General features: G+C 45.4%; 45 protein-coding genes and 1 riboswitch (2 of these 46 cut by a window edge). Of the genes, 30 read left to right on the forward strand and 15 right to left on the reverse strand.

Annotated elements, in window-relative coordinates; translation table 11 throughout:
* The 19 genes from K6G33_RS12250 to K6G33_RS12340 all read left to right on the forward strand — a co-directional run.
* Nucleotides 1-874, forward strand: the 3' portion of a protein-coding gene (locus tag K6G33_RS12250) for an alpha/beta hydrolase (RefSeq protein ID WP_296779892.1). 20 nt of this gene lie to the left of the window's left edge; 874 of the gene's 894 nt are visible here — the last part of the coding sequence; its start codon lies beyond the left edge, outside the window; its stop codon occupies nucleotides 872-874.
* A 52-nt stretch (nucleotides 875-926) separates the two neighbouring features.
* Complete coding sequence (gene murA / locus K6G33_RS12255; protein WP_296779894.1) at nucleotides 927-2,186, forward strand: UDP-N-acetylglucosamine 1-carboxyvinyltransferase; 1,260 nt, start codon at nucleotides 927-929, stop codon at nucleotides 2,184-2,186.
* Between the two features lie 22 nt (nucleotides 2,187-2,208).
* Nucleotides 2,209-3,270, forward strand: coding sequence for an FtsQ-type POTRA domain-containing protein (locus K6G33_RS12260; RefSeq protein ID WP_296779897.1), 1,062 nt, complete (start codon nucleotides 2,209-2,211; stop codon nucleotides 3,268-3,270).
* Between the two features lie 186 nt (nucleotides 3,271-3,456).
* Nucleotides 3,457-4,593 carry a cell division protein FtsZ gene (gene ftsZ, locus K6G33_RS12265; RefSeq protein WP_296779900.1) on the forward strand — a complete coding sequence of 379 codons (1,137 nt, stop codon included), beginning with the start codon at nucleotides 3,457-3,459 and terminating at the stop codon, nucleotides 4,591-4,593.
* Nucleotides 4,594-5,046: 453 nt separating this feature from the next.
* Nucleotides 5,047-6,501 carry a hypothetical protein gene (locus K6G33_RS12270; protein WP_296779902.1) on the forward strand — a complete coding sequence of 485 codons (1,455 nt, stop codon included), beginning with the start codon at nucleotides 5,047-5,049 and terminating at the stop codon, nucleotides 6,499-6,501.
* A 110-nt stretch (nucleotides 6,502-6,611) separates the two neighbouring features.
* The gene (locus K6G33_RS12275) at nucleotides 6,612-7,181 is read left to right on the forward strand and encodes a sigma-70 family RNA polymerase sigma factor (protein WP_296779905.1); all 570 of its coding nucleotides are present in this window, start codon (nucleotides 6,612-6,614) and stop codon (nucleotides 7,179-7,181) included.
* 97 nt (nucleotides 7,182-7,278) lie between these two features.
* Nucleotides 7,279-7,554, forward strand: coding sequence for a zinc-ribbon domain containing protein (locus tag K6G33_RS12280; RefSeq protein WP_028521131.1), 276 nt, complete (start codon nucleotides 7,279-7,281; stop codon nucleotides 7,552-7,554).
* A gap of 98 nt (nucleotides 7,555-7,652) precedes the next feature.
* Nucleotides 7,653-9,101, forward strand: coding sequence for a Nif3-like dinuclear metal center hexameric protein (locus K6G33_RS12285; protein ID WP_296779908.1), 1,449 nt, complete (start codon nucleotides 7,653-7,655; stop codon nucleotides 9,099-9,101).
* Nucleotides 9,102-9,110: 9 nt separating this feature from the next.
* A complete protein-coding gene (locus K6G33_RS12290; protein WP_296779912.1) occupies nucleotides 9,111-9,929 on the forward strand; it encodes a putative RNA methyltransferase in 819 nt (272 codons plus the stop codon).
* 110 nt (nucleotides 9,930-10,039) lie between these two features.
* Entirely contained in the window at nucleotides 10,040-11,791 is a 1,752-nt protein-coding gene (locus K6G33_RS12295) for an NFACT RNA binding domain-containing protein (protein ID WP_296779915.1), read from the forward strand.
* 2 nt (nucleotides 11,792-11,793) lie between these two features.
* Nucleotides 11,794-12,312 carry a DNA-3-methyladenine glycosylase gene (locus tag K6G33_RS12300; RefSeq protein WP_296779918.1) on the forward strand — a complete coding sequence of 173 codons (519 nt, stop codon included), beginning with the start codon at nucleotides 11,794-11,796 and terminating at the stop codon, nucleotides 12,310-12,312.
* 4 nt (nucleotides 12,313-12,316) lie between these two features.
* Nucleotides 12,317-13,093, forward strand: coding sequence for an AraC family transcriptional regulator (locus K6G33_RS12305; RefSeq protein WP_296779920.1), 777 nt, complete (start codon nucleotides 12,317-12,319; stop codon nucleotides 13,091-13,093).
* A gap of 389 nt (nucleotides 13,094-13,482) precedes the next feature.
* Nucleotides 13,483-14,328 (forward strand): polyphosphate polymerase domain-containing protein, encoded by an 846-nt coding sequence (locus K6G33_RS12310; RefSeq protein ID WP_367270504.1) that lies wholly within the window; start codon nucleotides 13,483-13,485, stop codon nucleotides 14,326-14,328.
* A 5-nt stretch (nucleotides 14,329-14,333) separates the two neighbouring features.
* The gene (locus tag K6G33_RS12315) at nucleotides 14,334-15,077 is read left to right on the forward strand and encodes a DUF4956 domain-containing protein (RefSeq protein ID WP_173449389.1); all 744 of its coding nucleotides are present in this window, start codon (nucleotides 14,334-14,336) and stop codon (nucleotides 15,075-15,077) included.
* 105 nt (nucleotides 15,078-15,182) lie between these two features.
* Nucleotides 15,183-16,550 (forward strand): carbohydrate-binding domain-containing protein, encoded by a 1,368-nt coding sequence (locus tag K6G33_RS12320; protein ID WP_296779924.1) that lies wholly within the window; start codon nucleotides 15,183-15,185, stop codon nucleotides 16,548-16,550.
* A 552-nt stretch (nucleotides 16,551-17,102) separates the two neighbouring features.
* Nucleotides 17,103-17,747, forward strand: a complete 645-nt coding sequence (locus K6G33_RS12325; RefSeq protein WP_296779927.1) for a hypothetical protein — start codon at nucleotides 17,103-17,105, stop codon at nucleotides 17,745-17,747.
* A 51-nt stretch (nucleotides 17,748-17,798) separates the two neighbouring features.
* A complete protein-coding gene (gene clpB / locus K6G33_RS12330; protein WP_296779930.1) occupies nucleotides 17,799-20,396 on the forward strand; it encodes an ATP-dependent chaperone ClpB in 2,598 nt (865 codons plus the stop codon).
* A 263-nt stretch (nucleotides 20,397-20,659) separates the two neighbouring features.
* The gene (locus tag K6G33_RS12335) at nucleotides 20,660-20,935 is read left to right on the forward strand and encodes an HU family DNA-binding protein (RefSeq protein ID WP_173449393.1); all 276 of its coding nucleotides are present in this window, start codon (nucleotides 20,660-20,662) and stop codon (nucleotides 20,933-20,935) included.
* A gap of 19 nt (nucleotides 20,936-20,954) precedes the next feature.
* Complete coding sequence (locus K6G33_RS12340; RefSeq protein WP_173449394.1) at nucleotides 20,955-21,359, forward strand: DUF6465 family protein; 405 nt, start codon at nucleotides 20,955-20,957, stop codon at nucleotides 21,357-21,359.
* Between the two features lie 97 nt (nucleotides 21,360-21,456).
* Here the strand turns inward: K6G33_RS12340 and K6G33_RS12345 are convergent, their stop codons facing one another.
* Nucleotides 21,457-24,252 (reverse strand): dockerin type I repeat-containing protein, encoded by a 2,796-nt coding sequence (locus K6G33_RS12345; RefSeq protein WP_296779935.1) that lies wholly within the window; start codon nucleotides 24,250-24,252, stop codon nucleotides 21,457-21,459.
* Between the two features lie 342 nt (nucleotides 24,253-24,594).
* On the opposite strand from K6G33_RS12345, the gene K6G33_RS12350 reads away from it, so the two are divergent.
* Both K6G33_RS12350 and K6G33_RS12355 read left to right on the forward strand, forming a co-directional pair.
* Entirely contained in the window at nucleotides 24,595-27,990 is a 3,396-nt protein-coding gene (locus K6G33_RS12350; protein ID WP_296779937.1) for a right-handed parallel beta-helix repeat-containing protein, read from the forward strand.
* A 207-nt stretch (nucleotides 27,991-28,197) separates the two neighbouring features.
* The gene (locus K6G33_RS12355; RefSeq protein ID WP_296779940.1) at nucleotides 28,198-30,249 is read left to right on the forward strand and encodes a glycosyl hydrolase; all 2,052 of its coding nucleotides are present in this window, start codon (nucleotides 28,198-28,200) and stop codon (nucleotides 30,247-30,249) included.
* Between the two features lie 419 nt (nucleotides 30,250-30,668).
* On the opposite strand, the gene radA is transcribed toward K6G33_RS12355, so the two are convergent.
* The 3 genes from radA to K6G33_RS12370 all read right to left on the reverse strand — a co-directional run bounded on the left by radA (nucleotide 30,669) and on the right by K6G33_RS12370 (nucleotide 33,602).
* Nucleotides 30,669-32,042 (reverse strand): DNA repair protein RadA, encoded by a 1,374-nt coding sequence (gene radA, locus K6G33_RS12360; RefSeq protein WP_296779943.1) that lies wholly within the window; start codon nucleotides 32,040-32,042, stop codon nucleotides 30,669-30,671.
* A complete protein-coding gene (locus K6G33_RS12365; protein ID WP_296779945.1) occupies nucleotides 32,035-33,114 on the reverse strand; it encodes a hypothetical protein in 1,080 nt (359 codons plus the stop codon). The genes radA and K6G33_RS12365 overlap by 8 nt, the downstream gene beginning before the upstream one ends.
* A 134-nt stretch (nucleotides 33,115-33,248) precedes the next feature.
* A complete protein-coding gene (locus K6G33_RS12370; RefSeq protein ID WP_296779947.1) occupies nucleotides 33,249-33,602 on the reverse strand; it encodes a hypothetical protein in 354 nt (117 codons plus the stop codon).
* A gap of 219 nt (nucleotides 33,603-33,821) precedes the next feature.
* Here K6G33_RS12370 and K6G33_RS12375 point away from each other — a divergent pair, with 219 nt between their 5' ends.
* Entirely contained in the window at nucleotides 33,822-37,193 is a 3,372-nt protein-coding gene (locus K6G33_RS12375) for a glycoside hydrolase family 97 catalytic domain-containing protein (protein ID WP_296779950.1), read from the forward strand.
* Between the two features lie 43 nt (nucleotides 37,194-37,236).
* On the opposite strand, the gene K6G33_RS12380 is transcribed toward K6G33_RS12375, so the two are convergent.
* Nucleotides 37,237-37,668: a thioesterase family protein gene (locus K6G33_RS12380; RefSeq protein ID WP_296779953.1), complete on the reverse strand. Its 432-nt coding sequence runs from the start codon at nucleotides 37,666-37,668 to the stop codon at nucleotides 37,237-37,239.
* 74 nt (nucleotides 37,669-37,742) lie between these two features.
* Here K6G33_RS12380 and cls point away from each other — a divergent pair, with 74 nt between their 5' ends.
* On the forward strand, nucleotides 37,743-39,275 hold the full coding sequence (cls, locus tag K6G33_RS12385; protein ID WP_296779956.1) for a cardiolipin synthase: 1,533 nt from the start codon (nucleotides 37,743-37,745) through the stop codon (nucleotides 39,273-39,275).
* Between the two features lie 267 nt (nucleotides 39,276-39,542).
* Here cls and K6G33_RS12390 read toward each other — a convergent pair whose 3' ends face one another.
* From K6G33_RS12390 to K6G33_RS12400, 3 genes are all read right to left on the reverse strand, one after another.
* A complete protein-coding gene (locus K6G33_RS12390) occupies nucleotides 39,543-40,964 on the reverse strand; it encodes a family 16 glycosylhydrolase (RefSeq protein ID WP_296779959.1) in 1,422 nt (473 codons plus the stop codon).
* Nucleotides 40,965-41,125: 161 nt separating this feature from the next.
* On the reverse strand, nucleotides 41,126-41,596 hold the full coding sequence (locus K6G33_RS12395; protein ID WP_296779962.1) for a hypothetical protein: 471 nt from the start codon (nucleotides 41,594-41,596) through the stop codon (nucleotides 41,126-41,128).
* A gap of 87 nt (nucleotides 41,597-41,683) precedes the next feature.
* On the reverse strand, nucleotides 41,684-43,066 hold the full coding sequence (locus K6G33_RS12400; RefSeq protein WP_296779964.1) for a solute carrier family 23 protein: 1,383 nt from the start codon (nucleotides 43,064-43,066) through the stop codon (nucleotides 41,684-41,686).
* A gap of 197 nt (nucleotides 43,067-43,263) precedes the next feature.
* Nucleotides 43,264-43,367: riboswitch (SAM riboswitch) on the forward strand.
* A gap of 64 nt (nucleotides 43,368-43,431) precedes the next feature.
* Here K6G33_RS12400 and metK point away from each other — a divergent pair.
* A complete protein-coding gene (gene metK / locus K6G33_RS12405; protein ID WP_296779967.1) occupies nucleotides 43,432-44,616 on the forward strand; it encodes a methionine adenosyltransferase in 1,185 nt (394 codons plus the stop codon).
* A complete protein-coding gene (locus K6G33_RS12410; RefSeq protein ID WP_296779970.1) occupies nucleotides 44,616-45,044 on the forward strand; it encodes a hypothetical protein in 429 nt (142 codons plus the stop codon). Before metK ends, K6G33_RS12410 begins: the two co-directional genes overlap by 1 nt.
* Nucleotides 45,045-45,102: 58 nt before the next feature.
* On the opposite strand, the gene K6G33_RS12415 is transcribed toward K6G33_RS12410, so the two are convergent.
* From K6G33_RS12415 to K6G33_RS12430, 4 genes are all read right to left on the reverse strand, one after another.
* Nucleotides 45,103-45,816, reverse strand: coding sequence for a JAB domain-containing protein (locus K6G33_RS12415; protein ID WP_296780005.1), 714 nt, complete (start codon nucleotides 45,814-45,816; stop codon nucleotides 45,103-45,105).
* A 5-nt stretch (nucleotides 45,817-45,821) separates the two neighbouring features.
* On the reverse strand, nucleotides 45,822-46,505 hold the full coding sequence (locus K6G33_RS12420) for a JAB domain-containing protein (RefSeq protein ID WP_296779971.1): 684 nt from the start codon (nucleotides 46,503-46,505) through the stop codon (nucleotides 45,822-45,824).
* 50 nt (nucleotides 46,506-46,555) lie between these two features.
* The gene (locus tag K6G33_RS12425) at nucleotides 46,556-46,741 is read right to left on the reverse strand and encodes a helix-turn-helix transcriptional regulator (RefSeq protein ID WP_296779973.1); all 186 of its coding nucleotides are present in this window, start codon (nucleotides 46,739-46,741) and stop codon (nucleotides 46,556-46,558) included.
* A gap of 170 nt (nucleotides 46,742-46,911) precedes the next feature.
* Nucleotides 46,912-47,241 (reverse strand): helix-turn-helix transcriptional regulator, encoded by a 330-nt coding sequence (locus tag K6G33_RS12430; RefSeq protein WP_296779975.1) that lies wholly within the window; start codon nucleotides 47,239-47,241, stop codon nucleotides 46,912-46,914.
* 378 nt (nucleotides 47,242-47,619) lie between these two features.
* Between K6G33_RS12430 and K6G33_RS12435 the strand changes: the two genes are divergently transcribed.
* On the forward strand, nucleotides 47,620-50,808 hold the full coding sequence (locus tag K6G33_RS12435; RefSeq protein ID WP_296779978.1) for a GDSL-type esterase/lipase family protein: 3,189 nt from the start codon (nucleotides 47,620-47,622) through the stop codon (nucleotides 50,806-50,808).
* A gap of 47 nt (nucleotides 50,809-50,855) precedes the next feature.
* On the opposite strand, the gene K6G33_RS12440 is transcribed toward K6G33_RS12435, so the two are convergent.
* The 3 genes from K6G33_RS12440 to K6G33_RS12450 are packed head-to-tail and all read right to left on the reverse strand — an operon-like array spanning nucleotide 50,856 to nucleotide 53,531.
* Entirely contained in the window at nucleotides 50,856-51,362 is a 507-nt protein-coding gene (locus K6G33_RS12440; protein ID WP_296779980.1) for a peptidoglycan-binding protein, read from the reverse strand.
* A 51-nt stretch (nucleotides 51,363-51,413) separates the two neighbouring features.
* The gene (locus K6G33_RS12445; protein ID WP_296779981.1) at nucleotides 51,414-52,805 is read right to left on the reverse strand and encodes a peptidoglycan-binding protein; all 1,392 of its coding nucleotides are present in this window, start codon (nucleotides 52,803-52,805) and stop codon (nucleotides 51,414-51,416) included.
* Nucleotides 52,806-52,808: 3 nt separating this feature from the next.
* A complete protein-coding gene (locus tag K6G33_RS12450; protein WP_296779983.1) occupies nucleotides 52,809-53,531 on the reverse strand; it encodes a carboxypeptidase regulatory-like domain-containing protein in 723 nt (240 codons plus the stop codon).
* A 258-nt stretch (nucleotides 53,532-53,789) separates the two neighbouring features.
* Between K6G33_RS12450 and K6G33_RS12455 the strand changes: the two genes are divergently transcribed.
* From K6G33_RS12455 to K6G33_RS12470, 4 genes are all read left to right on the forward strand, one after another.
* On the forward strand, nucleotides 53,790-54,863 hold the full coding sequence (locus K6G33_RS12455) for a hypothetical protein (RefSeq protein ID WP_296779986.1): 1,074 nt from the start codon (nucleotides 53,790-53,792) through the stop codon (nucleotides 54,861-54,863).
* A gap of 140 nt (nucleotides 54,864-55,003) precedes the next feature.
* Nucleotides 55,004-55,450, forward strand: a complete 447-nt coding sequence (locus K6G33_RS12460) for a hypothetical protein (protein WP_296779988.1) — start codon at nucleotides 55,004-55,006, stop codon at nucleotides 55,448-55,450.
* 23 nt (nucleotides 55,451-55,473) lie between these two features.
* Nucleotides 55,474-55,944 (forward strand): peptidylprolyl isomerase, encoded by a 471-nt coding sequence (locus K6G33_RS12465; RefSeq protein WP_296779991.1) that lies wholly within the window; start codon nucleotides 55,474-55,476, stop codon nucleotides 55,942-55,944.
* A 148-nt stretch (nucleotides 55,945-56,092) separates the two neighbouring features.
* Nucleotides 56,093-57,671, forward strand: the 5' portion of a protein-coding gene (locus K6G33_RS12470; RefSeq protein WP_296779994.1) for a glutamate--tRNA ligase family protein. The gene runs 62 nt beyond the window's last position; 1,579 of the gene's 1,641 nt are visible here — the first part of the coding sequence; it begins with the start codon at nucleotides 56,093-56,095; the stop codon falls past the right edge of the window.

The following is a 57,671-nucleotide window of genomic DNA, read 5'->3' on the forward strand; positions in this document are numbered from 1 at the left end:
ATTTACAAACAAAATAATGCTTGACAGCGGCGCTCTTAACGTATATACTGAGGGTAGCGGAAGTGTTACCATTGTTTTTATGTCAGGCAACGGGGTAACTTCTCCTATACTTGAATATAAGCCTGTATATCGCAGAATGTCGCAAAAGTACCGCATAGCTGTCATTGAAAAAGCAGGGTACGGATTCAGCGACAATATGACAACTCCGCGTACTATCGAAAATCTCGTCGGAGATGACAGGGAAGCGCTGAGGAGAGCTGGCATTGAGCCTCCGTATGTGCTCGCTGCACATTCATATTCGGGACTTGAAGCTGTGTACTGGGCGAATACTTACCCCAATGAGGTGAAAGCTCTGCTGAGCATGGATATGGGAATTCCAGATTATGCGCTGTTACAGGCAGATGAAGTTCCTGATGATAAGCGTGACAAGCTGCTTGAAAGATATCACAGATTCTTGAAACGGGTGGCTAAAGACGGCATTATTGCAAGACTTGTGAGAAATAAAGCCGAGAATGTCTCGGGACTGCTCACAGGAAATGCACTGACAGATGACGAAAAAAAACTCTACCGCAGCCTTTTCTATCAGAATATCGCAAACCGCGAATTCGTTGAGGAATCGCGGCAGATGACCTATAATGCGAGAAAAGCAGTCGAAACAGGTGCTTTGAAGTGTCCGTGCTGCTTTTTTATAAGCGATATGAAGGGAATGAGCAAAAAAATATCATGGCGGCAGGCAGGACTGGACTATGCCGAAAAATGCGGCGGAGAGGTCCATCTGTCCGATAAGGGGCATATGATGTATGCTTTTATTCCCGATGAAATGTCGGAAACTTTCGATAAATTCCTTGAAGCACACGACATAGGTGTGCAGTAACATATATACCTTCCACGGCATACAATACATAAAAATGCTGTGGGGTGGTATAATGCAGAAATTTATAATAGAGGGCGGTAAAAGTCTGAGAGGTGAGCTTCCGCTTCAGGGCAGCAAAAACAGTTCGCTGCCTATAATGGCGGCAACACTGCTTAGCTGCGGCGAAAGTACGCTGCACAGCTGTCCTCAGCTGACCGATGTTTATGCAGCGGCGCGGATCCTTAACTGCGTGGGCTGCAAATGTTCTTTTTCGGGAAATACAGCGGTAATTGATTCAGCTGTGATCGAAAAAACAGAGATATCAGAGCAGCTTATGCGTGAAATGCGCTCTTCCATTATCTTTATGGGAGCTATGCTCGGAAGGGCAGGCGAGTGCGTGGTCAGCGTCCCTGGAGGGTGTGAGCTCGGACCACGCCCAATTGATATGCATCTTGCGGCTCTTGGAAAAATGGGGGTCGATATCCACGAGAGCGGCGGCAGGATCATTTGCAGGATCGCATCAGGCAGGGCGAAAGGCGCAAAGATATCACTTGCTTTCCCGTCTGTGGGGGCGACAGAGAATATCATTCTCTGTGCGGTAACTGCCGACGGCGAGACCGTCATAAATAATGCTGCCCGTGAGCCTGAGATATGCGATCTGTGTGGATTTCTCAGGAAGTGCGGAGCTGAGATAAAAGGCGACGGAGAAAGCCGCATAGTTATAAAAGGAAAAAAACAGCTTCACGGCTGTGAATATAAAATAATGTCCGACAGGATCGTTGCGGCAACATATCTCTCGATGGTGGCAGCCGCAAAAGGTGAGATCATACTTACAAATGCCTGCGTCCCCGAAACCGAGCCGTTCTTATCAGTGCTTGAGCAGACGGGGTGCAGTATTTATATGTCTGACAACAGGATATACCTGCGAAGCGGTTCGCGGCTGAAGGCTGTCAGGGAAAGGATAAGGACTATGCCTCACCCGGGATTCCCGACAGATGCACAGGCTGTACTTATGGCAGCACTTGCTGCCGCTGACGGAACGAGCATTTTCGAGGAGAATATCTTTGACTGCCGTTACCGTCATGCCGATGCTCTCATAAAAATGGGAGCCGATATTCAGGTGCTTGGAAAAGTAGCTGTTGTAAAGGGCAGAGAAAAGCTTCACGGAGCAAATGTTCAGGCAACTGACCTGAGAGGCGGTGCCGCAATGGTCATCGCTGCACTGAGTGCAGAGGGAGCTTCCGAAATTACCCGAATATGTCATATCGACAGGGGCTATGAAAAAATGGAGTATGCCGTAAGACTTCTCGGCGGTGAAATGCGCCGCGTCTGAGGCAGAAGGATTTGGAGTAAATATGAAAGATGTCGAAAAAACAAATGTCGAAAGGCTGAACAGCCGTAAAAGGATAAGACGGCGCAAAAGAATGATGAATGTATACGGACTCGTTGTTATACTTCTTGTTCTGACCGCAGGTATTACAATAAGCTATACATTCCTGTTCAATATCAACGAGATACGTGTTTCGGGAGAATCGGATATGTACTCGGCTGAGGAGATAGTTACGGCTTCAGGCATAAAAGAGGGGGATAATCTGCTGCGGCTCGATGCAAAAAAGAGCGAACAGCGTATCCTCGATGAGCTCTTATATGTTGAGACAGCAAAGGTGGACAGAGATTTTCCGTCATCACTTGAAATAACTGTTAGCCGCTGTATCCCCGCATTCAACGTCAATTACGGAGAGGGAACTCTTCTCGTAAGCAAAAAAGGTAAGATCCTTGCGGACAACGGATTCATTACCGACGGCCTTCCTATTATATATGGCTTTGATCCCGCAGATACTTCGGCAGGAAAAACTATCGAGTCGCTGAATACCCATAAGAATGAGGCGTTTCAGGCTATAATAAGCACTCTGTCATCAAAAAACGACGACAAGATCTCAACAGTTGATATGAGCGATGAACATTCCATTATAGTCAATTACAAGAATGGCATCATCTTCAAAATGGGCAACTGGAGCGATGTGGAATACAAGCTCAATCTTGCCGAGACAGTAATGAATGAGGACTACGTCAAGGGTAAGAAAGGCTATCTCAGAATGATCGGATCGAATCAGTGCAGCTTCAGAATGACCGACGGACCTGTTATTACAGCAGGTAAGACTGAAACAACAACTCAGCCCCTTACCGATGCTAACGGCAACCCTATCGCCAAGGGCGAGCAGAATCCCGATCAGGAAGCAATTTTTGACCGCGCAAATAAGCGTGAGGACACGACAACAACGGAAGCGAATGCGTATAATGATTCAAATAATGCATACGATAACTACGACGACGGCAGCCAGTGGCAGGACAACAGCGGAAACGCCGATTATAGCGGACAAAACAGCTATGATGACGGCTCATATCCGCAGTGGTGACAAAATTAAAAATGTACAAATCATATAGTTGCTACTGCTCATTATTGTTTAATTCGCTGAAAATAAAAAATGTTTTATTTGCACTTGAAAAAAATGCATCAGTATGCTAAAATATAAAGTGTATTTATAGGTTAATATATAAATTTAGATGATTTATAAGGATAATAAACAGTAGGAGGAGTTCAAATGTCAGATTTCAATTATGAGGAAACACTCGAACCCGATGTTAATATAAAGGTTATTGGTGTTGGCGGCGGCGGCGGAAACGCTGTAAACTGCATGGTGGATTCGGGTGTCAATAATATAGAGTATATCGCAATAAATACAGACGCAAAGGCTCTTAATAAATCAAAGGCTACAACAAGGATACCGATCGGTGCTAAGCTCACAAAGGGCAGAGGCGCAGGCAACAGACCTGAGGTCGGTCAGCGCAGCGCTGAGGAGAACCGCGACGAGATCGAGACACACCTCAAGGGTGCTGATATGATCTTCATTACAGCAGGTATGGGCGGCGGAACAGGTACAGGTGCTGCTCCTGTAGTTGCTAAGATAGCTAAGGAAATGGATATTCTTACTGTTGCTGTTGTTACTAAGCCTTTCCTCTTTGAGAGAGAGCAGAAAATGGCTCAGGCTGAGAAAGGTATCGCTGAACTCAGAAAGTATGTTGACTCCCTTATTGTTATCCCTAATGAGAGGCTTCTCGTAGGTCTTGACAAGCCGCTTACAATGATACAGTCATTCGCACTTGCTGATGACGTTCTCAAGACAGGTGTAAAGAGCATTTCTGATCTGATCGTTGAGGAAGGTTACATAAACCTCGACTTCGCAGACGTATCTACTATCATGAAGGATGCAGGCTATGCTCACATGGCTATCGGTCACGGTACAGGTAAGGATAAGGCAAGAGATGCTGCAAATGCTGTTATCTCCAGCCCGCTTCTTGAAACATCTATCTCAGGCGCTAAGAGACTCCTCATCAATATCGCAATGTCTGAGGATATCCTTTCATCTGATGTTGATGCAGCTACAAAGATGATCACAGATACTGCTGCTGAGGGCGTTGAGTTCATCTTCGGTACAGCATTCAAGGAAGATATGCAGGACGAGATGACTATCACTGTTATTGCAGCAGGATTTGACGATGACGATATCGTATCAGATGCAGCAGCTGCTGAAGAAGCTCATGAAGAGGACGTTATCCCGATAGACAATCCTCTTATCGACGGTCTTGGCTTCGGCGGAAGCGCTCCACAGAGACCTGCACAGCCTTCTTCAAGTCAGGATTATGATCTTGATGATATCTTCAAGATGCTTGGCAACTAATAAATAAGCATATAGCGGTCCGAATGGACCGCTTTTTTGTTGCGCGTACATTTTTTCAATGTCGTCGGCGTATGCACATCATACTTTTTTAAATGATATATGAAAAAAATATATTGTAAATTGATTGTATATTTCAAGAGTGTGATTAAATATATTGAAATTACTGTTTTTAGTAAAGAGATTAACCACTTCTTGTACTTCAAGTATATTTAAACGTTATTTTATAGTAAATTGCACTAAAATCAGTTCAAATTTTCTACATTTGAGTAGTTGAAATAATATATTCAATATGTTATAATCTATATAAGGCAAATCGGCAGAACCTGTAATCGCGGACTGTGAAGGCTTAAATATATGCAAAGTTACAAATTCGTTCCTTCACATACGGGCGCGATACGGGTTCTTGTTCCTTAATTTTTTACCTCGGTTCCACCGAGGGGAATGGAGAGTACCATGAGCGATTCAACAAACACCCTTTTGAGAGAGACAAAAATTGGTCAAAAAGGCTTTGTCAAGGAAGATGTTATCACTTACCTTGATGAGCTCAATTCAAAGCTTGTCACCCTTGAGGAAGAAAATAAATCTTTAAAAGAAAACGGATCTAATGACTCACAGGAAGTCAATAAGTATAAAAGTCAGGTCGAGAACCTTCAGGAGAAGCTCAATACCTCTAATAACGCTCTCAGAGCTGCTAAGAAGGAAAATGAGGAACTTCAGAAAACTATTGCTCAGTTAAAGGCTGCCGGCGGAGCACAGGCAAATGCAACTTCTGTCGCTGCTCTTGAAGCTGCTAAGAAAGAGATCGAAACACTTAAAGAACAGCTTAAAGCTGCTGAACAGAAAAACACCGCTGCTCCACAGCCTAACGCTCAGACTACAGCTGCTCTTGAGGCTGCTAAAAAGGAGATCGAGGATCTCAGAAGCCGCCTGAAGGCTGCCGAGGCTAAGGCTGCTTCCGCAGGCGCTGCTGCTGTTGCTGGTGTTGGAAATAACGACAACGGCGAGATCGCTAAGCTCAAGCAGGAGATCACTAAGATCTCGGAAGAGCTCGCTGCTAAGAAAAAGGAAATAGCTGAAAAGGAAAGCAAGATCGCTGATATTGCTAAGAAGGACGAGGAGATCAAGTCACTTAACGAACAGCTCAAGAAGGCTAAGGAAGAATCTACTGATCCTATCGCTCAGATGGGCGCAATGTTCGCTGAGGCTCAGAAGAACGTTAACCAGATCAAGAATCAGGCTAAGCTTGATGCTGAAGCTGTTACAAAGGAAGCAAACGATAAGGCTGCTAAGCTCCTCGACGATGCAAATATTGAGGCTGAAAAGGCTGTTGCAGTTGCTAATGCCGCTGCTGAGGCTTGCATAAAGGAAGCTAATGATACTGCAAGAAATACTATCAACGAGGCTAATACTCACGCTGATAAGGTAAATGCAATGTCCAAGACAGTACGCGAGATGCTCCTTACTGAGATTGAGAGCGTAAACAGCAAGTTTGCTGATATCTCTTCTGTTCTCAATAACCTTACAGGTCAGTGTTCAAGCAGAATGAGCGAAGCTCAGAGTATAATCGGTGAGGCACGCAAGACTGTTGATGTTGCTAAGTCAGATAACAATATAAAGAAGAGCGAACCTCCAAAGGCTGAGTTCACACCTTCAAAGGCTCCAAGAGCTGATATTACCGAACTCTCATCTGCAAAGATATCACCTTCTGATCCTTTCGCAAATGTCGGCGGTTTCAACAATAACAAGAATAACAACAATAATAATAACAACAATAAGCCTCAGGCTAATAATCAGAACCAGCAGAATAAGCCTGCTCAGCAGGGAAATAAGAGCGTTGCTAACTTCAATACAGATATGGCTGAGCTCTTAAAGGCTGCTGAGGAAGAAGCTGCTAAGGGTTCTGAATAATCAAAGGATATGAGATGTTCTCCCTTCGGTGCAGTCCGAGGGGAGAACAGTAAAAAATTTATGACAATGCAGATTTTTGGGTGGATGACTTGCTTGATTTGGATTTCAATTTGAATGAACTGAACAGCAAAACAGATGAGGAGCTTGCTGTACTTGGAAAAAATGATAAAACAGCTGCTGCGATTCTGATATCACGCTATTCCAGACTTGTTTTTATTAAATCGGAAATTTATGCAAATTCTGATACTGACAGTGATGACCTCCACCAGGAGGGCATGATAAGCCTTCTGAAAGCTATCGAAGCCTTTGATGTGAAAAAAGGAGTTAAGTTTTCGACCTTTGCTGAGGTTTGTATCGTCAATCGTATGAGGACGCTTACCAAAAGGTCGGCTAAATCAACTTCTTTCGGAGAAAGGATCGACGATGAAGAGGCTGCTGATGTACTGTCCGTGGAGGAGACTCCTGAAAGCATTTACTTTTATAAGGAATTTTTTTCCGAGCTCTGGAAAGATATCTGCTCAGTTTTGTCATTAACTGAGTTAAATGTTCTGACACACTGCGTACAGGGTCTCAGTTACAAGAAAACTGCCGAGAAGCTCGGTATGACCGAGAAATCGGTCGATAATGCGATGCAGCGTGCAAGAAGAAAAATACGTACTATAATGCATGACACGAATTGAAATATGACCGTGTAGCTCAAGCCATAAGAGCGTTGTTTTACAAAGATGTGGGTGGGAGTCCAACCGTGGTCAAAAAAAATTAAGCGAGGTATATAAGATGTACGAAGACAAGACATTAGTTTGCAAGGAGTGCGGACAGGAGTTTATTTTCTCCGCAGGCGAACAGGAATTTTATGCAGAGAAAGGCTTCGTAAATGAGCCCCAGAGATGCAAATCATGTCGTGATGCAAGAAAAAACGCAGGCAAGGCTGAGCGTGTAATGTACACAGCTGTTTGCGCATCATGCGGCGGCGAAGCAAAGGTTCCTTTCGAGCCGAAGGAAGGAAGAGCTGTTTATTGCAGCGATTGCTTTGCTAAGATGAATGAGGCATAATTAATGAGACTAAAGCACAGTCGAAGTACGGCTGTGCTTGGTTTTGTTTATGCGTACTGCTATGCGGTGCGCTATTTTGTTATAGATGAGGTGCAGAAATGCTTGATAACAGACTAAAGAAAGTTGCAGAGCTCGTAAGCGGTGAGGGTATAGCCGTTGATGTTGGAACAGATCATGCGTATCTCGCTGCTGATCTGATACAAAGCGGAAAATGTCAGAAGGTGATAGCCTCCGATGTGAAGGAGGGTCCTCTTGATTCTGCCCGCAGTACCGTTGAAAAGTATGGCGTACAGGACAGCGTTGAGCTGGTGCTCTCCGACGGTCTGGATAATGTACCGCTTGAAGGCGTTACAGATATCGTTATCGCAGGCATGGGCGGCGAGACTATTGCCGAGATAATTGGAAATTCTTCTGTCGAAAAGCCCGAAAACGCCAGGTTCATACTACAGCCCATGACCAAAGTGGAGCTTTTGAGGAAAAAGCTCTATGAATATCAGTATGAAATAACAGGCGAATATGCCGTAGAGGACAAGGATAAAATATATGTTATAATCACTGCGGAAAGGTCAGATGATTGGAAGCAGCTTACGGAGTGCGATTCGCTGTACGGCTTTTTTGATGATAATGATGAGGTCGGAAAAAAATATCGCAGCCGCGAAAAGTCGAGACTTGAAAAGATAAGCGATTCGCTGAAAAATGCAGGCAATATAAACGGTTCTCAGCACTATGCAGCTCTGGCAAAAAAAATGGAGAACGGTGCTGCTATTGCGGAGATATCGGATATTTTCAGCTTCCTCGACAGCATTTATCCCTTCGGTTTGCAGGAAAAATGGGACAATTCGGGACTTCTGGTCGAAAGCTTTGATATGAAGTGCAGTAAAGTGCTGCTCTCACTTGATATTACGAATAAAGTCGTAAACGAAGCCTTTGAAAAAGGGGCAGAGCTCATTATCTCCCACCACCCCGTCATCTTCGAGCCGCGAAAGAGGATAACAAGAAACGATCCTGTTTTCAGGCTCATCGAGTGTGGTATCGCAGCTGTTTGTATGCACACAAATCTTGATATCGCAAACGGCGGAACTAACGGCGTTATCCTTGAAAAGCTTTCCGAGAAGCTGGAACTTTCAGGCGATCCCGAGCCCTTTGAGGAGCTTGGCGGCGGAAACGGTCTGGGCTGGATAATTGAGCTTTCAGAGCCGATATTGCCTGCTGAGCTTGCAAAGGTTCTCAAAAACATATTCGGCTGCGAGTATATCCGCATGAGTAAGCGCAGAAACAAGGTATCAAGGATAGCTTTCTGTTCTGGCTCGGGCGGCTCTATGCTGAGACTTGCGGCTGAAAAGGGCTGCGACGCTCTGATTACAGGCGACGTGAAGCATGATGTCTGGATAGATGCGAATAATCTCGGTATCGCTCTGCTGGACTGCGGTCACTTCCATACCGAAAATATCGTATTGCCTGAGCTTCGCCGCGTTCTTGAAGAAAAATTCCCACAGCTCGATGTAGAGATCGCGGAGTCTTCTGTCGATCCCTGTGAATATGTCTGAGGTGAGAAAATGAGTATATTCATATGTCCTGTGTGCGGAAAAAAACTGGAACTGTCAGGAAATTCATATGTCTGCGAAAAGGGGCACAGCTTTGACAGGGCAAAGAGCGGTTATGTGAATCTTCTGCTGTCCAAGCATATAGGCAAGGCTGTTCACGGCGACAATAAGCTTATGGTGCAGGCAAGGAGAAATTTCCTAAACAAAGGCTATTATTCGCCGCTTTGTGATGCCTTATGCGAGGCTGTTGCCGAGAATCTGAACGGCTCGGTCATTATTGATGCGGGCTGCGGTGAGGGATACTATACCTCCGCAATAATTGACAAGCTCAATGAGCTCAATATTGCTGCTGAGGTCTGCGGAGCAGACATATCAAAAGCAGCAGTTGAGTATTCAGCTAAGCGCTGCAAAGGCGGAGAATTCGCCGTTGCAAGTGTGTTCCACCTGCCTGTTGCCGATTCTTCGTGCGATATGCTCGTAACACTTTTTGCACCGTACTGCGGCGAGGAATACAGCAGAGTGCTGAAAAAGGGCGGTATAATGATTATGGCGATACCGTCCGCCGAGCATCTGTGGGAGCTGAAACAGGCGATATATGATACACCTTACAAAAATGAGGTCAAGCCGTATGAGCTGGAAGGCTTTGAGTTCATCGAAGCAAAGAAAATTTCGTATACTATGGAGCTCGATTCTCATGAAGATATAAATGCTCTGTTTTCGATGACACCATATTATTATAGGACAGGACGCGAACAGCAGGAGAAGTTCTCGAAGCTGTGCAGCCTTCGCACAAAAGCGGATTTTGAACTGCTTGTATACCGCAATATCTGATTGGAGTTTTTGTGCGATCTGTGCTATAATTAATATGAATATTTCTCATGCTCCGCGGAGTTCACATTGATCGGCACTTTTTGATATTTTTTTAGCAAAGGAATGATTTTATGGCTCTTGACGGAGCTTTTTTATACGCAGTAAAAAGCGAATTGATGCCGCTTATCGGCGGCAGGGTCGAAAAGATACACCAGCCCTCCCGTGAGGAGATAATCATCTCCATTCGTACACGCAGCGGCAGCAAAAAGCTCTATATTTCCGCTAATGCAGGCAGTGCGAGGGTGCATATAACCGAAAACAGCGTTGATAATCCCCAGACACCGCCTATGTTCTGTATGCTGCTCAGAAAACGTCTTGGCAGCGGAAAGCTTATCAATATAAGGCAGGACGGTCTCGAAAGGATACTTTTCCTCGATTTTGAGTGTGTGAATGAGCTCGGGGACGTCGTTACCGTAACTCTTGCCTGTGAGATAATGGGACGCTGTTCAAATCTCATCATTATCAGTGACGAGGGCAAGGTCATCGACAGCATCAAGCGCGTTGACGAGGAGATGTCCCGTGAACGAATGGTGCTTCCGGGAATGAAATATACTCTCCCACCGAGAGATGACAGGCTTAATTTCCTTACTGCTGAGCCTGACGAGATCGTTTCAAGACTTCGCAGCACCGATCCGAAGGAGCTTTCTAAGGCTCTCATACGTATATTCGAGGGCATATCCCCGATACTCGCCCGTGAGTGGACCTTTTTTGCGGGCAGGGGAGTACACCTTGAAAGCGATACCATTGGCGGCGATCAGCTGGACAGGCTGCTCTTTACGATAAAGCGCACCCGTGAGCAGCTCCTGAACGGTGAGTGCTGCTTTTCAGCGGTCAGCGACAAGGAGGGACAGCTGAAAGACTTTTCCTTCGTTCGTTTGTCTCAGTTCGGAACACTTATGTATACAAAAGAGCTGGGTAGTGCTTCGGAGCTTCTTGATTATTTCTATGCGGAGCGTGACCGCGCTGCCCGTACAAAGCAGAGAGCTAACGACCTGTTCAAGCTGCTCATGAACCTGACCGACCGTACTTCAAGGCGTATTGCTGCTCAGCGTGAGGAGCTCGATGCCTGTGCGGACAAGGAATACGCTAAGCTTTGCGGCGACCTTATCTCTGCAAATATGTACCGTATCCGTAAGGGGGACAGCTCGGCTGTGGTTGAAAACTTCTACGACGAGAACTGTCCGCAGATGACGATCAAGCTCGATGTGAGAAAGACACCTGCTCAGAATGCTCAGCATTATTATAATGAGTACAAAAAATCGGTAACGGCTGAGGAAAAGCTTGCTGTACAGATAAAGAAGGGCGAGGAGGAGCTGCAATACCTCGAAAGCGTATTCGATTCGCTTACAAGAGCAGGTTCCGAGAATGATATAATTCAGCTCAGACTTGAACTGCGTGAGCAGGGCTATGTCCGCTATGCAGGCGGAAAAGCCAAGCCGCCGAAGGCTCTTCCGCCTGTCGAGTACAAGTCCAGCGACGGCTTTACGATACTTGTGGGACGAAACAATAAGCAGAACGACCAGCTCAGCCTGAAATTTGCGGAAAAGTCAGATATATGGCTGCATACGCAGCTGATTACAGGGTCTCATGTGCTGATACTTACAGACGGCGAAATGCCGCCCGATAAGACGATCGAGGAGGCTGCTGTAATTGCGGCAGTCAACAGCAGCGGAAGAAATTCTGGTCTGGTTCCTGTTGATTACTGCCTTGCAAAATTTGTCAAGAAGCCCGTAGGTGCAAAGCCGGGAAAGGTCATTTTCACAAATTACAAGACAGCATTCGTGAAGCCTGACAGCGAGCTCGAACAGAGTCTGAGGGTGTGAATATGAATAAAAGGCTTGATGCGGAATTTTTTCATCGTGATGTGCTCGAAGCTGCTCCCGATCTTGTGGGAAAGATACTTGTGCATCGGCTTGCGGACGGAACTGAGCTGCGGGAACGCATTGCTGAGACCGAAGCTTACCGCGGTGAGGAAGACAAGGGCTGCCATGCTGCAAAGGGCAGAACTAAACGCACAGAGCTGCTTTACGGTGAGAGTGGCGTAATATATGTGTATCTTTGCTACGGTATGCACTGGCTCATGAATGTGATAACAGGCGAACCTGACCAGCCGCAGGGACTTCTTCTCCGTGCAGGAAAACGCTTTGACGGACCTGCGAAGCTTACAAAGAATATGAAGATAGACGGAAGCTTCAACGGACGGTCACTTAGCGGCAATGAGGAGGTATGGTTCGAGGACGACGGATACCGTCCGAAGATCAGACGTGCCCCGAGAGTTGGCATAGACTATGCGGGGGAGTACTGGAAGGACGTTGAATGGCGCTTTATCGACGACGGGGAGTGATTATATGAACATACGCTGCATCGGCTGCAATTCAATATATGACAGAGACTACAGGCTGCACTGTGAGGCGGTCGGTGAGTATATGCTCATTCTCACGAAAAGCAGATGCTGTATAAGCGTAAACGGTGCGGTCATGAAGCTCTCTCCCGATACGGTCTTTCTGTGGTCGGGAAAAGTGGTCATGGAGCTTTTTGCGGACGATACGCCGATCGTCTGTGACTGGATATGCTTTGAGGCTGATGCGGAAAAAGAGTTTCTCGAACTTGCGGATATAGAGCCTGACAGACCTGTATGCTTTGCCGATACAGCGTTTATCAGCGAGCTTATGCGGAATATTGCTGCGGAGTATTACTCTCTCGGCAGCCGCAGAACAAAAATGCTTGACAGTTATATGCGGATACTTCTTGTGAAAATTAGTGAAACAGGTTTGCGCGAGACAATGTCGTCACAGGCAGCAGAACCCCACTACGGTCTGCTGTTGGAGCTGCGGGAGAAAATTTACCGTAATCCGCAGATGAAATGGAATGTGGACACTATGGCTGCATATGTGAATATGTCGCGGTCATATTTCCAGCATCTATACCGCGAGACCTTTGATGTGTCGTGTATCGCTGATGTCATCAGCGGAAAAATAGAAAAAGCTAAGGAGATCCTCAGCGAGACAGGCTGCACGGTATCGCAGGTCGCTGCTATGTGCGGTTACGACAACGAGGAGCACTTTATGCGGCAGTTCAAAAAGATAGTGGGAGTTACTCCGACAAAATACAGAAAGCAGGGCTGATGTAAAGGCATACGGCTCCAAGATGTAACTACTGCTCATTAAAATACTTTTCAAACCCCCGAAAACAAGGCAAATACTCATTTATTGCTAACAAATGTGCAATTATTGCGAAATGTGTGTGATATTTTTATGAAAAACTACAAAATGTACATTATTTGAGTGAAAAAATGGTATAAATCCATGAAAAAGTGTATTTTTTTTTGTATCATTTTATTTTACCGATAAATAAAAACGGTCTGAGGATAAAGGAAAAACAACGTAAAATAGGCGAAAATTCAATGCTTGCCATTCTAAGTGACAGACAGTTGAATATTTGGTGAATTTTAGTCATTCTTAAGACTATTTTAAGGAAAGAGAACTATAATGTTCTCAAATGATACGAAAGGAGTGTGAGCTTCGGGCAGTTAGGCGCTGCTGCGAAGATAATAATGGCAATAAATACATTCGCTCGCAAAGAGATCAAATTCCTCCTTAATATGGATCAGTATCACGGATTGATGGAGGTCATATCTGAGTATATGAATCCTGATAAATTCTGTATAGGCGGTAAAGAGTACGGCATATATAACATATATTATGATACCCCGGACGATTACCTTATCAGGGAGTCTCTTTCCAAGCCTTACTACAAGGAAAAGATCAGACTTCGCAGTTATTACTCACCTGCAAATCCTGATGATACGGTTTTCCTTGAGATCAAAAAGAAAATCGGCGGAATCGTTACAAAAAGGCGTGTGTCTATGACCCTCGCTGAGTCTGATGCGTATTTCGCAGACCGCTCAAAGCCTGAATTTACCAAGTACATAACCGAACAGGTATTCAGAGAGCTTGATGTGTTCCTCGACAGCTATCCGATCTCTCCAAAGCAGTATATCAGCTACCAGAGAGAAGCTTTCTTCGGTAAGAACGATAATGATTTCAGACTAACTTTTGACCGCAAGATCACAGAACGCCGTTATGACCTCGGTCTGAATTACGATAGCTACGGCAATAATATCATCAATGAAGATCAGCGCCTTATGGAAGTAAAGGTCTCAAATGCTATTCCTGACTGGCTTGTCAGAAAGCTTTCAGAGCTGAAGATCTATAAGACCAGCTTCTCAAAGTACGGAAGAGCTTATCAGAATTTCGTAAGAAGCCAGATCGAAGGCGCACAGAATGCCGGCAACAGAAAGATATACATATCCGGCATATCAATGGTCAATAATAACATCTTAATGAACAGGAGCGTTTGATTTTTATGTTTGAACATGGTTTTTTTGGTAATGTGCTGTCCAAGTATTATGAGTCGAGTGACTCGGTAGTAAACAGCAGCGGCGGTATCATTGATACTATCAAGGCAGGCGAGTTCTTCCTTTGTGTAGGAGCTGCGCTCGTTATCGGCTTCCTTATCAGCCTTATCTACATCGGAACACATAGAAAAGAGGGATATTCCCAGAGCTATGTTATGACTATGATTATGCTTCCGACAATTGTTTCGCTCATTCTTCTGCTCATAAATACAACAGCAGGAGCACTGAGCCTTGCAGGTGCATTTACTCTGGTTCGATTCAGAAGCGTCGCGGGCGATCCTAAGGATATAGCTTACATATTCTTTGCAATGGCAGCAGGTGTTGCATGCGGAATCGGTTATATCGGATTTGCGATCGTATTCTTCATTATCCTTGGAATCGTACTGTTCGTTCTCAGCGAGACAGATTTCGGCGGCTGCAAGAAGAGACACATGACTCTCAAGATCGCTATTCCCGAGAACCTCGATTATCAGGGCGTATTTGAGCCTGTTCTCAGCAAGTATACAACATTCCACAAGCTCAGAAGAGTAAAGACTACAAATTTCGGTACACTTTTCGAGCTTATCTACAGCGTAGATGTACTCGAAAATGTTGACCAGAAGAAGTTCGTTGACGAACTCCGTGCCCTCAACGGCAATATGACAATCAATCTTGTTTTCTTCAAGTATGATGACAAGATCTATGAAAACTAAAAAGAAATAAATAGGATAGATGACCCTCTCTACTTAGTTTGCCAGGCTTAATAATCAATATTGAGTCTGGCAAATTTTGCATATAAAGAAAAAGGAGCGTAATTTATGAAATATAGAAGGATTTTGGCAGCAATTGCTGCACTTGCTGTGATGATGACACCTGTGTCATGCGGAAAAGGCAATGAAAAAGAAAATAATGCAGAGGAAGTATCGGTTTCTGAGGAGACTACTGCCGCTGAAAAAACAGAAAAGACCGCGACAACTACAAAAGCTGATGATAAATCAGACTCCGACAGCACAAAAGAAACGACTGCAAAGACCGATAAGAAGTCCGATAAGACAACTGCGACGACTAAAGCAGGGGAGAAGAAGTTCGATTCAAAATCTACCGTGACAACTAAAAAGAACAGCAGCTCAGGCGGCGATTCGAGCAGCAGCGGTGGAAATTCGGGAAACAATTCGGACAGCAGCGGCAATAACGGCGGAACTGCCAATAACGAACAGAATTCGGGCGAGAGCGGCGGCACTGAGGAGATCAAGGAGTATACGGCAGAGGTGAATCTAAGCGGAACTCCGACTGTGAAGGGCAGCAATGTTACTGTGAACGGCTCTGTGATAACTGTTACGCGCAGCGGCGATTATATCTTCACGGGTACTCTAACTAACGGTCAGATATGCGTAAAAACAGGTACGGCAGCTACGGACGATAAAGTCACTATCGTTCTCAACGGAGTGAATATCACAAACAGTTCAGGACCTGCAATTTTAATAGATGAAGCCAAACGCTGTACGGTCAAGCCTAAGGAAGGCACTGTGAACTACCTTAGCGACGGCGGAAATGACAAAGTAAATGACGCTGTAATATTCTCAAATGATACCCTGAGACTTAAAGGCAACGGAGAGCTGAACATCACAGCGAACAATGCTCACGGAATCGCAAGCGATGATGATGTCGTCGTCGAGAGCGGTACATATAACATATCCTCTGTCAAGTCGGGAATTTTTGCGCATGACGACGTAACGATAAATGATGGTGCACTGAATATAAAGGGCGGCACAAACGGTATAAAGTCTAAAGGAACTATCAGCATAAACGGTGGAAAGACCGTCGTTTCGGGCGGTACTAAGGAAGAAAAAAGCTCGATATATGCGTCGGGAAGCTTCAGCTATACGGGCGGATATGTCTATGCCGCAGGAAACAAGGTCTCCGTGCCGACGTTCAGTGAAACGCCTTATATAGTGGCTGATATCGGAGAATCTGCGAGGGCGGGAAGTGAGGTCAAGCTCTACCTTGACACCATGGAAATGGTGAAGTTTGATCCCCACAACAATTTCAGATGTGTTTTGATGCTTGCTCCTGAAATAAGCAGTGGAAGCAGCTTCCGTATCGCAGTAAACAGTATGTTCAGCGACAATTTTACTGTGTCTGATGGCGGAAATAAGTTTGATGTAAAATTTATCGGAGTTGAGTAAAAATAGACGCAATAGTTAATTTATAGTCTGTAAAATGAAATAAAACAAAATTAATATAAAAAGTAAATATGTAAGTACGTAAAACAAATTAACATAAAATTAACTTGAAAAAATATAGAAAAATCTCAAAAAGTACATAAAAGTGCATTTGTGTGTACAAACGTATATTGCCAACTTCGATATTTTGCAATATAATAAATACAGCAAATGAAGATTATTGGTATTCAGTCTCAAGTACCCTCCCCTCTCATGTGCTTGAAATTGAGTATTAGTTCACTTGCACGCCATAGAAATAGTTTTGTCAAGTAATAAAACTAACCCCTTTCATTTGTAATTTTTTCATGTTTTCTATTCTCAATAACTTTTTTTAACTTATTGTCTATGGCTCGGTCCACAGTGCTAAACGATTATATCGTTTGGGCCGATTCTCCGCTCCTCGTGGGCGGACTTTTTTTACATTGTGAAACTTGCGTGAAAGATTATATAATCTGCTTGACAAATTCTATAATGCGTGATATGATATATATAACATGAAAAGGAAGTGATGATGCCGTGAAAAAAAGCGTTTACAGCCTTGTGCTCATGGACGATGTGATAAAAGCTGTTGATGAACAGGCTTATCGCATGGGCACGAGCCGCTCGAATCTTATAAATCAGATACTTGCCGAGCACCTCTCCTGTGTGACTCCCGAAATGCGCATGAGGGAGATCTTTGAGCAGGTGGCAGAGCTTGTGAGCAGCAGTTTCCGTATTCAGGAGCAGCGCTCACCGTCCCTGATGACTGTCAGGACAGCTCTCGAATATAAGTACCGCCCCACGATAAACTATAAGGTGGAGCTTGAACGCTCGCCAAAGGAATACATCGGGACACTGCGTGTAAATATCAGAACACAAAGTGCTGCGCTTATAACTATGTTCCACAGCTTCTTCGCTTACAGGGCTAAGCTCGAAGCAGGCTACCTTTCACGGCTCGGGATCGAAAGCTACAGCTGCGAGATAGGGGACGGAAGCTTCGCAAGGAAACTTATAAATTCGGGTACGCTTTCCGTCGAGCAGGCGGGTGAAGCTATCGGCGAATACATCAAGGATCTCGACCATGCTGTGAAAACTTACTTTGCTGACCCGAATAACTTTACAGTAAATGCTCCTGTTCTTGAAAAAAAGTACAGGGCGCTGCTTGAAAGGTATATTATTTAGTGGATATCGTGATGAAATGACAGTAAAGAAAATGTGAATGGAGGATCAAATATGAATGCTGAAAAATTAACTCAAAAGTCCATCGACGCTGTGAGAAAGGCTCAGAGCATTGCTGTTATGCAGTCTAACTCTGTGATTGAGCCTATCCACCTTCTTGCGGGACTTGTTCGTCAGGAGAACGGTCTTATACCTCAGCTCCTGAAAAAAATGAATATAGATGAGGACATTTTTGACGGTGAAGTTGAAAAGAAGATAAATGCCCTCCCTAAGGTAACAGGAAGCGGCAGAAGCAGCAATATCGGCATATCGTCTGAGTGCGACAGAGTTCTCACATCTGCCGAGAGCATTGCTTCAAATATGAAAGACGAATTCGTGTCTGTTGAGCATATCATGCTCTCGCTGATCGAGAGCAAGGACAGAGATGTTTCACAGCTTTTCAGTACATTTAATATTACAAGAGACAGCTTTCTCAGTGCGCTTATGTCGGTGAGAGGCAATACCCGTGTTACTAACGAGAACCCCGAGGACACGTATGACGTTCTTACAAAATATGGTCAGGAGCTTGTTGGACTTGCCAGGCGAAATAAGCTTGACCCCGTTATCGGTCGTGACAGCGAGATACGAAACGTTATCCGCATACTTTCAAGAAAAACGAAAAACAATCCTGTCCTCATTGGTGAGCCGGGCGTGGGAAAAACTGCCATCGCAGAAGGACTTGCACTTCGTATCGTGGCAGGAGATGTCCCCGACAGCCTTAAAGACCGCAAGGTGTTCTCCCTTGACATGGGAGCTCTCGTCGCAGGCGCAAAGTACCGCGGCGAGTTTGAGGAGCGCCTGAAGGCTGTCCTCAATGAGATAAAGAACAGCAACGGTCAGATACTCTTATTTATAGATGAGCTCCACACTATCGTAGGTGCAGGCAAGACCGACGGCGCTATGGACGCAGGCAACCTCCTGAAGCCTATGCTGGCAAGAGGCGAGCTTCACTGTATCGGCGCTACAACTCTTAACGAGTACCGTCAGTACATCGAGAAGGATCCTGCTCTCGAAAGACGTTTCCAGCCTGTTATGGTGGACGAGCCAAGCGTTGAGGATACTATATCTATCCTGCGCGGACTCAAAGAGCGCTACGAGGTGTTCCACGGCGTTAAGATAAGCGATAATGCGCTTATATCAGCGGCTGTGCTGTCCAACAGATACATCACCGACAGATTCCTTCCCGATAAGGCTATCGACCTTATTGATGAAGCCTGTGCGACTATACGTACAGAAATGGATTCCATGCCTACAGAGCTGGACGTTATCTCGCGTAAGATAGTTCAGCTTGAAATTGAGGAGGCAGCTCTTAAAAAAGAAAGTGACAATATCTCTCAGGAGCACCTTGAAGAGATTCAGAAGGAGCTTGCAGAGCTGCGTGACAAGTTCAGCGGCATGAAGGCTAAATGGGAGAACGAAAAGAATGACATTTCCGCTGTCCAGAAGCTCCGTGAGGAGATAGAGAAAACAGGCGGCGAGATCGATAAGGCTGAACGTGAATACGACCTTAACAAGGCTGCTGAGCTCAAATACGGCAAGCTGCCACAGCTGCAAAAAGAGCTGGAGGAGCTTGAAAAGCAGGCAGAACATGATATGGAGAACGGAAGGCTTCTCCGTGACAAGGTAACTGAGGACGAGATTGCAAAGATCGTGTGCCGCTGGACGGGTATACCTGTATCAAAGCTCATGGAAGGCGAGAAGGAAAAGATACTCGGTCTGGAGGGACTGCTCCACAAGAGAGTTATCGGTCAGGACGAAGCTGTAACTAAGGTGAGCGAAGCTATCCTGCGTTCACGCGCAGGCATACAGGCTCCCGACAGACCTATCGGCTCGTTCCTCTTCCTCGGCCCTACAGGTGTTGGTAAAACCGAGCTGGCGAAGGCTCTTTCGGAGATACTATTTGACGACGAGAGAAATATTATCCGTATAGATATGAGCGAATACATGGAGAAATTTAGCGTAAGCCGTCTTATCGGAGCGCCTCCCGGATATGTCGGCTATGACGAGGGCGGTCAGCTCACAGAAGCAGTTCGCAGAAAGCCGTACTCTGTTGTGCTCTTTGATGAGATCGAAAAAGCTCATCCCGATGTGTTCAATATACTCCTGCAAGTCCTTGACGACGGACGTATAACAGATTCTCAGGGCAGAACAGTTGACTTCAAGAATACTATTATCATACTCACATCTAATCTTGGCTCACCATATATCCTTGAGGGAATCGGCGAGAACGGTGAGATAACTGCTGAGGCTCGCTCTCAGGTGGAGGGACTTCTCAAAACACAGTTCAGACCTGAATTCCTTAACCGCCTTGACGAGATAATCTTCTACAAGCCGCTGGCTAAGACAGAGATAATCAAGATCGTTGACCTTATGCTGGAAGACCTGCAAAAGCGCCTTAACGATAAGCATATCCGCATAAACGTCAGTGAAGCTGCTAAGAACTACATCGTTGACTGCGGCTATGACCCGAATTTCGGTGCAAGACCTCTGAGAAGATTTATCCAGCGCAGCGTCGAAACTCTTGCAGCAAAACGCATCATCGGAGGCAATCTTTCAGCAGGTGATGTGATCGACATAGATATTGATTCAAACGGAAAACTAATTGCTGATTGATAGCAGAACGGACTTCTTCGGAAGTCCGTTTTTCTGCGTATTTCGGAATAAAACGGGGATATTATACAAATGGTAAAAAGTTAATAATTTTGGTCTGACCGCCTCAACGGTAAATAGCCAAATTCTATGGCTGTTTTGAATAAAAAACAGGCTACAAATGGCTAAATATACGTCGATTTGTCATTTTTTTTTGATTTCCTTGACAAAATGTTATAAAGGGTATATAATTCAATTGTAAAATCTTATTTATGGAGGATATAACAATGACAAAGACCGAGTTAATCAGTGCAGTTGCCGACAAGGCTGACTTCACAAAAAAGAATGCAGAAACTGCTGTAAATGCAATTATTTCTACAATCACTGACGCTCTTGCAGGCGGTGAGAAGGTATCTATCGTAGGCTTTGGTACTTTTGAAGTTCGTGATCGTAAGGAGAAGCAGGTAATCAATCCTCAGACTAAGAAGATGATGACAGCTCCAGCTTCTAAGGCTCCTGCATTCAAGGCTGGTCAGGCACTCAAGAACGCTGTAAACAAGTAATTCTAAGGAGGATACAATCATGCCGGATAAGAAGACTGCAGAAACAAAGGCTGTTGAGACAGCTGCTCCTGTAGAGGAGAAGAAGACTGTTACAAAGAAGGCTGCTGCAAAGAAGCCAGCTGAGAAGAAGACTACAGCTGCTAAGACTACAGCTGCCAAGAAGACAGCAGAGAAGAAGGCTCCTGCTGAGAAGAAGACTACAGCTGCTAAGAAGCCTGCTGCAAAGAAGGCAACAGCTGAGGAGAGAAGAGTAGTTATTCAGTACAATGGTGCTGAAGTTGCTGGTACAGATCTCGTCGATAAGGCTAAGAATGTTGCTGGAGTAGAGTCTGCTAAAAGCGTTGTTGTTTACGTAAGACCTGAGATCAATAAGGTTTACTACGTAATTGATGATAATACATTCGGCAATTTCGATCTGTTCTAAGAATTGAGAAGCTCCGCTTTTGCGGAGCTTTTTTGTGTATACAGGCATAAGAAAAGGCTCTCCTTTCGGAGAGCCTTTAACTATATTATGTTGTTTATTAAACGATGGTTATCTTGTAGGTGATATCCAGACCATGACATAGGTTATATGAGTAATAGCTTCCTGCATCGCCTGTGATATGTACGGTATATTCGCCTGCGGGGATCTCCTGGAAAGCATCGAATGATGTTATGCGCTTTTCACCTAATGAATAAACTTTTCCGTTTTTGTCAGTGAATGTGATCTGTGTTGGAGTTGTTTCATAATGAGCAGGTATTCCGCTTTTTGAATTATAAGTATGCTCGTCATCGCCATTTATGTGAGTACCGACAAACTCAATACCGTCCAACTCAAATTTTTCACCCTGCTTGTAGACAGTCTTTGTCGGATAAGAAACAACTTCTTTGAAGTTATAAGTTGGATGTGTGAGAGGACCATTGGTTGTAGTTGTAACATAAGTTGTTTTTGTTGAGAGAGTAGTAGTTATTGTAGTTGCTATCTCTGGCTGATAATTGTTATTGTTGTTTGATATTGGTTTTGGATCAAGACCAAGGAGTATACGCTGAATTTTAAGAGCATCGTTGGTAGTAAGTCCGTTGCCGTCCATATCAGCGAGATCCATACCGATTACTGTAATATGGTGTGAATCTGTACCATTGACACCATACTTATTAGGGCTTGCAAGAGCCTGCATAATAAGAACAATGTCAGCCATATCTAAATTGCCGTCGAAGTTTGCATCTCCCGATATTTTTTTGTCTGTTGCAGTTTTGTTGATAACAATGTCATAGATGATCTCGTTATCTTCGCGAGGATAAGCCATTGATAATATGTTAGGAATGATAGTTACGATATATTTACCTGCTAAAAGTGAAGTGAATTCTGTGCCGCTGTAGGTTTTATTATTTTCATCTCTAAGCTCAACATTACTTGGTAAAAGACCATACTCGTCAACTGTGTATGTATTCTTAAAGACTCCGCCGCCGTCAGGCTCTCCGAACCAAGGTGTAGATACAGAATAACTATAGGATAATCCTTTAAGATCAAGCTCTTCACCTTCGTTATAAACTGTTTTTGTTGGGTAAGAATTTACTGATTCAAGTTTATAGGTCGGAGACATAGTAACGGTATATGTTGGATTATAGACGTTTGGCTTTGTTTCAGTAATTATTGTCTGTGGAGTTGTGCTGATTGTAGTAACGGAAGGCTTTGCGTGTATTACTACATCAAATGAATTATCGTTAAATCCGTATAAAGCTTGTGGTGAGTCAGGATTATCATTTTTGTGATAGCAGTATATATTCTCGTTGATATTGATGTAATATGTACCGGCAGGAAGAGTTTTGAATGAGTTGCTTGGATATACTTTGTTTTTTTCATCTGTAATCGTATAATACTCAGGATCGATCTTTGCGATTTCAACATCATATTCAGAAGTTCTTCTGTCAAATCTTCCCTTGTTTGAACGAACATTGTAAGAATGAGTTACATGAACAATAAAACCGTCAAAGTCAAGCTCTTCACCTTGTGTATAGTCAATTCTTGTAGGAAAGCATTCAACATCCTGTACCTGATCCACACCTGTACCTGCCGGCATCCATATCTCAGGCTCTTCTGTAGTAGTAGTTGTTGTTGGTATGCAGTGGTTTGTGTCGGGAACAGTTGTGGTTATATAGATATCATTGTCTGTACCATGATTTTCGTTTGTGATCCAAACCGGTGTGGTTACTGTGGTTGTAGTTGTAGTAGTTGTTGTGTTATAGATGTTTACAGCGGTAGTTCCAAGGGTAATTATTTCTATATCAGTGATGATATCGTCGGGAGAAAATGTGACTTTTATAACGCTGTACTTACTGAGCATATTTACGATTGAAGCAATCTTAGGGTCGTATTCGTATCCTTCACTGTTTACGAAGTAGAGCTTTTTATTGTCTGCATGGTCGAAAGCACCTGCGGCTTCACGCTCTTGATTATACGGAGTTGTTACAGTAGTTGTTTTTATTTTAGTTGTTGAAACAATAGGAGTAGTTTTGGTTATTGAAGCAGCAGGGGTGACATCGATATCTTCTATAGATGTTATAAGAGCGCTGTAACCTTCTGTGATAGTGCAGTAGATAGCTACATAGTCGCCTTCTTCCATGGAATTGATAGCTGCAAGAGCACTTGATGAGATGCTGTATTTGTTGAAAGGGTAGCGAGAGCCGTCGTCCAGACAAATGACATCTCCATCAAGACGTTCAAAATAGCCTGTTATAGTTTTCTTGTAAGGTGTATGAGCGACCGAAGTAACACATGAAGTTGTGGTGGTCGAGCCGTAAGGCGCCGTGATGGCTGTTGAGGTAAAAGGCTGTGTAGATGTCGAATTTTGGGGGACAACACTATTTATCTGATATATCTTCTTGAAAGCATTAAATTCATAATCAAAGTTGATCTCGATATTGTCGCCTTTTTTTATGTCTTCCAGTTCTTCAAATGCAGAAGAAAAATAGTATTTGCCATTTTTAGTGAATGTTATTGAGTTGTTGTCAATGGCTTTGACCGTGTCTGTAAAGTAAGCATTCTGCTTATAATGAGCGCTTGGCGGTAATGTACCTCCCATACCGCTTACTCTACAGCTTGAACAAAGAACCATTCCAAGCTGTGTCATACAAACTTCATCTTCTGTTAGTTGCTTTCCGCAACCCTCACAGGTGTATGTTTTTACATTTTCGATCTCAATGTTTTCATTGAGATCAGCTGCATGAGCAACTAAGTCATTTGCAGTTTTAATTTGAGTTGGCTGATTTACAGTTGGCAGATAGGTAACTGATAGAGCAGCAGTCAGACCAATTGATAATAGTTTTTTGAAAAGCATAATGATACCTCCTTTGTAATATTTTCATGCTTTCTATAACTTAGACGAAGCTGAAATAAAAAACTCTCACCAAAAACAGAAATTTTTTTGAAATATTTTTTTGTTTTGCATATGTAGTAATTTAAATACTCTGTACGGTATATAAATATTAATAATAGAAAAAGCGATTATTGACCAATTGTGTTGGATTAATAATGAAAATAGTATAAAAAATCATCTAAGGAGCATTATTTGTCATTGTAAATATTGTTTTATGGAGATATAATATACACAGTAAGATATATATAAAGTGTACATATAGGTGCGCTTAACGGAGGATATTAAAATTTGGAGGGATCTGCTATGAAAAATAACACGCTCAAAAAAAGAGCAGCTTCTTTGGCAGCTGCTGCAATGATGGCTGTTACCGCAGCAGGAACTGTGGGAACGACAATGAATGTATTTCTTGGCGGAACAGTTTTGTCAGCAGCCGCAGCTGAAAGCAGCGTGAAGGTGCTCAGTTCTGTCGGCTACGGTGAAGGTGTGTATGCAACATGGTCATCGGTCGCAGGAGCTTCGGGCTATAATGTTTACGTTGACGGCACAAAGATAGACTCTATGCTCATCAGACAGTACAGCGGCTATATGAGAGCTGACGCTGTGGGCATCAAGGCAGGCAGCCATACTATTAAAATAGTACCCGTTATAAACGGCAGGGAAGACAGCTCTAAGGCTGCACAGGCAACGGCTACAGCCTATGCTCATGACAGAAGCGGCTTTGCTTTTGTGAACGGCAATGCCAACGGCGCATACAATGCGGACGGAACTCTCAAGAGCAATGCCATAGTAGTATATGTTACCAACTCCAACAAGGACAGCGTGACTGCAAACATTGACGCTACAGGCAAGGGTGCAGAAACTCTCACAGGTGTTCAGAACATCATTCTTGGCTACAAGAAGGGCAAGGAATCGCGTCCGCTCGACATCAGATTCATTGGCAATATCACAGACCCCTCCGTGCTCACAAAGGGCGACCTCATGGTGGACAGTGTTAAGGCAGGCTGTACTATCGAGGGTATAGGAAATGATGCAACTCTCAACGGTTTCGGACTTGTTTTGAAAAACTGTTCCAATGTTGAGGTGAGAAATCTCGGCTTCATGAACTGCAACAGCAATGAGGGCGATGACTGCGGACTTCAGCAGAAGAATGACCATATATGGGTGCATAACTGCGACTTCTTCTATGGTGATGCAGGCACTGACGCAGATCAGGTAAAGGGCGACGGAGCTCTTGATACCAAGACCTCTACATATATTACTCATTCGTACAATCATTTCTGGGACAACGGCAAGTGCAATCTTCAGGGCATGAAGTCCGAGTCCAAAGAAAATTACATAACATACCACCATAACTGGTATGACCACTCGGATTCACGCCACCCAAGAATAAGGACCTGTTCCGTACACTGCTACAACAACTACTTTGACGGCAATGCAAAGTATGGTGTAGGTGTAACAATGGAGGCTTCGTGCTTCGTTGAGAACAACTACTTCCGTAACTGCAAGTACCCGATGCTAATCTCCATGCAGGGCTCGGACAACATTACGGGCGGTACATTCTCGGGAGAATCAGGCGGCGTGATAAAGTCCTACGGCAACTATATGACAGGTCAGAAGGCGTATACAACGTATCAGGAGAACAGCACTGATTTTGATGCGTATGAAGCGTCTTCAAGAACCGAGAAGCTCAGCGCTGACGTAAAGTGCAAGAGCGGCGGTACTTCCTACAATAACTTTGATACATCGGCTGTGATGTACAGCTATACTCCCGATAAGGCAGCGGACGTTCCTGCTATCGTTACCGCTAAGGCAGGACGTGCAGACGGCGGAGACTTCAAGTTTGCCTTCAATAATTCCGTTGACGACGAGAGCTATGCTGTAAATCAGGCACTCAAATCCGCGCTTACTTCGTACAAGGGCTCGGTAGTCGCAATCGGAAGCGGATTCAAGGAGGATAATGCTCCTGCGCCCGTATCTACAACGTCTTCTGCTCCCGTTATTGTAACAACTACTACACAGAAGCCTGTTGTTACTGACATCACAACGACTACAACAGCTCCAAAGACAACAGATAAGACCGAGCCTGTTGTGACACCTGTAACAGGTGCAAATATCATCTTCGCTTCACCAAACGGCGGCGGTGACGGAAGAACTGCGGATTCGCCGACAGATGTCATTACTGCAATAAAGTCGGTCAAGGCAGGTGGAACTATTTACCTTCTTGGCGGCACATATAAATACAGTTCTCCCATAATGATCGAGGAGAGCGATTCGGGCAGCGCAGGTGCGTACAAGACCATCGTATCTTATCCCGGCGCTAAAGTGAAATTCGACTTCTCGGGAGAGAGCGTTGACGGTGCAAACCGCGGATTCGTCCTCGACGGTTCATACTGGCACTTCTACGGCTTCGAGATAGCAAATGCAGGCGATAACGGTATGCTGCTCTCAGGCGATAACAACATCATTGAAATGATGGTATTCGACCATAATCAGGACACAGGCTTGCAGATATCGAGATATAACAGCTCCTACAACAATGTGTCCCAGTGGCCTTCAAACAACCTGATAAAGAACTGCACGTCCTATGATAACTGCGATGATGCAACAATGGAGAACGCTGACGGATTCGCTGCAAAGCTTACCTGCGGCGAAGGAAATGTTTTCGACGGCTGTATGGCTTACAATAACTCCGATGACGGCTGGGATCTCTATGCAAAGGAAGCAACAGGTCCTATAGGCAAGGTAACTATAAAGAACTGTATCGCGTTCCGCAATGGCTTCACCGATGAAGGCAAGGGCTACGGAGACTGCGACGGAAACGGCTTCAAGCTTGGCGGCGGCGGAGTTGGTACACGCCATTATGTTGAGAACTGTCTCGCCTTTGAGAATCTCAACTGCGGCTTCACAGACAATAACAACCCTAAGTTCGGCGATATGAAGAACTGCACCGCTTACAATAACGGTATCGGCGGCAAGGGCAAGGCAAACTATATGGTATACCGCTGCGATACTTCTGCAACGTTCAGCGGCATGATGTCGTATATCAATACAGGCAAGGTGTCAAAGACCAATGCGGCAGGCATTAAAGTCTCAAATGACAAGTTCGTGGGAAGTATGGCAAATTCCATTTATTACAACAGTAAGTATTACTATGCAAAGTCAAATACGACTATGACAAACGGCGCTAAGCTGGGCGATATCATTACTCCTGCCGACAGCGACTTCATCTCGCTGAGTGTACCTGCTATGGGAACAGATTTCCATACAGCTTGGAGAAACAGTGACGGCTCGCCAAAGCCTGTAGGATTTGCCGAGACAGCTTCAGGCAGCTCATACAAGAGTATCGGCTACCATATGAACGGTGGAGTTTCACAGGCTGCTACTCCCGATCCGTATGCAGCAGGAACAACTCCTGCACAAACGACAACTACCACAACTACAGCAGCAACTACTACAACGACTGCTACAGCTCCAAAGACAAACGGCGTGGCAGGTGACGCAAACGATGACGGCAGTGTAGATATGGCAGATGTGGTTCTGATAATGCAGTCTCTTGCTAACCCGAATAAGTATCAGCTCACAGAAGAAGCAAGAGTAAACGCAGACGTAAACGAACGCGGAAATGGTATAACAGTATCAGATGCGCTCTCTATCCAGAGATATCTCTTAGGTCTCGTGGCAGCTCTCCCTGAGTCGTAAGACTTGGGATCCTCTCTATATAATCATGTCAGGAAAGGAGCCAACATTTATCCATGGTTCCTTTTTTGATTATTTAAGTAAACAACTTAAATAATCACAGTTTTTTTACATATAATGAAAAGCAAAATACTTGACATAGGGCTTAAACGATAGTATAATACAATTAAAGAATTGTTGGCCACACCAACAAGAAGGAGGATATTAAACATGAATGGCAAGCTTAAAAAGAAAATTGCGCTTGCTGCTGCGGGAGTTATGGCAGCGGTACAGTGCGGTTCAACAGGGCTTTTCACTTCTGTTGCAGCAGGAGAGGACACGGCTGCTACGAAGTTCCCCTACGTGATCGAAGGCGAGAGCATGGAAGGGGCAGACCTGTGGACATCTATCTATCAGACAGAGATACCCGGATTTTCGGGAGAGGGATTTTTCTATCTGACAGCTAAACCCGCATCTTTTGAGGTAACAGTTCCCGAGGACGGTATGTATTCCATTACTGTACGCGGTGCGCAGATAATCAACGAGGGCGGCAGACAGCAGGCTGTCAAGATCAATGGCGTGAAGTATACAACACAGGCAGCATATTCCGATAAGTGGATAGATTATGATTTCGGAATGGTTCGCATGAACAAGGGCGTGAATACCATTGAATTTATCAGTGAATACGGATATATGGCGATAGACACGGTAACTGTCAGCAAGGCAGTATTCCCCGATCTTTCCAAAGCAAGCGGCACGACAGTCGATAAGGACGCAACTCCTGAGACAAAGGCACTGATGTCGTACCTCAAGAGCGTTTACGGAAAGAATATCCTTTCAGGACAGCAGGAGATATACGGCGGCGGTCACGCTGTTGAAACAACGATCAGATATGACGCAAATGCAAATAAGTGCGTGGATCAGAATGGCAATGAATACGTCATCGACGAGGAAAGCTGGGACAAGACAGAGCAGGGCGAGAAGTTCCCGTGGCACTGTACAGGTCCTGACGGACAGGTATATACCTACAGCACCCAGAACCGCAATTACACATATAACGACTATAATTACGAAGTAAGATACCTCAAGGAACTCACAGGCGAGGAGCCTGCTATCCGCGGATTCGACTTCGGAAGCTACTGCCCATGTTATGCATGGGACGACGGCGTTGCACAGCGTATGATAGACTGGGCTAAGAACAAGAACGGTATATGTACAGCTTCATGGCACGTAAATGTACCTACTACAAAGGCTTCATATACTCTCGGCGAGCCTCTTGACTTCGGTCTGACAACATACACCGAGCGTACAGATTTCGTTACTGCTAACTGCATGGTCAAGGGCACGATGGAGTATGACTATTTCCAGCTCTGCATGAAGAACCTTGCAGCCGAGCTGAAAAAACTTCAGGACGCAGGAGTTCCTGTTATATTCCGTCCTTTCCACGAGGCTGAGGGAAATCCGAGCCGTACCGATGATCCTATCGACGGTTCGGGAGCGTGGTTCTGGTGGTCTAAGGAAGGCGCAGTAGTATACAATAAGCTCTGGGCATTCTTACAGGATACTCTCACAAACGAGTACGGGCTTCACAACCTCATCTGGGAGCAGAACCTCTATGCATGGTCTGATAATTCGGCTAAGTGGTACTCAGGCGATGACAGAGTTGATATCGTAGGCTTTGATAAGTACAACTGTCAGTACAACCGCCACGACGGCAAGCAGCAGGGCGTTCCGAATGAAGATGCTGAGGCAGGCATTTTCTACACTCTCAACAAGTTTGTAAAGGGCAATAAAATGGTATCCATGCCTGAGAACGACTCTATCCCAGGACTTAGAAATATGCAGATAGAACACGCATACTGGCTGTACTTCTGTCCGTGGTACGACTCGGAGCAGGCACACTTCCTCTGCGGCAAGGAGTATCAGGATCCCGATGCGTTAAAGGCTCTCTATAACAGCGATTTCTGCATTACACTCTCAGAGCTTCCGAAGGACCTTTACAAGGGCAGTAGCGAGCCTTCAAGCTCATTAAAGGTAACTAAGTACGGTGATGCAAACTGCGATAATGGCGTTGATATGTCTGATGTAGTTCTTATCATGCAGTCTCTTGCAAATCCTAACAAGTACGGCATAAGCGGTACAGAAGATACACACATTACAGAGCAGGGACAGCTCAACGCAGACGTTGACGTAAGCATCAAGGGCGTGACATCAGGTGATGCACTCCGCATACAGGAATTCCTCCTCGGTAAAATCAAAACACTCGATCCCTCATCGAAATAATTGACAGGCAAATATAATAATAGAAGCCCGAAAGCGATCTTACGATCGGTTTCGGGCTGTTTTTTATTGTTCATCTTTATTATTTTGGGATTTTATTTTGTAAATGCATGATATTGTTATGGCTAAATACCATGGTGACCAAAGCAGATAGAGGATAATACCATCAAAGGCATCCATTGCTTTCATTTCATTCGGATCAGTGTCGTTTGAAAGATAGTAATGAAGTATCAATAAAATGATCGTATTGATGAGAAAACAAGCAGTATATACTTTGTGCGATGAAACTTTTTTGAAAATTAATTTAGCAGGAAAATATAGTAAAAACTGTATTGATAACGGCGGCATGATGATAAATATTACACCAATACTATTTTTTAGTGTTTCTGACATTTTAGCAGCACTACACTTTAAATTTTGATTTATATAGCCGCGAAAGCCTGTTTCAGGGTGCTTACGGGAATGATGTCAATATCATAATCCTTAGGGTCAATAGACGACATTGACTGCTTTGGCACGATGCATTTTGTGAAGCCCATGCGCTCTGCCTCGCGTATACGCTGAACTATATGCGATACCGAGCGTATCTCGCCGCCCAGACCTATCTCACCGAAGGCTATGAGCTGCTCGTCTATCTGCTTGTCCATGACACCAGAGTAAAGAGCCATTGCCACAGGCAGGTCGCCTGCGGGCTCGTCAAGTCTGAAACCACCGACGATATTGAGGTAAACGTCGAGTGTCCCCATGAATATGCCCAGCCTTTTTTCCAGAACAGCAATGATGATATTGAGCCTGTTAAAGTCGAATCCCGTAGCCATACGCCTCGGAGCGGCATAGCTGGTCTTAGCAGCAAGAGCCTGCACCTCTGCGAGGATAGGTCTGCTGCCTTCCATAACGCAGGCAACGCAAGTTCCCGACACGTTATGTGGACGACCTGCAAGGAGCATCTGTGAGGGATTTGACACCTCACGCAGTCCTTTGTCCAGCATCTCGAACACGCCTATCTCATTGGTCGAGCCGAAACGGTTCTTGACAGCGCGGAGTATGCGGTAGCTCTGGTGGCGTTCGCCCTCGAAGTAGAGCACCGCGTCCACGATATGTTCCATGACCTTAGGACCTGCGATAGCGCCGTCCTTGTTGACATGACCCACTATGATAATGGGTATTTCCTGATTTTTAGCCGTGTGCATGAAAAGATTGGTACACTCCCTGACTTGAGTAAGGCTTCCCGGGCTGGAGGTTATACGGCTTATGCTCATGGTCTGTATAGAGTCAATTATAGCTATATCAGGTGCACTGGAAGCTATTGTCTGAGCGATCGCCTCTGCGTCTGTAGCAGTGAGCAGGTACAGATTTTCGGTATCAACTCCCAGTCTCTGAGCACGGAGCTTTATCTGTCTCGCGGATTCTTCTCCCGAAACGTAGAGTACCGAGTGGTCTTCACCGAGAAACTGGCATATCTGTAGGAGTATTGTGCTCTTGCCGATACCAGGTTCACCGCCGAGAAGAACAAGAGAGCCTTTCACAAGACCTCCGCCGAGGACCCTGTTCAGCTCTCCGATGCCTGTATCATAGCGGACATCATTGTCAGCACCAATATCCTCAAGTTCGAGGATATTGTCCGAGAGGTCGGGGGCAGAGCTGCTGCCCGATGACGAGCGTCCAACAGTGGGAGAGCTGTCGGCGATATCCTCCTCGAAGCTGTTCCAAGCTCCGCAGGAAGGGCATTTGCCGTTCCATTTGGAGCTTTCGTATCCGCATTGATTACAGGTGTAAATATATTTTGATTTAGCCATTTTTTACCTCATTGGCAAATACTTTTTCTATAGTTTCTTTGTTGAGAGAGAATTTCCTTCCGCACCTCATAGTGCTGTCGGAAACCGTGAAATTGCTGATATCAGCACCTGCGAGAGACCAGCACTGTACTGAGCCGTAAAAATCGGCAGCATAGAATATCTTTGAGCTTATATCGAACATGATGCCGCCGTCTGCGTCACAGCTTGTTTCGAGTTCCTTTACTCCCTCCTCGTCGAGATAGAGGATTCGTGTGACGGAGTCGTTGAGCATACCTGTTGAGACAACCACTTCAGGGATACCGTTGAGGTCAAGGTCAACGAGCTCAAATGCAGCTTCAATAAAGTCATTTGTTTCCATTACTGCCTCTACGCGCTCTTTAAAGAGCTGCTTCTGCTGGTCGGTGAGCACCTGATCCCATGTTTCGCTGTAATGGACTGCGTAGTCTATAGCTCCGTCGCCGAAGGAATACTTCCTGCCTGTTTTGAATGAATCCGCATCTCTGTAGGGCTGGAGTATTTCCTCGAATTTGACCAGAGTAACATTTTCGTTATTTACTTCATACTGTATGGTGACTCCTGCGGAGGCGCTGTTCGCATTGGTGTAAAAGCTTACAGCGGAATTGAAGGTGCCTTCCTCGTATACAAGGTATTCGCCTATGTTGAAGCCGTCACCCTCGTATGAGTAGCCGATAGCGTTCATTGACGGGATAAAATCGAATGTGCCGTAAGAACCCGTGATGCCGATCTGATCCAGACCGCCGTTGAACAGCCTGTATATCTCGCACTGAGCGGATACATCATCAGACGGGGAAATGATGAGTTCGGGGATATCATCACCTGTAAGGTCGATGATATCGAATCTTGATGTATCTTTGAAGCTCTCTGAGCTTTTGAATTCCTTGAGCTTTTTCTCGTAAGCTTCCTGCCAGTCAAGCTTTATGTCCTGAGGAGCTGCTTTGGTATCGAGCAGACTGACTTCCACAGGCTCAGCTTTCTGTGTTTTTTCGCAGCCTGCAAAAGAGGAGCATACTGCTGCAAAAAGGATAATTGATATTGCTTTCTTTAATATCACTTTGATTGCCTCCTGAAAATGTATACAATAATTGTACCACTTTTGACGAACTCTGTCAATTAATATATTATTACAAGTTTTATGCAAATAAGACTGAAAAATATACACATTTCAAAGGCTTCGGCGATCGTGGATCATATTTTCAGTTCCCAGTAGTATTTCCTGTTTGCAGCCGGAAAATCCGAGAGTACGCCGTGTTCGGGGTCGTAGAATGTGCCTTCGCAGAACAGTGACCAGTGCCAGCAGCGCGGAGTTTCGAGACTGAGCAGACAGAGCGGCGGAAGCTCCTCTCTGCTTGTTGCCTGTATACGGGTATCCGATATAAATACTCCGTGTTCGCGGAATGTGCGCTTCATTTCTTTAAGGTCTGTTTCGCGGTCATTGCCGAGAAAACTGCATATATACTCGGGAGTTTTGCCCAGCACCATAGCGAGCACAGCCTGTCCGCACTGGAGGTCGGTAGGCTCGTGGATATATTCGATATTCATTGTATCACCTCATAAATATTTTACCATATTTAAGAAATGGTGTAAAGATGCTTTTTATGGTAAAAAATCCACCTATAAGTTAGAAATAGGGGTTGTATTTGGGCAGATTCTACGCTATAATACCAGTATAGGGGATAAAACATCAAACAAGCAGACGGATAATATATATAATTTGCACATAAAGTGCCTGCCCGTTTGCTTTATAAAGGAGGAATACTAATGAGGGATAACTTGATCAAACGAACAGTGGGTATGGCAGCAGCTTTAAGTGTCGTTTTGCAGCCGTCTGTACGACCGGCACCGAGTCGTTTTGCCGCAGATGCAGCCTTTAATTACTCCAATGCGGACGTTGCAAATCAGGGCAGTGCTGATGGAAAAGCCGTAATAAAAGGCACAAATGCTTCTGTAATCTATGACAGTTCGCTAAAGTCGAATGTGCTTGACCTGCATGGTGACAGCTTCGGCAGCGGCTGGCTTCAACTGCCTTCTGATATGTTTGGCAAAGAATGTGACAATGGTTTCAGTTTTTCATTTAAGTTCAGACTTGACAGCGATGCAGAAAATTACACGCGATTATTCCAGTTTTCACCTGTACCTTTTGGGGCAGGAGCGGCTCCGAGCTATTCCTCGCCTGATATATCCCTGGATCTGAAGGATAAAAAGGCTTACAGAACAAGTATATTTGTAGGCAAGGGGACAACTACGGAAAATGACGACAAGCACAGGGCTATATTCGACCTGAATACAGCTCCCGACAGCGGAAAGTGGCATGAATTCACAGCCGTTTATTCATCGGTCGGAGTTCGGTTCTATATGGATAAGCAGCTCCTCTCAACGGGCGATGCGGATACGCTTTCAGATACCATGAAAAGCCTGTTCGGTGAAGGTGTACTACCGTCGTATGTATATAATTCCATAGGTCATTCGGTATACTCCGACAATGACGTAAGAGCTTGTATAGACGACGTGATGATGTACGGGTATGCACTCAGTGCATCTCAGGTGACTGAGCTTCCCGATGATGCACTTTACCGCTATACTTTCGAGCCCGATACCGTTACCGAGGGCGAGGCTGTCCCCGAGGAGGAGAACAGTACGGCGCATGACGGTACTCTGCTTACGAGTATTCCCGAGTATGAAACAGTTTCTCCCGACGGCACTCTTATCACAAAGTTCTGGAAGGACGCTCGCGGAAGTTATTACTATTCAGTACATAAGCTGAGCAGCGGTACTCTGAGTATGGTGATACAGCCTTCAAAGCTGGGACTTGTTACCACTACGGAAGACCTGTCGTCAGGCTTTTCGCAGACAGCTCCTGCGGCTGTCACAGTGGAGCATGACGAGACCTACAGTATGCCATACGGCAAGCACAGCAAGATACGGGACAACTACAAGGAGATATCGTTCCCACTTAAAAAGGGCAATTCTACGCTTACAGTCTATTTCCGTGTGTATGACGACGGTATGGGCTTCAGATACGCCCTCGACCACGGCGCTTCCATAAAAGAGGAGATCAGTCAGGTGATGTTCCCTGCAAAGAGCAAGTTCTGGGGCAACTGGCCCAATGCTACATACGAATGGGACATGGTGGAGCTGCCCAAAGACAGGGCAAACGAGACCAATGCTACCTATTCATGCCCGTATACAGGAGTTATCAATGATAAATTCTGGGTAACTGTTACAGAAGCGGGAGTTTTCAACGAGGATACTCCCTACTGTGCAGGTTCTCTCCAGTTCGTGGGCGATTACCACAGTCTGCGCTTTAAGGGTGGTGTGAAGGTAAGCTCTATCAAAATGAACAGCGCCTTCCATACTCCGTGGCGAGCTGTAGTTATCGGCGATTCCCTCGACCGAATGTCCTCCAGCGACCTTATACTCAACCTCAATCCACCTTCAGTCATTGAGGATACCAGCTGGATAAAGCCAGGCAAGACTGCATGGTCATGGTGGAGCAGCGGCGGCGATTCGCCTGTTGAGTACCATACCCAGAAGGACTACATCGACTTTGCGGCTGACAACGGCTGGGACTTCGTATGTCTCGACTTCGGCTGGGCGCTCTGGGATGACAGTGCCGCAAATGTCAAGGAGCTTTGCGACTATGCGTCCGCAAAGGGCGTTGGCATTTACCTCTGGTACGGCGTAAACAATAAGGGACACTCAGGCTACAAGGACAGCAAGGGAAACCCTGCATATCCCTATTATTCACTGCTTGACGAGGCTACTATAGTCCGAGAATTCGAGCGCATAAGAGGTCTCGGAGTAAGCGGCGTCAAGGTCGATTATTACGAAAGTGATACTCAGGAGACCATGAAGCAGATGAATCTATGTGCGAAGATAGCAGCAGAAAATCACCTCATGGTGCTTTTCCACGGCTGTACTATCCCACGCGGCGAGAGCAGAACCTACCCGAATATCGTTTCCTTTGAAGCTATAAACGGAAGCGAGTACTATAAGTGGTTTGAAGCTCCCGCGCTTGCAAACAGAGTATCCTATACATTCACAAGAAATGTTGTGGGTTCGGCAGACTTTACTCCTACAGGCATACCGATATACGGCATAAAGGCAACAGCAGGCTTTGCTATTGCGGACGTTGTTACTATAGAATCCGGTATACAGCATTTTGCACACTCGGTATATACTTATCAGGGCAACAAGGCTCTGCCTTTCCTCAATGACGTTCCCGTAGCATGGGACGATATGAAGGTACTTGACGGTTATCCTATGCAGTTCAATGTTACCGCAAGAAGAAGCGGAAGCAGCTGGTATGTGGGAGCTTCGACAATAAGCGCCAGAACAGTGAACATCAGGCTTTCGGACATTATCAGTGACGACGGAACATATACCGCTTATATCTTCGGCGACAACAAGAACGGCAGCGAGATAGAGGTAACAGTTCTTGATGATCTTACAAAGGACAGCATTATCAAGCGCGATCTCCTTGCAAACGGCGGTTTTGCCATGAAGATAACCAAGGGCGGCATGAAGCTCACAACTCCTTACAGCAATTACAAGTTCTACGAAGCTGAGAATGCGAAGCTTTCGGGACAGGCAAAAGTAACATCGGGCAAGGAAGGCAAGTACAGCTCGGGAAATGCCTATGTAGGCTATGTTGGCGGAAACTCAAATAACTATGTAACATTTGAGAATGTCAATGTTGAAAAAGCAGGTGAGTACACTCTGCGCATATACTATGTATCGGGCGAGAGAAGAAGTCTCAGCGTGGACGTGAACGGCGTAAATGCAGGCAGACTTGACGGTCTTTACGCTAACAAGAACGACTGGTCGGGTATTGCGGCTGCTGATACAAAGGTGAGCCTGAAGGCAGGAAATAATACCGTAAAGCTTTACAACAACAGCGGCTATGGTCCGTCTATTGACAGAATAGCTGTTGTTATCCCGAATGAAGATGTTATCGGCGATGTAAATCTTGACGGAAAGTTCAATGTTGCCGATCTTCTGCTCATGCAGAAATATCTGCTCGGTGCAGAGAGCTTCAACAAGAAGCAGGCTGAAATGGCTGATATCAATAACGACGGAAATATCGACGTATTCGATCTCATACGTTTCCGCAAGGCGATAATCTCAGAATAACACAAGAAAGCTCCCGATGATTCGGGAGCTTTTTCCTTTATATTTACTGTTTTTCGGAAGGTTCTATGTGGACTGCTATTGCATTATACAGGTCGGGGTGAGACCTCTTGATACGTACAGGTTTCATATTTTTGTCCGTGAAGCAGTGTCTTGAAGTACCTTCAGCACATATATCCCCATTTGTGTTTGTGACCTTGTATGAAAGATTAAGTGTTGCGCCGTTGAATTTTTCGCCTCTGATCTCAACGTGGAACGTCTCATTGAAAGCAAGCGGATGCTTGTATTTGCAGTCCAGTTCAAGTGTAGGCATATAAAGTCCCATTCCCTCGATTACATCGAATGGCATACCTGCTTTGTCCAAATAATAGATACGCGCTTCTTCAAAAACTCTGATATAGTTGGAGTGATGCATTACTCCCATCTGGTCGGTCTCGTAATAGTAGACCTTTCTTTCATATGGTGTGATCTTGCTCAAAAAAATCTTCCTTTCCGCTTGAAAATGTGATATAATATACTTGCATAGCAAGATATTAGCTTTGGAGGTAAGATATGAAGCTGAAAAAATTGTTAGGTAATGCGCTGAGTTCAAATGCTGCGTTTGTCATACTTTTGTTATTGCAGATATTATTTCTTACAATGGCTGTATTCAGCCTTGGAGAGCGTTTTGTATTTGTGTACTTTGCGCTCATCGTGCTTGACATAGTTCTTATAGTGTATATCACAAATAAGAATGAGCCTATATCCTATCGTGTCGCATGGATAATAATCATAAGTATCTTTCCCATACTTGGCGGTGTGTCATATCTGTTCCTCAAAATGACGCAGCAGTTCCCGAAATCTCTCGATATACGAAATCAGGAGCGCACAAAGGAGCTGCTTTTGCAGGACAGTTCAGTCATGGCTGAGCTGGGTAGAAAATGTCCCGATTCTCTGAATCTTGCCAGATATGTGAACGATTACGGACTGTATCCTGTTTACAGAAGCTGCTATGCGGAGTATTTTCCCATTGGCGAAGAACAGTTTGAGAGACTGCTTTCCGAGATCGAAAAAGCCGAGAAATTTGTGTTCCTCGAATTTTTCATCATTACCGATGGGTATATGTTCGGCAAAATATCGGAGCTTCTTATAAGGAAGGCAAAGTCGGGCGTTGACGTGCGGCTCATGTATGACGGCATCGGCACAGGTATGCTCAACTCGGTCAAGCCGTTCAGAAATCTTGAAAAGAACGGTGTGAAATGCAAGGTGTTCAATCCGTTCAGACCCATGATATCTTCCGTTCAGAATAACCGTGACCACCGCAAGATAGTCATTATCGACGGTCATACCGCTTTCAACGGCGGAACGAATCTTGCGGACGAATATATAAACCGCAAGGAACGTTTCGGGCACTGGAAGGACACGGCTGTCATGATAAGCGGTCAGGCTGTCTGGAACTATACCGTGATGTTTTTGCAGCTTTGGGAAAACACGGATATCAGCGAAGTGCTGAGGTTTCAGCCTGTGATACCGCGTTCGATGCAGATAGTGGCACCGAACGGCTTTATACAGCCTTTTTCGGATTCTCCCCTTGATGAAGAGCCTGTGGGCAAACGTGTCTACCTTGAGCTTATAAACAATGCCAGAGAATACGTATGTATAACCACGCCCTATCTGATACTTGACGAAGAAATGATAAATGCATTGGGATTTGCTGCCAAAAAAGGAGTAGATGTAAGGATAATCACACCGCATATCCCCGATAAATGGTATGTTCACATGATCGCATGGAACAATTACGCTATACTCTCTTCAATGGGAGTAAGGATATACGAGTACACTCCGGGCTTTATCCATGCCAAGACCTGTGTTGCCGACGGCAGGACTGCTGTTGTGGGAACGATCAATTTCGATTACAGAAGCTTTTATCTTCATTTTGAGTGCGGTACCGTACTTTACGAATGTCCTGTCATCAGTGATATCATCAAGGACTTCGAGAAAACAGCTGCGGTATCTCATCTTGTTACTGTTGAGGAGTGCAATGAACGTTCACTGACAAAAAAGATAGCAGGAGCGATACTGAATATGTTCGCGCCGCTTCTCTGAATACTGAAAATAATAAAGCGGGCTTGTCCGAATGTATGATATACTTGTAAAAAAGTATACTATTACAGATAAGTCCGCTGTTTTATATCCATATTCATTTTGTATTCCCCCGTAAAAACATATCCGCAGTGAAAATGACCACCGTACATTTATTATATCATAATAGTAAATATTTTGCAAGAGGGTTATATAATTTTTGTATAACTCAAAAAAATCAGCCGACAAAAAGCTGTCGGCTGATATATGAGAGGAATTTTATTGATATACTTATTCTGTGATCTCTTCAACTCTTACGTTGGAGATGTAAACAGTTGCTGTTGAGCCTCTGTGACCCATGTTGAATTCAAGTCGTCCGTTGTTGTCGTCCTTATCCTTCATCTCAAACTCATAGGTGAAGGAATGTTTTTCCGGAGTGAGGGTGAGTTTAGTGTCCTGTAAGTAGCGTATCCAACCTGCTGAAGGAGCTGATACACAAACGATTATCTCGCGCTCCTCATCTGAATATGCATCAAATGAAACGCGGTACTTTTTGCCCTTTATCATTGGCAGATCAGGCTGTACGAGCTGTACGGAATAATCCACGGTGCCTTCATTTTCGGAGGTGATAACGATCATGTTATCCTTGATCTCGGCATAGCCTTCACCGTCGTTGAAAAGCAGGAACTTCCAGTTAACGTCATCGGTCAGGTCTTCTGCTTCGGAGAAGTCGCCGTTGAAGATGAAGTTGCCGTCTTCGAGAGCCTGACGGTACTGCTTTTCGGGTTTCTTTACATTTGTGTCATATTCGGGCTTCTGATAAATTCTTACATAGTCTATCTCGAATTCAGCCTTGTCGAAGTCTGTGGAAGCATCGGGATCTTTCGGCCAATCGCCGCCGACTGCAAGGTTCATCTGAACGAAGAACGGCTGATCGAACGGAGCAGGGTAGGGCTTTTCGTCCTCGCCCTGAACAGCTGTGAACCAGTCATTTGCGGTATGGTAGAGGTTTCCGTCGATGTACCAGCGGATCTCGCCCGGTTCCCACTCAACGGAATACTCATGGAAGCTGTCGGCGTAAGAGGAATTAGTCAGTGCCCATGTTCCCTGAGTTTCGGCGTGAGGTTCGCCGTAGTGCAGAGTGCCGTAAGCGGTCTTAACGTCGTTGCCGAGGACCTCCATAATATCTATTTCACCGCACTTAGGCCATTCGCCGTAGTGTTCCTGTACCTGCGGCATCATCCAGATAGCCGGCCAGAGTCCCTTGCCTTCGGGGACTTTAGCGCTTGCAACGATCTTGCCGTATGTGAAATCGGTCTTATTCTGACCTGTTACTTTGCCTGATGTGTAGTAATCTTTGCCGTTCTTTTCGGACTTGACAGCCTTGATGACAAGTTTTCCGTCGCGGAGAAATACATTATCGGTAGAAGTTGTGTACTCCTGTAATTCATTGTTTGTCCAGCCCGGCTCATGGGGTTCGTAGTTCCATTTTGATTCATCAAGAACGCCGCCTGTGAATTCGTCGCTCCAGAGAAGCTCATAGCCGTCAAGCTGAGGTGTTACAACAGGAGCTTCGGTAGCAGGCTGGTTAGTGGCTTCCTGAGTTGCAGCAGGTTTTGTGTCGGTATCATCTTTATTTTTGTCTGAGCAGCTTACCGAACAGATCAGCATTGAGAGAGCTGCCGCAAGTGATAACAGTTGTTTTTTGTTCATAGCTATTTCCTCCTGATAGTATGGGGGTATGTGCCCTTATGACATTATTATAACTTTTTATGCAGATTTTTGATATCAATATTAGGGGATTTATAGCAAATTGATGACATAACAAAGCCGCACTCAGTACTAACCGTAAAGAGTGCGGCTGTATAAATATTTCAGCAGTATCCGTGATCGCAAATGATCCAGCCTGTGTCGCCTTTTGTGCGGCAGAGTATCCATTTGAAGTCGCTGTACATACTGTTATGTGCCCATGAGTCGTTGTCGGTGTAGAATACAGGCAGCGGATTTACGAAAAAGTCAGAGGAAAGCACCATGAATTCGAGGTCTTTTGCATATCCTTCATCGCTGCGTGATCTTGATTCCTGCTGCGATTCGGTATCGCCTGCATAGCGCAGTTCACGCAGGTCACAGCATTCAAAATATGGGAAATACTCTTTTACGCACTCCGCGGCATCATTGTAGTCCTGAACGCTGAACATTTCCGATACAGCAGGCTTTACAACGGTGTTTCCGACAGTTCCTGCGGGCAGACCCCGTTCCATATGTCTGATGTACATTGATGAAATAACTGCGGCTGATATTGAGAGTATTCCTGTGACTGATAAAATGATATGATGTTTCTTCATGGTCTGCTCCTTTCTGTGCGGTCATCTTATATAACACATATTACCATTTTGATGTGACATATGTGTGACTTTAAAATGACAAAAGTGTCATTTTTCCGAAGGAGCTTTCTTAGAGAGCATAACGTTCGTGAGAATACCCAGGATAAGGGCAGCTGCTACCTCAGTTATGGTGACTGAGCTGAAGCTTATGCTCAGACCGCCTATACCTGCGATGAGGATAACAGAAGCGGTAAAGAGATTGCGGTTGTCGTCGAGATCGACTTCCTTGAGCATCTTTAGTCCCGAGACAGCAATGAAGCCGTAAAGTGCGATACATACTCCGCCCATGACGCAGGCAGGTATCGAATCAATGAATGCAACGAATGGCGTGAAGAAAGAGGAGAGTATACAGCCTATTGCAGCAGCAATGATAGTGACTATTGATGCGTTCTTTGTTATTGCAACACAGCCAACGGATTCTCCGTATGTGGTATTCGGGCAGCCGCCGAAAAATGCTCCTGCGATAGAGCCGATACCGTCGCCCATGAGTGTAGCGGAAAGTCCCGGGTCTGTGAGAAGGTCACGCTCGATGACTGAGCTGAGGTTCTTGTGGTCTGCAACGTGTTCTGCGAAGCATACCAGTGCTACAGGGACATATGCAACGATTATCATAAGAAGATACGAAGCAGTCAGCTCGCCTGTGCCCTTTATGGCTTTAAGGAAAACAAGATCGGGAACGCTTATAAAGGTCTTCAGAGAAACTCCGCCGTCGAACATATAGCTCTCAAATACGGAAAAATCAATTATCTTCAGGCTGTCTATACCTGCTGCATTGCCTATGAGCGTCATTATCGAAGCACAGCCGTAGCCTGCGATTATGCCGATAACGAATGGGAGCAGCTTCATCATTTTTTTGCCGTATGTTGAGCAGAGCATTACAACTGCGAGAGTCACAAGACCGCATATCATAGCGGCGTATGGTGACGCTGCCATAACGGATTCACCTGCGGAGTTGATCGTCTTAACGTCGCCTGTCTGAAAGTCTCCGACTGCATTGCCTGCAAGTGAAAGACCGATTATTGCTACAGTTGGTCCTATTACCACAGGAGGCATGAGCTTGTTGAGCCAGCCTACTCCCACTTTTTTTACGATCGCTGCGATAAGGACGTAGATAAGTCCTGCTGCAAATGCTCCTATGATAAGACCGAGCATTCCCAGCTCCATAGACACGCCTCCTGCAAAAGCTGCGCTCATTGAGCCGATGAAAGCAAAGGAAGAACCAAGAAATACAGGGCTTTTCCTGCGGGTGAACATGATATACACGAGAGTGCCCACGCCTGCGCCGAACATTGCTGCTGCGGAGGACATACCGTTGCCGATGATAACCGGAACAGCTATGGTCGCAGCGAGGATCGCAAGCATCTGCTGGAGCGCGAATATCACCAGCTGTCCGCCTTTTGGTCTGTCTTGAACGTCAAAGATAAGTTTCATTGTTTTACCTCCTGAAAAAATGTGGAAAAATGCATATTATTGATATTATATCATAGTAAAAGCGGTTTTTCAATAAAAAATCAGCGTGTTGCCATATGTAAAAAAGATAGGGAGATATGTATTTTTATGTTGCATATAGGTAATATTTTGAAAAGGGTATTGACAAATGTTATATCATGCTGTATAATGTCATCATGACCTTATCAAGAGCGGCTGAGGTAACAGGACCTTTGAAGCCGCAGCAACCCGACCGAAATGTGTCGAAGGTGCTAATTCCTGCGGTTTATCCGAAAGATGAGGGTGGTTATGTTACCAAAGCTTCTCGGATATGAGGAGCTTTTATTTATTTTCAGGAGGTATTTTTAATGAGCAAATGTTTTTTTACATCAGAATCAGTAACAGAAGGACATCCGGATAAGATCTGTGATCAGATCTCAGATGCAGTACTTGACGCAATACTCGAACAGGACAAGCTCGGTCGTGTTGCCTGCGAAACCTGCGTTACAACAGGTATGGTGCTTTGTATGGGCGAGATCACTACTTCAGCTGATATAGACATTCCAAAGATAGCTCGTCAGGTAGTTATCGACATCGGTTACGACAGAGCCAAGTACGGCTTTGACGGACACACTTGCGCTGTTCTTACATCAATAGACGAGCAGTCTCCTGATATCGCAATGGGTGTAAATGAAGCATTTGAGTACAGAGAAGAAAACGGCGAGTCTGACGGGCTCTCAAACGGTGCAGGAGATCAGGGTATCATGTTCGGTTATGCCTGCAACGAGACTCCTGAGCTCATGCCTCTTCCGATCTCACTTGCACACAAGCTCTCACTGAAGCTTACAGAGGTGCGCAAGGACGGCACTCTCCGTTATCTCCGTCCTGACGGAAAGTCACAGGTAACTATCGAGTATGATGACGGCAAGCCTGTAAGAGTTGACGCTGTTGTTGTTTCCTCACAGCACTCTGCTGATATCTCACTTGAGCAGCTCCGCAAGGACATCGAGGAGTACGTTATCAAGGCAGTTATCCCTGCTGAGCTCATGGACGGGAATACAAAGATTTTCATTAATCCTACAGGACGCTTCGTTGTAGGCGGACCTCAGGGCGACAGCGGTCTTACAGGTCGTAAGATCATTGTTGATACATACGGCGGATACTCACGTCACGGCGGCGGAGCTTTCAGCGGCAAGGATCCGACGAAGGTTGACAGAAGTGCTGCTTATGCTGCTCGTTACATCGCAAAGAACATCGTTGCAGCAGGTCTTGCTGACAAGTGCGAGGTACAGCTTTCTTACGCGATCGGTGTAGCTAAGCCGATTTCTATCCTTGTTGATACATTCGGCACAGGCAAGGTATCTGAGGATAAGCTCTCAGAGGCTGTATCAAAGGTATTCGATCTTCGTCCTACAGCTATTATCGAGATGCTCAATCTCAGAAAGCCTCAGTACAGACAGCTTGCAGCTTACGGTCATATGGGCCGTGAGGAGCTGGGTGTTGCGTGGGAGAAGACTGACAGAGTTGAAGCTCTCAAGGCAGCTGTATTATAATGGCTGATAAAAGGGATTATTGCGAGTTAAGATTCACGAATGCGATCATGATCGATATCTTTGGAAGATATGCTACCAACTCGGAAATGGCTGAGATAGTGGATAAAGACGGCTCTGTAAAGATCAATTTCAGAATGTCGGAGGGACCTCTCGAACTTCCTGATAACTGTGAACAGGTGCTTAGTCTCATGTATGCGCTTTTTGAGTGCAATCCGCATATGACTATAGGCCGTATTTATACGGAAAATCAGCAGGCTATACTCCGCGAAACTGTTTACAGGATCTCAAGCGTCCTTGACAGCTTCAGCGACGTGGAACTGATACTGCATTCGTTCAGTTCTGACAGCGGTGAGCCTTCAAAAGTGACCGAAACATTGAAAAAGGTCGTTATGAAAAGAGAAACTAAAACAGTAAGTATTACCGAATGATTAAAAAAGCCCGCAAGTGATGGTATGTTATCACTTTCGGGCTTTTTATGTTTGTATATCAGAATATAGTGTATCCGTCAGGAAGCATCTGCGAAAATTCAGGAAGGAGTCCGCTCTCACGCAGCGAAATGGCATCATTGCTGCCGACTATGATATGGTCGGCAAGGACAGCTCCGAGCTTTGAAAATTCTTCGATGATGTTCTTCGTGAACAGCAGGTCGCTGTCACTGGGGTCAGATGAGCCAAATGTGTGATTATGCGCTATAAAGAATACAGTGCAGGAGCTTTTAATGACGAGCTCTGCGATGCTTCGATAAGATGCGGCAGCACGGTCAGCAGAGCCGAATGCAATGGATACGGTCTTTTCAATGCGGAAACGCTTGTTGACAGCTGTCATTATAAGTTGTTCGCTGGCTGCGCCGATAAAGTAGCTGGAAAAGTATTCCTTAGCGGCACTTGCTGAATTAAGGGTATGTATCCTGAAGCGCTCCATGTATAAAGTGCGGCTTACTGTGGGGATAAGTCTTAGCAGCACCGCCGCCTGTTGATTAATTCCTGTTTCCTTCATAAGCAGCTGCGGATCTGCGTCTGCGAGGGCGTTTACAGAGCCATAAACACTGAGCAGTTCCTCTGCAAGTGATTCGCAGTCCTTACAGCCTGAGTATGACAGCAGTAGCTCAAGGCGTTCCTGCTCGGTGAGCGCGGAAAGACCGAGCTCTGAATATTTTTCACGAAGCTGCTTTGAACGCAGCTTTTTATTTTCATCAGTCATATTTTTCAAAAAGCAAATGCGCCTTTTTCGCGCATAGAGAAGCAATTTCCGCTGCCGAAGATGATACAGTCCGAAAAGCCGATACCGATAGCCGAAAGCAGCTTTGCGAGAGTGTGTGCCAGCAGGTAGTCGTTATCGTCCGGTAGCGGTATGCCGTTTCCGTGATTTATGCCTGCGCAGACCTTAGAAGCACTGCTCCTTAAAAGCATGGAGGCAAGCTCCTTTTGTGATATGATGCCATTACAGATATCGGCAGCAGGAAGCGTCACTGTGTCTGCGAGTTCGGATCGCGGACCGAGACAGAGCAGAATACATAGCTTTGCATCAGAGCCGCAGAACTTTTGCGAGAGAAAATCGTAAAGCTGCTCCTGTGTCGAAAGCGTGTCGAAGTTGTTGACGCGGCGGAGGTAATCCAGTCCGAAGTCATGCATCATTTTTAGAAAAAGGGCACCGCCGCTGCCCACTCCTTTAACATCACGCAGTTCATCGCGTTCGGCTGTGAGGACTTTGCTGAGCGAGCCGAATCTGTCGACAAGAGCGTGGGAGATGTTGTTAGTATTAACGACAGGACGGGGATAGAAAAGCATAAGTTCCAGCAGTTCATGTTCGTAAAGACGGTCGAACTCGGAATTCAGAAAACGCTGTCTGAAACGTTCTCTGTGACCTGCATGAGGGTTTTTGCCGTTCATGTTGACAGCCTCCTTTCCATCTTTGCCGTTGTTTCGCTGCCAAGCTGTAGTTACGGACGTTTGGGCTTATTCAGCTCTTTAACATTTGTCCTTCCAAGTATATAATCTACCGAAACTCCGTAAAAGTCGGCAAGTATCAGCAGATGTTCAACGGGTATGGTCTGAAATCCGCGTTCATAGCGAGAGTATACGGTCTGACTTGTGTGCAGCAGTTCTGCAATTTGCGATTGGTTCATATCTTTGTCTTCGTGCAGATCTGGCGCTCCCTGCAAAACTTGCAGGGCTTTTTTATTATCATGAGTGCCATATCAGAGAAAAAATCAAGCGGGAAGTTTTGGGAAAGGTTTTTCCTCAATATCTCGCGTAAAAACTTCTGTATAAGTATAGCGCTTATGGAACAGGGGGGTTATTTATCGCTGTTATTCAGTATTTCGATCCTTTCAAGTATCCTGCCCTTTTTTGTAGCGTCAAGCTTACGGAAGCTGTTTATCAGATTTGTTTCCATTTCGGTAAGCGTTGATTTGGTAAGTCCTCTTTTTTCATCAGTGATACCTGCGATATAGTCAAGTGAAACGTTGTAGAGCTTTGCTACGTTTATTGCGATATGAAAAGGCAATTCGCTTTCTCCGCACTCATATCGTCTGTACTGTGTCAGATGAAGGAATAGCTTTTCCGCAGCCTGCTTCTGAGTCAGATCAGCGTCCTCTCGCAGGTCACGAACTCGTCTGTAATTCATTGAATCAACTCCCGGATATGTGTTATTATCATTTTATCGTATAGCACAATATTGTGTTGACTTTCTTGAAAATATGTGTTATTATATAAAATTGAAAACACGATACAGTGTCATATGCGAAAGTGCAGTGAGTTATTAAGTCAAACTCTGTTTTATAAAATAACAATTAAACTTGATTGAAAAACATTGCCTGCCTCAGACAGACGATGCTTTTTATCCACTCGGACTTTTTTATATGTAGAATTGTTGTTAAAATAGCACAAAAATCTGCAAAGAAAAGTCAAAACTGCATATGCAAAATATTGACTTATGAAATATTCGGTGATATAATTAAAATAGAGAAATTGTACATATTTTGTACGGAATTGGAGGAATTTTATGAAAGCAAAAAAAATGCTCAGCGGACTTGCTTCGCTGGCACTTTCCCTCTCTGCTTTTACAGGACTCGGTGCTGCTGAGCAGATAAGACCTGCTGAGGTCAAGGCTGCAACTGCAAACTGGAAGTTCGACTTCGGCGGAAGCGGTGCTGCAAGCGGATATACAGGCGTGTCCGCATCAGACGGCTATAATTCGGGAAGGGGCTACGGATTTGCACAGACATGGAACGTGTCCAACGTTTCCGCAGGAGGCAGCGGAGTACTTGCGGACGCGGTAAAGTTCAACGACTACGGCTCTGGCAACACCTTTAACGTTGACCTGCCGAAGGGACTTTACGAGGTAAAAGTAACTGTGGGCAATGCTCCGCGTACTACTATCAAGCTTGAGGGTATGGTTCAGATGATGAACCTTACAGGGCGTGGAGCAACTGAGACGGTTAAGCTCCCTGTTACCGACGGACAGCTCAATATTCAGGCTGTCGAGGGCATGAGCAAGCGCGAGCAGTCCATTTCCGCTGTGGAGATCAGACAGATCAACGACACGGGAACTATGCCGCCTATGGTATGGATATGCGGCGATTCTACCGTTGCGAATTACTACAACTGCGCAGATACTTCTCAGCATGGCTGGGGACAGTTCTTCCAGTCACAGCTCCCTGCGGGTTCTTATGAAGTCCGCAATATGGCGACAAGCGGTCAGTATGCAAAGGGCTTCGTGAACGGCGGTCAGTTCGCTCCTATCGAGACCTACGGCAAATCGGGAGACTATTACATTATATCCATTGGTATAAATGATTCAAACTATTCCAACGAGACCGAGTACTACAATACCGTTACCGATATGGTAAAACGTGCCAAGGCTAAGGGAATGGAGGTAATACTCGTTAAGCAGCAGGGAAGACGCGGCGATCTCAACCGCAGCCCGAAACTTTCAGGACGCTGGTACGGTGGGTCTCTCGACAAGATAGGCAGTGAGCAGAATGTCAAGGTGGTAGACCTGTTCACGAAGTGGCAGGATTTCGGCCTTTCAATTGGCTACGACGGAATGGCTTCGTATTATGCTATACAGGCTAACGGCAGCAATGACGATCTCCACCAGAGCAAAAAAGGCGCTCAGAAAATTGCCGAGATCATGCAGCAGGAGCTTCAGCTCGGCGTAAGAGCTGCTATTCACCCCGAGGAAAATGTATCCTATATGTTCAAAAACGTCAACAGCGGTCTTTATATGGAAGTTGCTGACGGTAACATAACAAGCGGCGCTAATGTTCAGCAGTGGGGAGCTTCTTCTTCACAGCTGCATAATACATGGAAGTGCGTACAGGCTACAGGCGATTATTTCTACATCAAGCCTGTTGAGTCTGAGCTATGTCTATATGTTGACAAAGGCAGTAAGGATAACGGAGCTAATATAGTAGTTGCAGACAAGAACGGCTACAGTGACCAGTTCTTCAAATTCCAGGATAACGGCGACGGCACTGTGACTATCCTCACAAGAGCTTCACGCGATGCAAGAGCTGTCGAGGTCGCAAGTGCGTACAAAAACAGCGGCGCTAATATCCAGCAGTGGGAAGTAAACGGTCATGCCTGCCAGAAGTGGGAAATGATAGAGGTAGATGATATTGTTGTTACAGTTCCGCAAACTACGACTGCAACGACCACGACTACAACCACAACTACTGTCACCACGACAACTTCTTCCGCAGTAACATCAGCTCCTGTTGAAACCTATCCGTTTGATTTTGAGATCTTCTACGGTGATGCAAACTGTGACAGTAAAGTTGATATGTCGGATATCGTACTTATCATGCAGGCTCTTGCAAATCCAAACAAATACGGCCTTACAGGTTCAGACGAACACCATATCACAAAATATGGTCTGTTAAATGCCGATGTTACAGGAGAACACGACGGCATGACAGGCAACGATGCGGTGTTCATACAGAGGTGTCTCCTCGGACTTGACAAGCTTCCCGAGCCTATTTATGTTATCCCTGTAAAATCAACGACATTGACCACAACTACAACTACAACAACCACCACAACAACAACAGCTCCTGTTCCCGTGAAGTATTTTGCAGTGGATCAGGTGTGGACAAACGGCGTTACAGAGACTGTCAATGCAGGTTATACAAAAGCTGACGGCTACGTAAACCTTGATAATACAACTGACAGCAATATAACCTTTACGGTAAATGCTTCGACAGCTGGAAACTATATGACCCATATACGCTTCGCAAACGGTTCGGTCAATGACCGCAAGATGAAGATATTCGTCAATGATAATTTTGATTCTTGCTGGATGCAGTCCTTCCCGGGTACAGGTTCATGGACTGACTGGAACGAGTTTGGCATAGTTCTTCCGCTCATTGCAGGAAAGAATACTATCGTTATGCAGTCGGCAATGTCCGAGGGCGGTCCTAATCTTGACTACATCGAGCTTATCCTTACAGACGAGCCTTATGCAGAGATATATGACCCTTCTCAGGAACAGCAGAACACAGGCAGCGGTCAGCATATGCTTTATATCGCAGGCGATTCCACTGTTCAGAGCTACCGTGCGCAGTACGCTCCGCAGCAGGGCTGGGGATACTATATGCAGGACTACTTCAATAGCGATATAACAGTTGCCAATCATTCCATCGCCGGCAGAAGCTCCAAGAAGTTCTACGACGAGGGCAGATGGCAGACCATTGAGGACAGTCTTAAATCAGGCGACTATGTAATGATACAGTTTGCTATCAACGATGCAGGTGCATCAAATGCGGACAGATACGCTCCGACTTGCGGAAATGTTAATAATCCGTCATCCGGCTCGTATGAGTGGTATATGACACAATTCATCAATGGCGCAAAGAATAAGGGCGCGACACCGATACTTGTAACAACGACTATCGGCATGAAGGCTTACTCCAACGGCAGATTTGCAAACAGCTACACCAATTATAACAAAGCCTGCTATGATCTTGCAAAGAAGTACAGCGTTCCGTGCATCGACCTCAATACTCTTATGGTGAATCATTATAACTCGGTAGGCTATGATACAGCCAAGAGCTACCACCTTATGGGAGCAGTTGCAGGTTCAACAGACGGCACTCATTTCTGTGAAAAAGGCGCAAACATCGTTGCAGGACTTGTCGCAGGAGAAATAAGAAAGCAGAACATAAGCGGTCTGGCTTCATACCTCAAATAAACTATAAAGGCTTCACGTTTTGTGAAGCCTTTTCATTTTGCAGAAGGTCATATTTTCAGCTCTAAAAAATGCACAAGCATATTCCATGTTGGACAGTCCACCGCACCGCTTTCGGGAATGCCTGTATATCGCTGGAAAAGCCGCACAGCTTTTCGTGTATCCTCGTCAAATTCGCCGCATACGCTTACCTTAGGCATATTGTCATACCACGCAGCAGCTTTCCATAGCATTGCCTGTATGATATATACCAGTTCTCCGCTGTCACCATCGCAGACGCGGTAGCTTTTGGAAGGAAATACATGGTAAGCCGCGGGAGCACCGTCGAGATCCTCTCTGTAGACAGCTGCGATCTTATCCCATGTATCGGGATCGGTCTCACCTGTTACGGGAAGCCCGTATAAACGCTGAAATTCCGATACCGCCTCTTTGGTGTCGCTGTCGTAGATGCCGCTCGGCATTACCTGAGGTATCCTTTTGTCGAAAATAGATATGGCATAAAGGAGATCCTGCAATTCGCGGATATGTTCCTTTTTTTGTTCATCTGTGTATGGCATGGGATCAACTCCTGATAATAGTATTTGTCATTTGGTGATCTGACATAACGGCTACTTTATGGTGTAGCCGGGATTCTGGTAGGGACGCTTGTCAAAACCGTACCGCAGGTCTGAATATACGCCTGCTATCCTGTCCCATGTGACAGCTCCCACTATACCCGACGTATCTATGCCGAACTGACGCTGGAACGCTGTGACGGACTGTTTTGTAAGAGGGCCGAAATAGCCTGTATCACTGACTGCGGGGATATTCGGATAGCTTCTGCTGATATAAGTGAGATACTGCTGTATTATCTTTACAGATTCTCCGTTCGCACCTTCTCTCAGAACAGTATTGGGATAAAGTGCAACGTAGGTATACTGGGGCGGTACCGATTCAACAATACCCTGATATGCACGGTAAAGATCGTTTCTGGTTGCCCTGTTGACCACTCCCGTCTGAGGAAGTCCGAACACGCGCTGGAATGACTTTACCGAGCGCTCTGTCTGCTCACCGAAGTAGCCTGTTATCTCTACAGGTATGACGGCTTCATAGTAAGCGCCTATGACTGCAAGGTAGTATTGCAGCATACTGACCTCTATGGACTGCATACCGATACGGAGGTCTTCGGAGAACTGCGGCTGTATCTCATCGAGCCGAAGCCCCTCGGAATCAAGCTCAGCCAGCCGTTTTACGCTGGTGTAGATGTAGGTTATCCTGTACCATGTTGCTGCATTGACTTTTCCGTTTTCTTCAAGTCCGAATATCTGCTGGAACTTCCTTACAGCGTCTTCAGTTGCAGTGTCGAATATCCCGTCGGCAGCAGGTATCTTCGGGATAGCAGGGAAGTTGCGCGATATGCGGTTGAGCCATATCTGTACGAACTTCACATCGTTGCCGAATGCACCGTTTACCAGTTCTATCCCTGGATAGGAGGGCATGGCTGTCCGCACGGGGGCGTTTTTGACGATATCAATATTCTCTCCGTAGTAGTATTGCAGTATCTCATAGGGAGTATAGCCCCTTTCTGCAAGAGATACTGTGCCCCATTGGGAAAGTCCGTTACAGGTAGTGGTAGTGCCGTTGCAGAATGAAGTGAAAAGAGGTTCGACTCTGCCTTGCCGCCTTACGTAGTCGTTGAAAAGCTCATCGACGAGGTAACTGATGTTCTCGAAATACTCCCTGCCGTTTATGAACTTCTGATCGAACTGAGTTGTGGCAGTTATGTCGAAATCATATCCCCTTGAACGGTACCATTCGGTGTATATTCGGTTGAGTGCAAAGGATACTATCACGTAGATATTGGCACGGAGAGCATTTTCGTTCCATGTGGGGTAAATCTCGCTGGAAGCGACGTTTTTGATATACGAAGCAAATCCCACTGTTACATTCGGGGAATCCGAATCAGGAGTCCCAAGATGCACAGTTATGGTCTCTGGTATGAAAGGTTCTCCTGTAAGCATGGCTCACTCCTTTCTGCCGCGGAAATCAGGTTCGGCATTGTAATAGGTCACAGTTTCGTCGGAACTTTGCATCATCATAGGCACAGGTATGAGATTGAAGTTTTGTACAGAGGTTATGCCCGAAAATACAGGCACATCAACGCTTCTTGCGTTAAAAAAGCCTTCTGCCGATACGCTTACGTCAAAGAGATTGTACGGACGTTCATCGGGATCAGATGATTGTGAATGTATCAGGTCGGGAACGGGAAGCGGGAACTTGGGGGAAATGCCGCTCTCATCGGTAATTCCTGATGCAAGTATCATTCTTTTTCCGTCTACCACAGCGGTAACTGCCACGGAGGCTCCCTTTATGGCGGACGAGTTATCACCTGTACGGACATTTACCAGTATATAGCCTGTTTCTCTGCCTAAGAGTTCCTCCGAGGTGTATTCGGGCGGCACATTGTCTTCAGAAGAAGCAGTGCCGAGGTCGGTATCAAGCTGGGAAAGATCGGGCTCAGGGTAGCGGCTGTTGTAGTCCTCCTCGGTATCGGGGAAATCCTCGTCGGTGAATTCCGAATAAACCGTATCGTCGGGAGCATCTTCGTTTACATCTTTTATCTCCTGCGGCTTCGGATTATAGTCAAGGGATATGTCTCCCGACTGTTCCGTGGGATTTGAGCTCCTGCTGTAGAGCTTCATGAGCTCCTGCTTGTATTTTTCAGTATCAAAATTTCCGTTTTTCATATGATCTCCTCCTGCTAAATGATATTCTTCACCGCCGCAGAATATTACACGGTCATGATTGACTTTGAATATCTCATATGATATAATGAATGAAAATGCATTCATTATAACTTATCTAAAAGCCCTTGCAGATACGCAAATCAGAGATTTGCTCCCTGCAATCGGGCAATTATATCATAACGCTTCGCTTTTATGACATTATTTATGCTTGAAAGAGTCGATATATTCTTTGTATTTAAGCAGATAAGAGGTTTATATATGGATTATGAGAGAAATTGGATCTTAGATAAAGTGTATGATCTTGCTGATCAGAAAAAGTATGATGAGGCAAGAAAGTTCATTGCCGATCTGACAATACCTGCCGATGAAAAGGCGAGACTGAATATGCACGTCTGGCAGATACAGCAAAAAGAAGTCGATTCCCATGGAAAAGGCTTTGACAAGATACCCATGACACCTGTCATATCTATGATACTTGGTTTTGTTGTGATATGCTCGGCATTCTTTTTTAAGGATACGCTCCAGACCGTGCTTGTTACGGTAGGACTGATAATGGCAGGCGTTATCCCTGCGATATACTGCTTTATTGAGAAACGCAGGATCAACAAGACTTCGGGAAAATATGAAACGGAATCTCACAGATACGTAAAAGAGGGTGCGGATATCAATTACGTAAAGCCCGAAGCTCCTGCGTGGGTAGTAGGTTTTACTATTCTGGGCGTGGGACTTATTATAGGAGCCATGGCGGTCACAAATGTGCTGAAAGGCGCTTACGAGAGACTGGCGATATGCGCAATGCTTACGGCAGCTTTTGTACTTTTCTTCCTTTGCTGCAAAAACAGAAGAAGACATGACAGTGTCATCTCCATGAAACTGCTGGCAGTATGCGGTGTGCTTTATACGATATTCAGTATTTCGGCTATCTTTGATCCTGCTAATGAGAAGTATTACGGTCTTATTTTCTGTTCATTCGGCGCAATGCCGCTGCTTTTGTATCCCGTGACATTTGCGTTTATAAAACGAAAGCAGTGTACGGTAAAGGTCGAGGCGGAATGTGTTGACTGCACCATTGTATCGGGTTTGGGAGGCGGACGGCGTTTGCCTGACAGGTATTATGCTTTCTGGAAATATTCTTATGAAGGCGTTACCTATGTGCATAGGGATATGGCTTCATACAAGAAAACAGAGTTTGGCGAGTTCACGGAGCTGTTCATAGCACCGAGCGATCCGCATAATGTCTACCGCAGAAAACTCCCGATAACAAGCAGCATATATATTGCGGCTGGCTTTTTTATGACGGTTTACGCATTTTTGCCGTTTATAGGTCAATAAAATGGTGTGATCGCGGGAAAGGTAAGAAGCCCGCGGAGTTCAAAGCCGATGCGGTGTTACTTGACAATCGGTGGGCTTTGTATTATAATTAATATTAATAACCACATATACAGCGAATAATTTTGAACGGAGGAAAAACAGTGCAAAGACATATTGTCTCTCTGGCACTCGCGGTCGTGTCAGCTATACTCGTAATAATTGCAGGCAGATCGTGTACTAAGAGCGCTTACGAGAGCAACAAAAAAGGCAGCTCACAAAATAATACCACACAGAAGTACCACCTGATAACAGAAGCTGAGTACGGTACGTCAGATCAGAGCGTTCTGGGTGCAGGTTCGGGAGGCTCTGCAAATAATCCTGCTCAGGAGACTACAGAGCGCGAGTATGTGACTGTTACGAATATGTTCGGAGATGTCATTGAGACTATCCCTGTGACTACTCCCGAGGAGGCAAATATGCCTACCACTACTCTTTCGATACTCGATGAATATAACAGAAAACACGGCGGTCTGGACAATGATACGAACGTTCAGGAGTACACAACATATATTGCGCCTGCAACCAACATCGTTATTGAAGTAGGCTGATATAATTTCAAGGAGGAAAAACAATGGTAACTATCGAAATGGAAAACGGAAAGAAGATCAAGATAGAGCTTTATCCCGATATCGCTCCTATCTCTTGTGTGAACTTTGAGAAGCTTGTAAAGCAGGGCTTCTACGATGGTCTGACATTCCACAGAGTTATCCCGGGATTCATGATCCAGGGCGGCTGCCCCAACGGTACAGGCACAGGCGGTCCCGGCTGGCATATCAAGGGAGAATTTGCTGCAAACGGCGTGAAGAACGACCTCAAGCACACAAGAGGTGTTCTTTCAATGGCTCGTTCAATGATGCCCGATTCAGCAGGTTCACAGTTTTTCATCATGCATGAGGACGCTCCTCATCTTGACGGCAACTACGCTGCATTCGGCAAGGTAGTTGAAGGTATGGAGGTCGTTGACGAGATAGCAGAATGTGCTACGGATTACAATGACAAGCCTACAACACCTCAGATAATGAAGAAGGTAACTATTGACTGATAAACTCTGAGAGGCGGATATACCGCCTCTTTTCTTTTTCGGCTCAGCAGACACGCGGCAGTTGACTTTGCATGAGAAATATGCTATAATATTTTAAATATCGTCTGTCCGCAGATGACAGACGCAAAATTTACAAAGGATTGATAATATGGACTTTAAGGCACTTGCAGATTACCTTTTCCCCGATGTCAAGGATACTCCCGAGGACATAGAGGCGCGTTTCCCCGAAAGACAGCTTCCGGACGGAGCTTTTGTTACCCGTATAGGACCAAGTCCCACAGGATTTGTTCACCTCGGAAATCTTTACAATGCTATCATAGGTGAGCGTATAGCTCATCAGTCACAGGGTGTTTTTTACCTTAGAATAGAGGATACAGACAATAAGCGTGAGGTTGAGGGCGCTGTTGAGACTGTCATCAATGCTATGGACTACTTCGGCGTTCATTTCGACGAAGGCGCTACAGCTGACGGTGATAACGGCAGCTACGGTCCTTACCGTCAGAGACAGCGTAAGGACATCTACCACGTATTCGCAAAGCTCCTTACAGAAAGAGGACGCGCTTATCCATGCTTCATGACTGCTGAGGAGATAGAGGCTGTCCGCGAGCAGCAGACTGCAAACAAGGAAAATCCCGGAGTTTACGGTAAGTATGCAAAGTGCCGTGATCTTACTCTTGATGAGGTAAAGGCTAATATCGAAGCAGGCAAGGAGTGGGTGCTCCGTTTCAGAGGTCAGGAGACAGGTGAGACTATCGCTGTCGAGGACGCTATCCGCGGAAAGCTCGAAATGCCAAGAAATAATATGGACTTCGTTCTCCTCAAGAGCGACGGTATCCCGACTTATCACTTCGCTCACGTTATCGACGACCACTTCATGCGTTCAACTCATGTTATCCGCGGTGAGGAATGGATATCTTCACTGCCAATGCACGTTGAGCTGTTCAATACACTGGGTTGGGAACAGCCTAAGTACTGCCATACCGCTACTCTTATGAAGATCGACGAGGAAACAGGCGGTAAGCGCAAGCTCTCAAAGAGAAAGGATCCTGAGCTCGCTCTCTCATACTATCAGCAGGAGGGTATCAGCAGGGATGCTATATGGGAGTTCCTTCTCACTCTTCTCAATTCAAATTATGAGGAGTGGCGTATCGCTAATCCTGAGACAGATTACCATGAGTTTCCGTATACTCTGGAGAAGATGTCGGTTTCGGGTGCTCTTGTTGATCTCGACAAGCTCCGCGATATCTCAAAGAACGTTATCTGCCGTATGCCTGCACAGCAGGTCTATGACGGCTGGCTGGAATGGTGCAGCGAGTACGATAAGGAATTCGCTGACCTTATAAACAAGTATCCCGAGAGAACTCTTGCTGCTCTCAATGTGGGCAGAGGCGGTGCTAAGCCAAGACGTGATATCGAGACATGGAAGCAGGCTTGTGACTTCATGAGCTTCTACTATGACGAGAAGTTCACAGTATCAGACCCTATGCCCGAGGAGTGCGACGAAGCTACAGTTAAGGAGTTCTTCGGCAAGTACCTTGCAAGCTACGACCACAGTGACGACAGTGCGGCTTGGTTCGACAAGGTAAAGGCTATAACCGAGGAAATGGGCTTTGCTGTAAAGCCTAAGGATTACAAGAAGAATCCCGACCAGTTCAAGGGAAGCATAGTCCACATAACCAATATGTTGAGAATAGCTCTCACAGGACACGCTAATGCTCCCGATATCT

This window comes from Ruminococcus sp. (assembly GCF_024691275.1).
GTDB lineage: Bacteria > Bacillota > Clostridia > Oscillospirales > Ruminococcaceae > Ruminococcus.

Bases quoted from the DNA above. Each gene is read 5' to 3' on its own strand.
- K6G33_RS12400 (WP_296779964.1), bottom strand. From the start codon at position 43,066: ATGAAACTTATCTTTGACGTTCAAGACAGACCAAAAGGCGGACAGCTG.
- K6G33_RS12425 (WP_296779973.1), bottom strand. From the start codon at position 46,741: ATGAACCAATCGCAAATTGCAGAACTGCTGCACACAAGTCAGACCGTA.
- K6G33_RS12410 (WP_296779970.1), top strand. From the start codon at position 44,616: ATGGCTGATAAAAGGGATTATTGCGAGTTAAGATTCACGAATGCGATC.
- K6G33_RS12450 (WP_296779983.1), bottom strand. From the start codon at position 53,531: ATGAAAAACGGAAATTTTGATACTGAAAAATACAAGCAGGAGCTCATG.
- K6G33_RS12335 (WP_173449393.1), top strand. From the start codon at position 20,660: ATGACAAAGACCGAGTTAATCAGTGCAGTTGCCGACAAGGCTGACTTC.
- K6G33_RS12455 (WP_296779986.1), top strand. From the start codon at position 53,790: ATGGATTATGAGAGAAATTGGATCTTAGATAAAGTGTATGATCTTGCT.
- K6G33_RS12430 (WP_296779975.1), bottom strand. From the start codon at position 47,241: ATGAATTACAGACGAGTTCGTGACCTGCGAGAGGACGCTGATCTGACT.
- K6G33_RS12315 (WP_173449389.1), top strand. From the start codon at position 14,334: ATGTTTGAACATGGTTTTTTTGGTAATGTGCTGTCCAAGTATTATGAG.
- K6G33_RS12300 (WP_296779918.1), top strand. From the start codon at position 11,794: ATGAATAAAAGGCTTGATGCGGAATTTTTTCATCGTGATGTGCTCGAA.
- K6G33_RS12280 (WP_028521131.1), top strand. From the start codon at position 7,279: ATGTACGAAGACAAGACATTAGTTTGCAAGGAGTGCGGACAGGAGTTT.
- K6G33_RS12435 (WP_296779978.1), top strand. From the start codon at position 47,620: ATGAAAGCAAAAAAAATGCTCAGCGGACTTGCTTCGCTGGCACTTTCC.
- K6G33_RS12465 (WP_296779991.1), top strand. From the start codon at position 55,474: ATGGTAACTATCGAAATGGAAAACGGAAAGAAGATCAAGATAGAGCTT.
- K6G33_RS12320 (WP_296779924.1), top strand. From the start codon at position 15,183: ATGAAATATAGAAGGATTTTGGCAGCAATTGCTGCACTTGCTGTGATG.
- clpB (WP_296779930.1), top strand. From the start codon at position 17,799: ATGAATGCTGAAAAATTAACTCAAAAGTCCATCGACGCTGTGAGAAAG.
- K6G33_RS12285 (WP_296779908.1), top strand. From the start codon at position 7,653: ATGCTTGATAACAGACTAAAGAAAGTTGCAGAGCTCGTAAGCGGTGAG.
- cls (WP_296779956.1), top strand. From the start codon at position 37,743: ATGAAGCTGAAAAAATTGTTAGGTAATGCGCTGAGTTCAAATGCTGCG.
- K6G33_RS12260 (WP_296779897.1), top strand. From the start codon at position 2,209: ATGAAAGATGTCGAAAAAACAAATGTCGAAAGGCTGAACAGCCGTAAA.
- K6G33_RS12390 (WP_296779959.1), bottom strand. From the start codon at position 40,964: ATGAACAAAAAACAACTGTTATCACTTGCGGCAGCTCTCTCAATGCTG.
- K6G33_RS12445 (WP_296779981.1), bottom strand. From the start codon at position 52,805: ATGCTTACAGGAGAACCTTTCATACCAGAGACCATAACTGTGCATCTT.
- K6G33_RS12420 (WP_296779971.1), bottom strand. From the start codon at position 46,505: ATGAACGGCAAAAACCCTCATGCAGGTCACAGAGAACGTTTCAGACAG.
- K6G33_RS12350 (WP_296779937.1), top strand. From the start codon at position 24,595: ATGAAAAATAACACGCTCAAAAAAAGAGCAGCTTCTTTGGCAGCTGCT.
- K6G33_RS12295 (WP_296779915.1), top strand. From the start codon at position 10,040: ATGGCTCTTGACGGAGCTTTTTTATACGCAGTAAAAAGCGAATTGATG.
- metK (WP_296779967.1), top strand. From the start codon at position 43,432: ATGAGCAAATGTTTTTTTACATCAGAATCAGTAACAGAAGGACATCCG.
- K6G33_RS12345 (WP_296779935.1), bottom strand. From the start codon at position 24,252: ATGCTTTTCAAAAAACTATTATCAATTGGTCTGACTGCTGCTCTATCA.
- K6G33_RS12290 (WP_296779912.1), top strand. From the start codon at position 9,111: ATGAGTATATTCATATGTCCTGTGTGCGGAAAAAAACTGGAACTGTCA.
- K6G33_RS12375 (WP_296779950.1), top strand. From the start codon at position 33,822: ATGAGGGATAACTTGATCAAACGAACAGTGGGTATGGCAGCAGCTTTA.
- K6G33_RS12305 (WP_296779920.1), top strand. From the start codon at position 12,317: ATGAACATACGCTGCATCGGCTGCAATTCAATATATGACAGAGACTAC.
- K6G33_RS12370 (WP_296779947.1), bottom strand. From the start codon at position 33,602: ATGAATATCGAATATATCCACGAGCCTACCGACCTCCAGTGCGGACAG.
- K6G33_RS12395 (WP_296779962.1), bottom strand. From the start codon at position 41,596: ATGAAGAAACATCATATCATTTTATCAGTCACAGGAATACTCTCAATA.
- K6G33_RS12415 (WP_296780005.1), bottom strand. From the start codon at position 45,816: ATGACTGATGAAAATAAAAAGCTGCGTTCAAAGCAGCTTCGTGAAAAA.
- K6G33_RS12340 (WP_173449394.1), top strand. From the start codon at position 20,955: ATGCCGGATAAGAAGACTGCAGAAACAAAGGCTGTTGAGACAGCTGCT.
- K6G33_RS12270 (WP_296779902.1), top strand. From the start codon at position 5,047: ATGAGCGATTCAACAAACACCCTTTTGAGAGAGACAAAAATTGGTCAA.
- radA (WP_296779943.1), bottom strand. From the start codon at position 32,042: ATGGCTAAATCAAAATATATTTACACCTGTAATCAATGCGGATACGAA.
- K6G33_RS12355 (WP_296779940.1), top strand. From the start codon at position 28,198: ATGAATGGCAAGCTTAAAAAGAAAATTGCGCTTGCTGCTGCGGGAGTT.
- murA (WP_296779894.1), top strand. From the start codon at position 927: ATGCAGAAATTTATAATAGAGGGCGGTAAAAGTCTGAGAGGTGAGCTT.
- ftsZ (WP_296779900.1), top strand. From the start codon at position 3,457: ATGTCAGATTTCAATTATGAGGAAACACTCGAACCCGATGTTAATATA.
- K6G33_RS12440 (WP_296779980.1), bottom strand. From the start codon at position 51,362: ATGCCATACACAGATGAACAAAAAAAGGAACATATCCGCGAATTGCAG.